The sequence below is a fragment of the Micromonospora sp. NPDC085948 genome, from assembly GCF_040686315.1.
Lineage (GTDB): Bacteria > Actinomycetota > Actinomycetes > Mycobacteriales > Micromonosporaceae > Micromonospora.
On sequence record NZ_JBFBJW010000001.1, the window covers coordinates 1,062,695 to 1,117,750 of the forward strand.

General features: G+C 70.9%; 55 protein-coding genes, 1 tRNA gene and 1 pseudogene (1 of these 57 running past the window's edge). 18 read left to right on the forward strand and 39 right to left on the reverse strand.

Features of this window, described 5'->3' with window-relative positions; genetic code table 11:
• Positions 1-252: the end of an NADPH:quinone reductase gene (locus tag AB0O48_RS05110; RefSeq protein ID WP_357571955.1), read on the forward strand. Its footprint begins 759 nt before the window's first position; 252 of the gene's 1,011 nt are visible here — the last part of the coding sequence; the start codon falls outside the window, past its left edge; the stop codon is at positions 250-252.
• Positions 253-437: 185 nt separating this feature from the next.
• Here AB0O48_RS05110 and AB0O48_RS05115 read toward each other — a convergent pair whose 3' ends face one another.
• Positions 438-2,072: a fatty acid--CoA ligase gene (locus AB0O48_RS05115; protein ID WP_365063282.1), complete on the reverse strand. Its 1,635-nt coding sequence runs from the start codon at positions 2,070-2,072 to the stop codon at positions 438-440.
• Between the two features lie 71 nt (positions 2,073-2,143).
• On the opposite strand from AB0O48_RS05115, the gene AB0O48_RS05120 reads away from it, so the two are divergent.
• Positions 2,144-2,635, forward strand: a complete 492-nt coding sequence (locus AB0O48_RS05120) for an NUDIX domain-containing protein (protein WP_357251793.1) — start codon at positions 2,144-2,146, stop codon at positions 2,633-2,635.
• A 21-nt stretch (positions 2,636-2,656) separates the two neighbouring features.
• Here AB0O48_RS05120 and AB0O48_RS05125 read toward each other — a convergent pair whose 3' ends face one another.
• Positions 2,657-3,691 carry an aldo/keto reductase gene (locus AB0O48_RS05125; RefSeq protein ID WP_357251790.1) on the reverse strand — a complete coding sequence of 345 codons (1,035 nt, stop codon included), beginning with the start codon at positions 3,689-3,691 and terminating at the stop codon, positions 2,657-2,659.
• Positions 3,692-3,818: 127 nt separating this feature from the next.
• Here AB0O48_RS05125 and AB0O48_RS05130 point away from each other — a divergent pair, with 127 nt between their 5' ends.
• Positions 3,819-4,451: a TetR/AcrR family transcriptional regulator gene (locus tag AB0O48_RS05130; protein ID WP_357571952.1), complete on the forward strand. Its 633-nt coding sequence runs from the start codon at positions 3,819-3,821 to the stop codon at positions 4,449-4,451.
• Between the two features lie 148 nt (positions 4,452-4,599).
• Here AB0O48_RS05130 and AB0O48_RS05135 read toward each other — a convergent pair whose 3' ends face one another.
• Both AB0O48_RS05135 and AB0O48_RS05140 read right to left on the reverse strand, forming a co-directional pair.
• Positions 4,600-6,276: an MDR family MFS transporter gene (locus AB0O48_RS05135; RefSeq protein ID WP_357251784.1), complete on the reverse strand. Its 1,677-nt coding sequence runs from the start codon at positions 6,274-6,276 to the stop codon at positions 4,600-4,602.
• 170 nt (positions 6,277-6,446) lie between these two features.
• Complete coding sequence (locus tag AB0O48_RS05140; RefSeq protein ID WP_357251781.1) at positions 6,447-6,986, reverse strand: type 1 glutamine amidotransferase domain-containing protein; 540 nt, start codon at positions 6,984-6,986, stop codon at positions 6,447-6,449.
• A 155-nt stretch (positions 6,987-7,141) separates the two neighbouring features.
• Here AB0O48_RS05140 and rfaE2 point away from each other — a divergent pair, with 155 nt between their 5' ends.
• Both rfaE2 and AB0O48_RS05150 read left to right on the forward strand, forming a co-directional pair.
• On the forward strand, positions 7,142-8,962 hold the full coding sequence (rfaE2, locus tag AB0O48_RS05145) for a D-glycero-beta-D-manno-heptose 1-phosphate adenylyltransferase (protein ID WP_357571949.1): 1,821 nt from the start codon (positions 7,142-7,144) through the stop codon (positions 8,960-8,962).
• On the forward strand, positions 8,959-9,837 hold the full coding sequence (locus tag AB0O48_RS05150) for a glycosyltransferase family A protein (protein ID WP_357251774.1): 879 nt from the start codon (positions 8,959-8,961) through the stop codon (positions 9,835-9,837). Before rfaE2 ends, AB0O48_RS05150 begins: the two co-directional genes overlap by 4 nt.
• Before the next feature lies 1 nt (position 9,838).
• On the opposite strand, the gene AB0O48_RS05155 is transcribed toward AB0O48_RS05150, so the two are convergent.
• The 3 genes from AB0O48_RS05155 to AB0O48_RS05165 are packed head-to-tail and all read right to left on the reverse strand — an operon-like array spanning position 9,839 to position 12,001.
• On the reverse strand, positions 9,839-10,939 hold the full coding sequence (locus tag AB0O48_RS05155; RefSeq protein ID WP_357251771.1) for a glycosyltransferase family 9 protein: 1,101 nt from the start codon (positions 10,937-10,939) through the stop codon (positions 9,839-9,841).
• Between the two features lie 7 nt (positions 10,940-10,946).
• Complete coding sequence (locus AB0O48_RS05160; protein WP_357251768.1) at positions 10,947-11,498, reverse strand: Hsp20/alpha crystallin family protein; 552 nt, start codon at positions 11,496-11,498, stop codon at positions 10,947-10,949.
• A complete protein-coding gene (locus tag AB0O48_RS05165; protein ID WP_357251767.1) occupies positions 11,498-12,001 on the reverse strand; it encodes a DUF2231 domain-containing protein in 504 nt (167 codons plus the stop codon). Before AB0O48_RS05165 ends, AB0O48_RS05160 begins: the two co-directional genes overlap by 1 nt.
• 166 nt (positions 12,002-12,167) lie before the next feature.
• Here AB0O48_RS05165 and AB0O48_RS05170 point away from each other — a divergent pair, with 166 nt between their 5' ends.
• On the forward strand, positions 12,168-12,785 hold the full coding sequence (locus tag AB0O48_RS05170) for a pyridoxamine 5'-phosphate oxidase family protein (RefSeq protein ID WP_357251763.1): 618 nt from the start codon (positions 12,168-12,170) through the stop codon (positions 12,783-12,785).
• A 61-nt stretch (positions 12,786-12,846) separates the two neighbouring features.
• Complete coding sequence (locus AB0O48_RS05175) at positions 12,847-13,731, forward strand: methyltransferase domain-containing protein (protein ID WP_357251760.1); 885 nt, start codon at positions 12,847-12,849, stop codon at positions 13,729-13,731.
• Positions 13,732-13,738: 7 nt separating this feature from the next.
• Here the strand turns inward: AB0O48_RS05175 and AB0O48_RS05180 are convergent, their stop codons facing one another.
• The 4 genes from AB0O48_RS05180 to AB0O48_RS05195 all read right to left on the reverse strand — a co-directional run bounded on the left by AB0O48_RS05180 (position 13,739) and on the right by AB0O48_RS05195 (position 16,892).
• Positions 13,739-14,281: a DUF4240 domain-containing protein gene (locus tag AB0O48_RS05180; RefSeq protein ID WP_357251757.1), complete on the reverse strand. Its 543-nt coding sequence runs from the start codon at positions 14,279-14,281 to the stop codon at positions 13,739-13,741.
• Positions 14,282-14,359: 78 nt separating this feature from the next.
• Positions 14,360-14,923 (reverse strand): hypothetical protein, encoded by a 564-nt coding sequence (locus AB0O48_RS05185; RefSeq protein ID WP_357571948.1) that lies wholly within the window; start codon positions 14,921-14,923, stop codon positions 14,360-14,362.
• A 133-nt stretch (positions 14,924-15,056) separates the two neighbouring features.
• Positions 15,057-15,386, reverse strand: coding sequence for a hypothetical protein (locus AB0O48_RS05190; RefSeq protein ID WP_357251751.1), 330 nt, complete (start codon positions 15,384-15,386; stop codon positions 15,057-15,059).
• 660 nt (positions 15,387-16,046) lie between these two features.
• Positions 16,047-16,892 (reverse strand): SGNH/GDSL hydrolase family protein, encoded by an 846-nt coding sequence (locus AB0O48_RS05195; protein WP_365063073.1) that lies wholly within the window; start codon positions 16,890-16,892, stop codon positions 16,047-16,049.
• 288 nt (positions 16,893-17,180) lie between these two features.
• On the opposite strand from AB0O48_RS05195, the gene AB0O48_RS05200 reads away from it, so the two are divergent.
• From AB0O48_RS05200 to AB0O48_RS05210, 3 genes are all read left to right on the forward strand, one after another.
• Positions 17,181-17,576 carry a helix-turn-helix transcriptional regulator gene (locus AB0O48_RS05200; protein ID WP_355027340.1) on the forward strand — a complete coding sequence of 132 codons (396 nt, stop codon included), beginning with the start codon at positions 17,181-17,183 and terminating at the stop codon, positions 17,574-17,576.
• A gap of 67 nt (positions 17,577-17,643) precedes the next feature.
• Positions 17,644-18,540 (forward strand): aminopeptidase, encoded by an 897-nt coding sequence (locus tag AB0O48_RS05205; RefSeq protein ID WP_357251747.1) that lies wholly within the window; start codon positions 17,644-17,646, stop codon positions 18,538-18,540.
• Between the two features lie 242 nt (positions 18,541-18,782).
• On the forward strand, positions 18,783-19,547 hold the full coding sequence (locus tag AB0O48_RS05210; protein WP_357251744.1) for an LPXTG cell wall anchor domain-containing protein: 765 nt from the start codon (positions 18,783-18,785) through the stop codon (positions 19,545-19,547).
• Positions 19,548-19,624: 77 nt separating this feature from the next.
• Here AB0O48_RS05210 and AB0O48_RS05215 read toward each other — a convergent pair whose 3' ends face one another.
• The gene (locus tag AB0O48_RS05215; RefSeq protein WP_357251741.1) at positions 19,625-20,257 is read right to left on the reverse strand and encodes a hypothetical protein; all 633 of its coding nucleotides are present in this window, start codon (positions 20,255-20,257) and stop codon (positions 19,625-19,627) included.
• Positions 20,258-20,402: 145 nt separating this feature from the next.
• Here AB0O48_RS05215 and AB0O48_RS05220 point away from each other — a divergent pair, with 145 nt between their 5' ends.
• Positions 20,403-20,948 carry a GNAT family N-acetyltransferase gene (locus AB0O48_RS05220; RefSeq protein WP_357251738.1) on the forward strand — a complete coding sequence of 182 codons (546 nt, stop codon included), beginning with the start codon at positions 20,403-20,405 and terminating at the stop codon, positions 20,946-20,948.
• 71 nt (positions 20,949-21,019) lie between these two features.
• Here AB0O48_RS05220 and AB0O48_RS05225 read toward each other — a convergent pair.
• Positions 21,020-21,093: transfer RNA gene (locus tag AB0O48_RS05225), tRNA-Thr, on the reverse strand.
• A gap of 143 nt (positions 21,094-21,236) precedes the next feature.
• Here AB0O48_RS05225 and AB0O48_RS05230 point away from each other — a divergent pair.
• Positions 21,237-22,973: a metallophosphoesterase gene (locus AB0O48_RS05230; RefSeq protein ID WP_365063080.1), complete on the forward strand. Its 1,737-nt coding sequence runs from the start codon at positions 21,237-21,239 to the stop codon at positions 22,971-22,973.
• Between the two features lie 92 nt (positions 22,974-23,065).
• On the opposite strand, the gene ricT is transcribed toward AB0O48_RS05230, so the two are convergent.
• From ricT to tmk, 6 genes are all read right to left on the reverse strand, one after another.
• Entirely contained in the window at positions 23,066-23,905 is an 840-nt protein-coding gene (gene ricT / locus AB0O48_RS05235) for a regulatory iron-sulfur-containing complex subunit RicT (protein WP_357251733.1), read from the reverse strand.
• A 275-nt stretch (positions 23,906-24,180) separates the two neighbouring features.
• A complete protein-coding gene (locus tag AB0O48_RS05240) occupies positions 24,181-24,861 on the reverse strand; it encodes a hypothetical protein (RefSeq protein ID WP_357251731.1) in 681 nt (226 codons plus the stop codon).
• Positions 24,861-25,166 (reverse strand): hypothetical protein, encoded by a 306-nt coding sequence (locus tag AB0O48_RS05245; protein ID WP_357251728.1) that lies wholly within the window; start codon positions 25,164-25,166, stop codon positions 24,861-24,863. Before AB0O48_RS05245 ends, AB0O48_RS05240 begins: the two co-directional genes overlap by 1 nt.
• Position 25,167: 1 nt before the next feature.
• Positions 25,168-25,497 (reverse strand): YbaB/EbfC family nucleoid-associated protein, encoded by a 330-nt coding sequence (locus AB0O48_RS05250; protein ID WP_355027350.1) that lies wholly within the window; start codon positions 25,495-25,497, stop codon positions 25,168-25,170.
• Positions 25,498-25,619: 122 nt separating this feature from the next.
• On the reverse strand, positions 25,620-26,900 hold the full coding sequence (locus AB0O48_RS05255; protein ID WP_357251723.1) for a DNA polymerase III subunit delta': 1,281 nt from the start codon (positions 26,898-26,900) through the stop codon (positions 25,620-25,622).
• Entirely contained in the window at positions 26,900-28,990 is a 2,091-nt protein-coding gene (gene tmk / locus AB0O48_RS05260) for a dTMP kinase (protein WP_357252048.1), read from the reverse strand. The genes AB0O48_RS05255 and tmk overlap by 1 nt, the downstream gene beginning before the upstream one ends.
• 317 nt (positions 28,991-29,307) lie before the next feature.
• Here tmk and AB0O48_RS05265 point away from each other — a divergent pair, with 317 nt between their 5' ends.
• On the forward strand, positions 29,308-30,513 hold the full coding sequence (locus AB0O48_RS05265; RefSeq protein WP_357251721.1) for an amino acid deaminase/aldolase: 1,206 nt from the start codon (positions 29,308-29,310) through the stop codon (positions 30,511-30,513).
• A 13-nt stretch (positions 30,514-30,526) separates the two neighbouring features.
• Here the strand turns inward: AB0O48_RS05265 and AB0O48_RS05270 are convergent, their stop codons facing one another.
• Complete coding sequence (locus AB0O48_RS05270; RefSeq protein ID WP_357252045.1) at positions 30,527-31,129, reverse strand: TetR family transcriptional regulator; 603 nt, start codon at positions 31,127-31,129, stop codon at positions 30,527-30,529.
• Between the two features lie 226 nt (positions 31,130-31,355).
• Here AB0O48_RS05270 and AB0O48_RS05275 point away from each other — a divergent pair, with 226 nt between their 5' ends.
• Positions 31,356-32,672, forward strand: a complete 1,317-nt coding sequence (locus AB0O48_RS05275; protein WP_357571943.1) for a D-arabinono-1,4-lactone oxidase — start codon at positions 31,356-31,358, stop codon at positions 32,670-32,672.
• 102 nt (positions 32,673-32,774) lie between these two features.
• Here AB0O48_RS05275 and AB0O48_RS05280 read toward each other — a convergent pair whose 3' ends face one another.
• The 8 genes from AB0O48_RS05280 to AB0O48_RS05315 all read right to left on the reverse strand — a co-directional run bounded on the left by AB0O48_RS05280 (position 32,775) and on the right by AB0O48_RS05315 (position 41,980).
• Positions 32,775-33,197 carry a DUF559 domain-containing protein gene (locus AB0O48_RS05280; RefSeq protein WP_365063089.1) on the reverse strand — a complete coding sequence of 141 codons (423 nt, stop codon included), beginning with the start codon at positions 33,195-33,197 and terminating at the stop codon, positions 32,775-32,777.
• A gap of 3 nt (positions 33,198-33,200) precedes the next feature.
• Positions 33,201-33,740 (reverse strand): hypothetical protein, encoded by a 540-nt coding sequence (locus AB0O48_RS05285; protein ID WP_365063091.1) that lies wholly within the window; start codon positions 33,738-33,740, stop codon positions 33,201-33,203.
• Positions 33,741-33,859: 119 nt separating this feature from the next.
• Complete coding sequence (gene topA, locus AB0O48_RS05290; protein WP_357251712.1) at positions 33,860-36,721, reverse strand: type I DNA topoisomerase; 2,862 nt, start codon at positions 36,719-36,721, stop codon at positions 33,860-33,862.
• A 444-nt stretch (positions 36,722-37,165) separates the two neighbouring features.
• Positions 37,166-37,882, reverse strand: a complete 717-nt coding sequence (locus AB0O48_RS05295; RefSeq protein WP_357571939.1) for a hypothetical protein — start codon at positions 37,880-37,882, stop codon at positions 37,166-37,168.
• A complete protein-coding gene (locus AB0O48_RS05300) occupies positions 37,873-38,412 on the reverse strand; it encodes a hypothetical protein (protein ID WP_365063096.1) in 540 nt (179 codons plus the stop codon). The genes AB0O48_RS05295 and AB0O48_RS05300 overlap by 10 nt, the downstream gene beginning before the upstream one ends.
• A gap of 103 nt (positions 38,413-38,515) precedes the next feature.
• Positions 38,516-40,873: a sodium-translocating pyrophosphatase gene (locus tag AB0O48_RS05305; protein WP_357571938.1), complete on the reverse strand. Its 2,358-nt coding sequence runs from the start codon at positions 40,871-40,873 to the stop codon at positions 38,516-38,518.
• A gap of 316 nt (positions 40,874-41,189) precedes the next feature.
• Positions 41,190-41,627 (reverse strand): ATP-binding protein, encoded by a 438-nt coding sequence (locus AB0O48_RS05310; RefSeq protein ID WP_357571937.1) that lies wholly within the window; start codon positions 41,625-41,627, stop codon positions 41,190-41,192.
• Complete coding sequence (locus tag AB0O48_RS05315) at positions 41,624-41,980, reverse strand: STAS domain-containing protein (protein ID WP_357251696.1); 357 nt, start codon at positions 41,978-41,980, stop codon at positions 41,624-41,626. The genes AB0O48_RS05310 and AB0O48_RS05315 overlap by 4 nt, the downstream gene beginning before the upstream one ends.
• A gap of 188 nt (positions 41,981-42,168) precedes the next feature.
• Here AB0O48_RS05315 and AB0O48_RS05320 point away from each other — a divergent pair, with 188 nt between their 5' ends.
• From AB0O48_RS05320 to AB0O48_RS05330, 3 genes are all read left to right on the forward strand, one after another.
• Positions 42,169-44,541, forward strand: a complete 2,373-nt coding sequence (locus AB0O48_RS05320) for a DEAD/DEAH box helicase (RefSeq protein WP_365063287.1) — start codon at positions 42,169-42,171, stop codon at positions 44,539-44,541.
• Positions 44,542-44,639: 98 nt separating this feature from the next.
• Positions 44,640-44,849 (forward strand): hypothetical protein, encoded by a 210-nt coding sequence (locus tag AB0O48_RS05325; protein WP_357251693.1) that lies wholly within the window; start codon positions 44,640-44,642, stop codon positions 44,847-44,849.
• Positions 44,850-45,003: 154 nt separating this feature from the next.
• Complete coding sequence (locus tag AB0O48_RS05330) at positions 45,004-45,582, forward strand: hypothetical protein (RefSeq protein WP_357251691.1); 579 nt, start codon at positions 45,004-45,006, stop codon at positions 45,580-45,582.
• An 80-nt stretch (positions 45,583-45,662) separates the two neighbouring features.
• Here the strand turns inward: AB0O48_RS05330 and AB0O48_RS05335 are convergent, their stop codons facing one another.
• From AB0O48_RS05335 to AB0O48_RS05385, 11 genes and pseudogenes are all read right to left on the reverse strand, one after another.
• Positions 45,663-46,058 carry an Rv3654c family TadE-like protein gene (locus tag AB0O48_RS05335; protein WP_365063103.1) on the reverse strand — a complete coding sequence of 132 codons (396 nt, stop codon included), beginning with the start codon at positions 46,056-46,058 and terminating at the stop codon, positions 45,663-45,665.
• A 2-nt stretch (positions 46,059-46,060) separates the two neighbouring features.
• The gene (locus AB0O48_RS05340; RefSeq protein ID WP_365063290.1) at positions 46,061-46,375 is read right to left on the reverse strand and encodes a TadE family type IV pilus minor pilin; all 315 of its coding nucleotides are present in this window, start codon (positions 46,373-46,375) and stop codon (positions 46,061-46,063) included.
• 122 nt (positions 46,376-46,497) lie between these two features.
• Positions 46,498-46,665 carry a DUF4244 domain-containing protein gene (locus AB0O48_RS05345; RefSeq protein ID WP_081883916.1) on the reverse strand — a complete coding sequence of 56 codons (168 nt, stop codon included), beginning with the start codon at positions 46,663-46,665 and terminating at the stop codon, positions 46,498-46,500.
• 22 nt (positions 46,666-46,687) lie between these two features.
• A complete protein-coding gene (locus tag AB0O48_RS05350) occupies positions 46,688-47,329 on the reverse strand; it encodes a type II secretion system F family protein (protein WP_357251686.1) in 642 nt (213 codons plus the stop codon).
• Positions 47,326-47,928 (reverse strand): annotated as a pseudogene (locus tag AB0O48_RS05355) (hypothetical protein); the annotation flags it as partial. The gene AB0O48_RS05350 and the pseudogene AB0O48_RS05355, both read right to left, overlap by 4 nt.
• Positions 47,929-48,456: 528 nt before the next feature.
• Positions 48,457-48,630, reverse strand: a complete 174-nt coding sequence (locus AB0O48_RS05360; RefSeq protein ID WP_365063107.1) for a hypothetical protein — start codon at positions 48,628-48,630, stop codon at positions 48,457-48,459.
• On the reverse strand, positions 48,627-49,838 hold the full coding sequence (locus AB0O48_RS05365) for a TadA family conjugal transfer-associated ATPase (protein ID WP_357251680.1): 1,212 nt from the start codon (positions 49,836-49,838) through the stop codon (positions 48,627-48,629). The genes AB0O48_RS05360 and AB0O48_RS05365 overlap by 4 nt, the downstream gene beginning before the upstream one ends.
• Positions 49,835-50,938 carry a septum site-determining protein Ssd gene (gene ssd / locus AB0O48_RS05370; RefSeq protein ID WP_357571934.1) on the reverse strand — a complete coding sequence of 368 codons (1,104 nt, stop codon included), beginning with the start codon at positions 50,936-50,938 and terminating at the stop codon, positions 49,835-49,837. Before ssd ends, AB0O48_RS05365 begins: the two co-directional genes overlap by 4 nt.
• Positions 50,939-51,343: 405 nt before the next feature.
• Complete coding sequence (locus AB0O48_RS05375; RefSeq protein ID WP_357251675.1) at positions 51,344-52,594, reverse strand: glycosyltransferase; 1,251 nt, start codon at positions 52,592-52,594, stop codon at positions 51,344-51,346.
• A gap of 23 nt (positions 52,595-52,617) precedes the next feature.
• Positions 52,618-53,250: a tetratricopeptide repeat protein gene (locus AB0O48_RS05380; protein WP_365063113.1), complete on the reverse strand. Its 633-nt coding sequence runs from the start codon at positions 53,248-53,250 to the stop codon at positions 52,618-52,620.
• A complete protein-coding gene (locus AB0O48_RS05385; RefSeq protein ID WP_357251669.1) occupies positions 53,247-53,666 on the reverse strand; it encodes a hypothetical protein in 420 nt (139 codons plus the stop codon). Before AB0O48_RS05385 ends, AB0O48_RS05380 begins: the two co-directional genes overlap by 4 nt.
• 24 nt (positions 53,667-53,690) lie before the next feature.
• On the opposite strand from AB0O48_RS05385, the gene AB0O48_RS05390 reads away from it, so the two are divergent.
• Positions 53,691-55,056, forward strand: a 1,366-nt coding sequence (locus AB0O48_RS05390; protein WP_365063116.1) for a hypothetical protein, incomplete at its 3' end; no start/stop codon positions are given.

Below are 55,056 nucleotides of genomic sequence, written 5' to 3' on the forward strand. Positions count from 1 at the left end.
AGCATCCCGATCCGGGCGATGATGGTGCCGAACGCCAGGTGGCAGTTCGTGCTGGTCTACACCGAGCCGAAGGCGGCCAAGGCGCAGGGCGTCAAGGACGTGGCGGCGGCGGCCGACCAGGGCGGTCTGCGGGTCGGCGCCGATGCCGGCCTGCCGCTGCACACCTACTCCCTGGCCGAGACGGCCGCGGCGCACCAGGCGGTGGAGGACTCGACGGTGGGCAAGGTGCTCATCGCCACGAGCGACGCCTGATCGGGTCGCTGACCACCCGATTTCCCCGTCATCAGGACAGAGGCGAACAAGTTTCGCAACAATGACTATGCGGGTCACCCCGCGTGGAACGGGCGGCCCCGGCGCGGTGCGAACGCCGGGGCCGCCCCTGCGGAGGAATGTCGCGTGACACTCCCCGCCGTGCGGCGACAGTGCCGGAGGAAACGTTACGGCGCTGTCAGCTCCCGGACAGTCAGCTCGCCGTCGGCGTACCGCGAACGGACGACCTTCTTGTCGAACTTGCCCACGCTGGTCTTCGGCACCGTGTCGATGAACGCCCAGCGCTCGGGCAGCTGCCAGCGCGCCACCGAGCCGGCCAGGAAGTCCCGCAACTCCTCGGCGGTCACCGAGGCGCCCTCCCGGACCACCACGGTGGCCAGCGGACGTTCGTCCCACCGCTCGTCCGGCACGCCCACCACGCACGCCTCCAGCACCGCCGGGTGACCCATCAGCGCGTTTTCCAGTTCGACCGAGGAAATCCACTCACCGCCGGACTTGATCACGTCCTTGGCGCGGTCGGTCAGGGTGATGTACCCGTCCGGCGAGAGCGTGCCCACGTCGCCGGTGCGCAACCAGCCGTCGCGGAACTTCTCCTCGTCCGGGGCGTCGTCACCGACGTACCGGGCGGTCACCCACGGCCCACGGACCTCCAGCTCGCCCACGGCGGTGCCGTCGGCGGGCATCGGGTCGCCGGACGGGCCGACGATCCGCGCCTGCACGCCCGCCGGCACCCGCCCCTGGGTGTAGCGGTAACGCCAGGCCTCTTCGCCGGTCGCACCGGCCGGCGGGCGGGAGACCGACCCCAGCGGGGACATCTCGGTCATCCCCCAGGCGTGGATGACGTCGATTCCGTGCCGCTCGTCGAACGCGTGCATCAGCGCCGGCGGGCACGCCGAGCCGCCGACGATCACCTCGGTGAGCGAGGACGTGTCCACATCGTGGGTGTCCAGGTAGGCCAGCAGATCCGTCCAGATCGTCGGGACCGCGCCGGCCAGGGTGGGCCGCTCGGCGGCGATCATCTCGGCGATCGGCGCGGCCTGGAGGAACCGGTCCGGCATGATCAGCGACGCGCCGGAGAGGAAGGCCGCGTAGGGCAGACCCCACGACATGGCGTGGAACATCGGCACGATGGCCAACTCGCGGTCGGTCGGTCCGAGACCGAAACCCTCCGGCATGCAGACCTGCAACGAGTGCAGGTAGATCGACCGGTGCGAGTAGGCCACGCCCTTCGGGTTGCCGGTGGTGCCGGAGGTGTAGCAGAGCGCCGCGGCGTCGTGCTCGTCCACCTCGGGCCAGTCGTACACCTCGGGCCGGTCGGCGAGCAGCGCGTCCCAGTGGTGCACGGTTATCCGGTCACCGGCCGCCGCCACCAGCGGAGCCGGGTCACCGCCACCGACCACCACGACGTGCCGCACCGTGGTCAGCTCACCGATCACCCGGGCCAGCAGCGGGATGAGCGTGCTGTCGACGAGCACCACCCGGTCCTCGGCGTGGTTGGCGATGTAGACGACCTGGTCGGGAAAGAGCCGGATGTTGAGCGTGTGCAGCACCGCACCCATGCTCGGCACCGCGAAGTAGGCGACCAGGTGCTCGTTGTTGTTCCACATGAAGGTGGCGACCCGCTCGTCGCCGGTCACCCCACACTCGTCGCGCAGCGCGTGTGCCAGCCGGGCGGCGGTGCGACCAACCTCGGCGTACGTCATCCGGCGGGGCTCGGCGCCCGTCCAGGTGACCACCTCGGCAGAGCCGTGCACTCCTGCGCCGTGATCGAGGATCCGGGAGACCTGCAGAGGGGCGTCCATCATCGTGCTACGCATGGGTAACAAGCTAGTGTCGGCGGTCACACGTTGGGAACCCCCGTAAGTTGTCGCAGGTGAGCATTTCCTGGGCCGACTCGTACGTGGGGCAGTTGCGCGCGCTCGCCGGGGATCGGACGCTGATGTTCGTCGGTGCCCGCGCCGTGGTCAGCGACAACGCGGGACGCATCCTGCTGATCCAACGCTCGGACAACGGCCAGTGGGCCATGCCGGCCGGGGCGATGGAGTTGGGCGAGTCGATCGCCGACTGCGCGGTCCGCGAGGTCCGCGAGGAGACCGGGCTCCGTGCGCTGCGAGTCTGCGCGTTCGCCCTCTACACCGGCCCGGACCGGACGAGCACCAACATGTACGGGCACACCTACCAGGTCTTCACCACGGCGTTCAAGGTGGAGGAGTGGGACGGGCAGCTCGCCCGGGTCACCGACGAGACCACCGACGCCGGCTTCTTTCCCCGCGACCGCTTCCCCGCCCCGCTCTCCACCTCGGTCACCGAAACCCTTGCCGACCTGGACGTCTTCGAACAGACCAACCGGCTCATCCTCAAGTAGGGCGACCCCGGGGGCCGTGCCTCACTGCGGGTGACGGAGGCCGGCGAAGAACCCCTCCTGGATCCAGTTCGGGTACGCGACCGGCAGCTTGGTGACCTCGTCCAGCTCGGTGAGGTCCTGCGCGGTGAGCGTGAGGTCCGCGGCGGCGATGTTGTCCACCAGCTGCTCGTGCTTGCGGGCACCGACGATCACGCTGGTCACGGCCGGCCGGGACAGCAGCCAGGCGACCGCCACCCGGGCCGGGCTGACCTCGTGCCGCTCCGCGACGCCCTTGAGCACGTCGACCACGCCGAAGGCGGTCTCGGGGTCGAACGGCGTGAAGCTGGCGTAGCCAGGCTGGGCGCTACGGGCACCACTGTCGGCGACGGCGCCGTCCCGGCTGACCTTGCCGGAGAGGAAACCGCCGGCGAGCGGGCTCCACACGGTCAGCCCGATGCCCGCGTCGAGTGCCATCGGCACCACGTCGCGCTCGACGTCGCGACCCAGCAGGGAGTAGTACTCCTGCACCGAGACGAAGCCGGCCAGCTTCTCCCGGGCGGAGATGCCCAGCGCCTTGGACAGCTGCCAGGCGGCGAAGTTGGCGGCGCCGATGTAGCGGACCTTGCCCTGCCGGACCGCGTCGTCGAGCGCGCGCAGCATCTCCTCCATGGGAGTGACCTGGTCGAAGTTGTGGATCTGGTACAGGTCGATGTGGTCGGTGCCGAGCCGCCGCAGGCTGTCCTCCAGGTTCTGCATGATGTGCAGCCGGGAGGTGCCGACGTCGTTCGGGCCAGGGCCGGTCCGGGAGTGGACCTTGGTGGCCAGCACCACGTCGCGACGCCGCTTGCCGAGCGCCTTGCCGAGCAGTTCCTCGCTCTCGCCGTCGCTGTAGCCGTCGGCGGTGTCGACGAAGTTGACCCCGGCGTCCAGCGCGGTGTCCACCAGCCGCTGCACCTCGGGCAGCGCCAGGCCGCCGAGGGTGCCCCAGAGCGGGTGCCCGCTGCCGCCGAAGGTCATCGCGCCGAGCGAGATCTCCGAGACGTACACCCCGGTGGTGCCCAGCAGTCGGTACTTCACGTGTCGCTCCTCGTGAGGCGGAGTTCGGAGGCCATGGTCGGGCGCTCCCTGGTCACTATGTCGGACACTGTGTCCGGCAACGAGCGTACGTCGCCGATCGAGCACCTGGCCACCTAGGATTCCGGCTATGCCCTCGATCACCCGCCGCCGCCCGAGCAACCCCGACGGGCGAGCCGCCGTCGAGGCCCGGGTGCTGGCGGCCACCGAGCGACTGCTTCAGCAGGGGGCTCGCTTCACCGACCTCGGCGTCCAGCGGATCGCCGCCGAGGCGGGGGTGGCGCGGTCGACCTTCTACACCCACTTCCGGGACAAGAGCGAGCTGCTCATGCGCCTCGCCGGCACCATGCGGGAGAGTTCGTTCGGCCGCACCGGCGAGTGGAACCCCGGCGATCCGGGCGATCCGCTCGCGGTGCTCACCGAGATCTTCGCCGACGTGATCCGGATATACCGGACGTACGCCCCGGTGCTGGCGGCGATCAGCGAGGTCGCCGCGTACGACGAGGTGGTCCGGGAGTACTGGGCGGCGGGGTTGGAGCAGTTCGTCACCCGTACCGTCGACGTGCTCCGGATCGAGCAGCAGGCCGGGCGTACCCCCGCCGACCTGGACGTGACGACGGCCAGCCGGCTGATCGTGGTCGGCGGCGACCGCTTCCTGGCCGACCACGTCAGCACGACCTCGGCCGACCCCGAGACCGACGCGGCGGCCGCCCGGGAGTTGGCCGCGACCTGGTGGTACGGCGTCTACCGCCGCCCCGCCTGACCCTTTCGCCCTCCAGGTCAACTCCGACTCACGGAAGTCGGGGCGTCCCTACCACCTGGACACCCCGACTTCACTGACCCCGAGTCGATCACGACGGTCGGCCGGTTGCCTCAGGCCGCGGTCGGGACAACTGGCCGGCCGGCACCGGTCAGATCATCGTCTGGGACTTGGCCTCCATGTCAGCGGCGGCCTCCTCCTTGGACTCGCGGGTCAGCGGCTTGCCGCCCGGGGCCGGGGCCTCACCGCCGAGCGGGTCGGCGCCGCCGGTGGCACCCTGCGGGCCGGCACCCCGCAGTTGCGTGTTCGGCAACGTCAGGGTGACCACCACCGCCACGATGGCGATCAGGCCGGCGGTCAGGAAGACCATGTCCAGCGCGTCGACGAAGGCGCCCTGGATGGCCGCGCGTACCGGCCCCGGCAGGGCCAGGATGGTGGCCGGATCGTTGATCGAGATGTTGGTGCCGCCACTGGCCGCCACGGCGGCCTGCTCCTGCGGCGGCAGTTGCGCGATCGCGCCGGGCAGCCGGTCACCGAGCCCGCTGGCCAGCCGGGACGAGAGCACCGTGCCGAGGATCGCCACTCCGAACGAACCACCCAGCGACCGGAAGAAGGTCGCCGAGGACGTGCCGGCGCCCAGGTCGCGGACGGACACCGCGTTCTGCACCGCCAGGATCAGCGACTGCATACACAGACCCAGGCCGATGCCGATCACCACCATGAACCCGAACGCCACCCAGAGGGAGGTGCTCACCTCCAGCCGGGTGAACAGGAACATGCCGACCAGCAGCGTCACCGACCCGGCCACCGGGAACCACTTGTACCGGCCGATCCGGGTCATCGCGCGACCGGTCAGGATCGAGGTGATGATGATGCCGGCCATCATCGGCAGCATCAGCAGACCACTGCGGGTCGGCGAGGCGCCCTTGACGATCTGCAGGTACAGCGGGATGAAGATGATCGAACCGAACATCACCAGACCGATGACCAGAAGCGCCGAGTTGGCCAGGGCGAAGGTGGCGCTGCGGAACAGCCGCAGCGGCAGGATCGGCTCGGCCACCCGGGCCTCCTGGAGGACGAAGAGCACCCCCAGCACCGCACCGACGACGAACAGCGTGATGATCACACCCGATCCCCAGGCGTACTCGTTGCCACCCCAGCTCAGCGCGAGCAGCAGCGAACTCACCCCGGCGACCAGCAGCCCGGCACCGAGCCAGTCGATCGAGTGGTCCCGCCGTTCGAACGGAATCAGCCGCATCACGTGGTAGCAGACCACGATGGCCAGGATCGCCAGCGGCACGTTGATGTAGAAGATCCACCGCCAGTCGGTCTCCGCGAAGTACCCGCCGACCAGCGGCCCGGCCACCGACGAGATCCCGAAGACCGCACCGAAGAGGCCCTGGTAGCGCCCACGCTCACGGGGTGACACCACGTCCGAGATGATGGTGAACGCGAGCGTCAGCAGACCGCCGGCGCCGAGGCCCTGGATGCCCCGGGTGATGATCAACTGGGTCATGTTCTGCGACAGCCCGGCCAGCAGCGACCCGACCAGGAACGTGCCGATCGAGAAGAGGAAGACCGGGCGGCGCCCGTACAGGTCGGCCATCTTGCCGTAGAGCGGCGTCGACGCCGTCGAGGCGAGCAGGTACGCGGTGACCACCCACGAGTAGTGGTTGATCCCGCCCAGTTCCCCGACGATTGTCGGCAGGGCCGTACCGACGATGGTCTGGTCGAGTGCGGCCAACAGCATGCCGGTCATCAGGCCGAACATGAGCAGCCGGATCTGCTGACGATTCAGCACCGGCGCGGCGGAGGCTTCGGTGGTCATGTGCCCTTCTATCCCGCGAGCCGCAGAACATGCGCCCAACCCCGCAAAAAACCACCCCACCAGCCCTCACCGGACCCCCTCCCCTGCCCTCCACACCGGTGATCAAGAGATTTGCGTCATTTTCGCGGCCCAGACTGACGCAAACCTCTTGATCACCGAGGCAAAGGGGGTTAGGCGGCGAAGGTTTTGGTGATTTCTTCGCAGAAGGCGGGGAGGTCGTCGGGGTTGCGGCTGCTGGTCAGGTTGCCGTCGGTGACGCACTCCTCGTCGACCCAGGTGGCGCCGGCGTTCGTCAGGTCGGTACGCAGGCTGGGCCACGACGTGATCCGTCGGCCGCGCACCACGTCCGCCTCGATCAGGGTCCACGGACCGTGGCAGATCACCCCGACCGGCTTGCCCGCCTCGAAGAACGCCTTCACGAACTGCACCGCGTCCGGGTCGCTCCGCAGGAAGTCCGGGTTCGCGACACCTCCGGGGAGCACCAGCGCGTCGTAGCCGTCGGCGTCCGCCTTGTCCGCGGTCACATCCACGTCGTACGTCTTCGACTGGTCCAGGTGGTTGAAGGACTGGATGGATCCGGGCTTGAGCGAGACCAACTCGACGGTCGCGCCGGCGTTCTCGACCGCCTCACGCGGCTGGACGTACTCGACCTCCTCGACGCCGTCGGCGGCCAGGAAGGCGATCCGCTTGCCCTGTAGTTGCGCTGCCATCTCGGTACATCTCCTTTCCGGGGTTACCTCAATTCCCTTCCCGCCTCCGGACGTCCGAAACGACCCAGCCGGGCGCTAAGGGCACGGTGGGGACACAGCCGCAGGTCAGGCGCGGCTCAGGTTTGGCCAGGAGGGCGCTGGGGACCCGGGGAGGCATGGCAGGAGCAGCAGCGGAACAGCGCCGGCTCGCCACCGTCGTGGAGAGCTGGCTCGAACGCCCAGTCCTGATCGTCGGTGACGCCATGTTGGACGAGTGGCGGTTCGCCGACTCCGACCGGCTCTGCCGAGAGGCGCCCGCACCGGTCCTCACCCTGCGCCGACGGATCTCCGCCGCCGGTGGGGCCGCGAACACCGCGGTGAACGTCGCCGCCCTCGGCGGCCGGGCGGTGCTGGTGGCACCGGTCGGCGCCGACGTGGCCGGTGACGAGTTGCACGACTGTCTGGACCGCGCGGGCGTCTGGGACCGCACGGTCAACCAGCCCGGACGGCCCACCCCGGTCAAGCGGCGGATGCTGGCCGGCAACCAGATCCTGCTCCGCGAGGACTCCGGAGACCCGGACGACGCGCTCGACCCGGAGGGCGTGACCCGACTGCTCACCGCCCTGAGCTGCGCCACCGAGGAGCTGCGCGCCGCCGCCGGCGGGCAGGCACCGACCCTGGTGGTCTGCGACTACGGCCTGGGTGCGCTGCCCGCGCCGGTCCGCGCGTGGCTGGTCGAGCAACGCGAGCGGTACGCCACCGTCGCGTTGGACGCCCACGACCTGGCCGACTGGCGGGGTCTCGCACCGACAGTTGTCACGCCCAGCTTCGCCGAGGCGACCCGGCTGCTGGCCCGAGCCGGCGCGACGACCCGACCGACCACCGGCATCGACCTGCACCTGGAGCACCCGCACGGCGACCCGTCCGACGGCCCGTCCGAACTGAGCGTGGGCGCGGCCCCGGGCGGGGTACGCGCCGACGAGGTCACCGAGAACCACCCGGGACCGGTCGGTGAGCCCACCCCGGGCGAGGACCGGGTGGCTCTCACCGGCGACGGGCTCAGCGTCACCGGCACCGGCGTCACCGTGAACACCCGGGCCGGGGAGGGCGTCGACCGGGCCGTCCTGGCGGAGTCGCGCCTCGCGGAGTTGCGCGCGCACACCGGCGCCGACGTGGTCGCGGTGACCCTGGACACCGAGGGGGCGGTGGTGGGTGGCGCCGACGGGGAGCCACGGCGCAGTCACAGCACGCCGGTCCCGGCGAGTCACGCCGTGGGCGCCGGCGACGCGTACCTGGCGGCGATGACGTTGGCCCTGGCCGCCGAGGCGCCGCTGACCACCGCCGCCCAGCTCGCCCAGTTGGCGGCCACCATCACCGTCTCCGACACCGGCACCTGCGTGTGCCGGCGGGAGGATCTGCTCACCGCGCTCGGCCAGCCGACCGAGACGATGAGCCATCCCGCGCTGGTCGGCACCGACGAGTTGGACGCGATCGTCGCCGAGTACCGCGAGGCGGGACGGTCGGTGGTCTTCACCAACGGCTGCTTCGACGTGCTGCACCGGGGGCACGTGCGCTACCTGGAGCAGGCCCGCGCACTGGGTGACCTGCTGATCGTGGCGGTCAACTCGGACGGCAGCGTACGCCGGCTGAAGGGTCCGGACCGGCCGGTCAACCCGGTCGAGGACCGGGGTGCCCTGCTCGCCGCACTCGCCTGTGTGGACCATGTGGTGGTCTTCGAGGAGGACTCACCCGCCGCGCTGATCGAGGCGGTCCGGCCGGACATCTATGTCAAGGGCGGGGACTACCCGCCGGAGCTGGTGCCGGAGGCGCCGCTGGTGCGCCGGCTGGGCGGCCAGGTGCACACCCTGGGGTACGTGCCGGACCGGTCCACCTCGGCGATCATCGAGCGGATCCGGTCACACAGCCAGGACCCGTCGCCGCCCACCGCTGAGCGGGAGCCCGACCCGTCGCTCAGCTCCCGTACCCAGGCGTCGTGAACCGCCCCCTCGACCTCGGCACCCCGGCGGAGTTCCGCACCGACCGGCTGGTCGACGTGTTGATTCCGACCCGGAACCGACCCGCCGAGTTGGCGGTCACCCTGGGCGGACTCGCCGCCCAGGACGGGGTACCCGGCTTCGGGGTGGTGGTCAGCGACCAGTCCGACGGGGATCCGGCGTACGCGCATCCCGCCGCGGCCACCATGGTCCGGGCGCTGCGGCACCGGGGTCACCCGGTGCTGCTGACCCGCCGGTTGCCCCGCCGGGGGTTGGCCGAACACCGGGCGTACCTGCTCGCTTCCTCGACCGCCCGGTACGTCCTCAGCCTCGACGACGATGTCTGGCTGGAACCGGGGACGCTGCACCGGTTGGTGACGGCGATCGGGGAGCTGGGCTGCGGATTCGTCGGCAACGGAGTGCACGGGCTGTCGTACGCCGATGACGTGCGGCCGGACTCGCACGGGCACTACGAGGAGTGGGCCGGCCCGCCCACGCCGGAGCGGATCCGACCCGACACCCCGGAGTGGAACCGCGCGCGGATCCACTCGGCGGCGAACCTGCTGCACATCACCGATCGACTGGCGCTGCCGCCGGGGGCGTGGCGGGCGTACAAGGTCTCCTGGATCGGCGGGTGCGTGCTCTACGACCGGGCCAAGCTCGTCGACGCCGGCGGCTTCGACTTCTGGCGTCGGGTGCAGGAGAAGCACCAGGGTGAGGACGTGGCCGCGCAGCTCGCGGTGCTGGCCCGTTACGGCGGTGCGGGCATCCTGCCCAGCGGCGCGTACCACCTGGAGTCCCCCACCACCGTCACCGACCGGGACGTGGAGGCGTGGGAGGTCGTCCTCGCCGACGAGGACAGCCCGCAGCCGGCCTGAACTACCGGGTGAGCAACTCCCGGGCGGCTTCCAGCACCTCGATCACCGGAACGTCGGCGACGAAGGAGTCCCGATGCGGGCACTCACCGTCGCCGGGTCGGTGCGGATAGATGCCCGGTGTGCAGTCGACCCCGCAGACCGGGCAGTGCACCGTCCACGAGCTGATCGGCCGGTGCCGGCCCCGCAGCGGGCTGGCCCCGTTGATCAGGTTACCCACCCAGAAGATGCCCACCGTGGGCGCGCCCACCGCGGCGGCCACGTGCAGCGGGCCGGTGTCGTTCGAGATGACCAACGCGCAGTCGGCGTAGCAACCGACCAGCCCACCCAGGCTGAGCGTACCCACCTGTGGGCGCACCGGCACCCGAGCCGCGGCGACGACCCGGTCCACCACCTCCTGCTCGGCGGGCGTGCCGGTGACCAGCACCTCGTAGCCGTCCTCGTGCAGCGCACGCGCCACCTCGGCGAAGTGCTCGGCGGGCCAGCGGCGGCGGTTGTCGGTGGCGCCCGGGTGCAGCGCCACCCGGCGCCGGTCCGCCGAGCCGAGCACCCGGGCGGCCTCGGCCCGATCGGCGTCGGTCACCGCGAGCGTCGGGGTGATGGTGGTGGCCGGCGCTCCCACCAGCCCCACCACCTCCAGGTAGCGGATCACCTCGTGCTGGTAGTAGACGTAGCGGAGCCACCGGTCCAGCGGCGGCGCGTCGTCGGCGCGCAGGCCGACGGTCACCCGGGCACCGAGGCGACTGATCAGCGGGTTCGAGTTGGCGCCACCGCCGTGGATCTGCACCGCCAGGTCGAACCCGGTAGCGGCGGCCAGGAAGTCGTCGATCGACGACTCCGACTCGCCGGGCTCGGCAGCACGGATGCCGGGCGCGGGCGGCACCACGAGCACCCGGTCCACCGGGCCCGGCCGGTCGCGCAGGAGCTTCGCGTGCCACGGCGCTCCGAGCAACACGATCTCCGCCCCGGGGTACGCGGCACGCAACGCGTCCAACGCCGGCAGGGCGAAGATGAAGTCGCCGAGGGCGTTGGCGCGCAACACCGCGATGCGGTGCACGTCTTCGACGCGCCCGGCCGTCGGGCCGAGCAGGGACTGAGTGACCACGCAGCAGCTACGTTCGGTCGACCTCGCCGGCGGTGTCCGGGCGGTGCAGCTCCCGGTCCGCGGCGGGGTCGGCCGGCATCGGCGTACCAGTGGAAAGGTCGCCGGAGCGCGGCCCGGTGCGACCGACGGTGATGGTGCGCGGCGCGGGTCGGGTCGCCCGGGGCAACCGGACCCGGAGCAGGCCATGGTCCATGACCGCGTCGATGGCCTCCGGGTCGACCCGCGACGGCAGGTTGATGCGGTATTCGAAGCCTCGCGTCTCGAAGCCGCCGGGAATGCCCTGGTCGGCGTTGACCTCCGCCTCGGAGCGGGCCCGTACGCACAGTTCGAGGTCGTCCAGTTCCACCGCCACCTCCTCCGGCGCCACCCCGGGCAGCCGGACGACGGCCTCCCAGCCGTCGGCGGTCTCGGTCAGCTCGACGTCGGACGCACCGGCCCGGCCACCGACCAGGCGGCTCAGCTCGGCGCGCAGTGACTGCAGTTCCCCCATCGGATCCCAGCCCTGCTGCCGACCACCCCGCCAGCCCCGACCGAATCCGCTGTTCTGCTGCTCACTCATCACACCTCTCCGATCCGCTGCGTGGCCGTGGGCGGCCGTAGTGAGCTGGGCGCGTCCAGGCCGGCGTCCCGGTCGACGCCCACACCGAGCCGGTCGACCAACTCGCCGCCCAGCCAGGCGCTGATGCCGAGGATCCCCACCGCGACCACCTCGATGGCGACGAGGGCACCGCCCGCGGCCCGGGAGTCGGCGTTGAGCCGGACGGCCCACACCGCGGCGAAGAGCAGGATCACCGCGACGTTGGCGGCGGCGTGCAGCAGACCCACCCGCTTGGCCCGGGTGCCGGTCGGGATGGCCAGCAGGTCGAACGAGCCGGCCGCCGCCGCGAGGAGACCGCCGATCAGGCCGACGGTGATGTTCCAGTACGCGACCTCGCCGAGCAGGTCGGGGCCACCGACGGTGTCGACCACGTCGAACAGCACCGCCGTGGCCAGCAGCGCGACCGGGAACATGACGAGCATCGGATGGACTGGGTGACCCAGTACCTTGAGTCGGCTCTCCATCTCCGGCCTCCACGTGTCGGCGTCCTGCGGAACGGTTCTCGTGCGGCGGGCGCGTCGGGTGAGGCCCTACCCCCGGCGACCGGGCACAAACCTCACCCTGGTCACGGCGGCCTAGGCTGACAAGCGGCGGTGCCCGCCAACGGGTCAACGCCTGAGGGAGGATCACGTGACGGTGGAGATCACTTCGCACGAGGAGCTTCGCGACCTGCTCGGGGTGCCGAGCGCACGGGCCGCCAACAAGGATCGCCGTCGCCTGCACGAGCGGGACCGCGAGTGGCTCGCCGCCTCGCCGTTCTGCCTGCTGGCCACCGCTGGCGCGGACGGCAGCTGCGACGTCTCACCCAAGGGCGACCCGGCCGGCTTCGCCCTGGTGCTGGACGACACGACGATCGCCGTGCCCGAGCGGCCGGGCAACAAGCGCGCCGACGGTTACCGCAACATCCTGGACAACCCGCACGTCGGGATGCTCTTCCTGATCCCGGGCCGCACCGACACACTGCGGATCAACGGGCGCGCCCGCCTGGTGAGCGACGCTCCCTGGTTCGACGACATGATGGTCAAGGGGCACCGGCCGGTGCTCGCCGTGGTGGTCGAGATCGAGCAGATCTTCTATCACTGCGCGAAGGCGTTCCTGCGGTCCGCGCTGTGGCAGCCGGAGACCTGGCAGCCCGACCTGCTGCCGTCCCGCGCCCGCCTGATCAAGGAGGTCGAGGCGCCCATGGTGAGCCTGCAAGATTTGGAGCGGCACTACGGCCCGGAGTACGCCAAGAACATCTACACCTGATCCCGTCAACCTACGCTCACCGAGGGTCACGGTGATGAGGCTCGCCTGGTAGCTTCCGTCGATGAGCTCGTCAACTGAACGAGGCGCGGCGGGCCACGTTGACCGCGTCGCTGACTACTACGACAACAACACGCGTCGGTTCCTCCTGGTTGCCGAGAGCCCAGGCAGTGACGCGATCCACCGGGGCGTGTGGACTCCGGATGCCGTGACCTCCGCAGATGCCATGGACACCGTCAACCGCCTGATGATCGAGCGTTTGCGCGGCCACGTGCCTGCGGGAGACGCGAGGGTGCTCGACCTTGGCTGTGGCGTCGGCGCGACGATGGTTCGCCTGGCCCGGGCGGTGGATGGCTTGATCTCTGGCGTGACCATCAGCCGGGTGCAGGCCGAGATCGCAGCGAAACGGTTCGCCCGCGAGGGACTGACCGACCGTTGTCAGGTGATCTGCGCCGACTTCGCCGAACTGCCCGCGGGACCGCACTACGACGCCATGGTCGCCGTGGAGGCGGTGGTCCACTCGCCGTCGCTGAAGGATCTCCTCCCGTCCCTTGCGGATCGGCTGCGCCCCGGAGGCCGCCTGATCCTGTGCGACGACTGGCTGACCGACAAGGATCGCGGGCTCGCCGCACGCGAGCGCTGCCTCGACCAGTTCCGCGCCGGCTGGCGGATCGGGAGTCTGCACACTGTGGCCGAGCTGGACGCCATGTCTGAGCGCGCTGGGTTGCGCGTGGTCGAGGACCTGGATCTGACCTCGTATCTGCGCCTCGGTCGGCCCCGCGACCGCGTGGTCAAGCTGGCCGTGGGCGCCACAGCCGTCGTGCCCCGCCTTCGCGACCGTCTTGTCGAGATTCCCCTGTGGGCCAACATGGTTGGCGGGTCCGCGTTGCAGGCTGGATTGGCGCGGCGTTGGCTGGAGTATCGCCTGATCGTGCTCGAGAAGGCCTGAGCTTCGGTCAGGCCGACCAGCCGGCCCGATTGCCGAACGACTCCCGGGTGATGCCGGAGCCGGTCTCCGGCCGCGAACCGAACCGATCGTCGTGTAGATGCGCGAAGAGATAACACATGCCTTCGCAGTCGGCATCCAGCAGCGCCATCGCCGGGTTGGCGCGGACCGCCTCGTAATACGCCTGCCCCAGGGCCACGATGAAACCTCGGGCGTAGAGGAAGCCGTCGTCCGACCCGTCGGTCACCTCGTGGATGTCTTCCCGATCGATGTCGTACAGCTTGCGCTCCACCACCCGGTCGAGATCTGTCAACTCCTGCCCGGTCAGCCCGACCGTCAACTGCCGAAGGCGGTCCAGGAAGGCGTCCAGCCAGGCGTCGATCGCGTAGGACGTGCCGTCGTCGCCGTCGTCATCGGCGGGGTCGCGCTCGATGAGGGCCTGCCGCAGCGCCAAGGGTTCGGCGCCCAGCTCGGCCCAGGCCGCCTCGATGAGGGCCCACAACCGGGCCTCGTCGGCGGGGGTGGGCAGCGTCCCCGGGGAATCGGTGGTCACGGTCGAACCGTATTGGCAAGGACTGACACTTCCGTACGAACGAGTCGCTCTGGCGTCGTTCGCAGGTGCTGGCCCGAACTACGTACCGGCACGAACCAGCGGCGGCCTCTGCTCCGGATACGCCGGGTCCGGCACCGCACGACGCCACCGAAAGTAGGCGTTGGCGGATGGGAGCGCGAGCAGGATGATGGCGACCAGCAGTGCGGGCGACGCCACGAGCCCCGAAACGGTGCTCACCGGCTCGACCCACCCGGGCATCAGTTGGTCCGCGATTGCATCCACCCGGTCCCAGTCGGTGCTGTCCGGGACGTCGCTGGTGTCAATCGGGAGGAGGCCCAGGATCAGCCACGCGGCCGAAAACGCCACCGTCACGCCACCCAGGACCCAGGTGACGATCCGGGTCCAGTTCCGGCCGGCGAGGTTGGCCAGCGCCAGCGCCAGGATGGCGAGGGCAGTCAGTGCCACGACCAGGCCGACACCCGCTTGGAACACCATCCCCACGGCAGCGAAGCTGCTTGGCGTGCCTGCCTGCTCGTGCGCTCTCTGGTAGGTGTTCTGATCCACCGCCTCGGCGGCTACCTGCGCGAGCCGGGCCAGCCCACTCAGCCCCAACAACGCACTGGACGCGGTGACGACGTGCACCCCTGGCCTACCGACCCCCGTGATCATGGTCGGATGCTAGCGCCGGTCGCCGTCCGTCCGCTGTCCATAGGACGTCGGCCAGGAGCTGGACCAGCGCCGGGACTGCGTCAGGACGGCGCGTCGTACGCCCGGGTCAGTAGCCGATGCTCATCAGGTCGGGAGTGTCGTCGTCACCACCACCGGGCCGCGTGTCGGTGCCCCGGTCCTGATAACCACGCCAGTACGCCTGCTGGGGTGCCCGGGCCACCGAGATGACCACGACCTTGATGCCTCCGGCCAACTGTCGGCTGTTGACGATGACGGCGGCGACCGAAGCGGCGGCGGCGATGGCCCCAACGGCGAAGGCTCGGCCGGACACCGCGCCGTCCCAGTCGATCGCGGCGACCAGCACAGTGGCCAGCCAGCAGAGTCCGGCGACGGCGATGACGACATTCGCGGCCTTTGACTGAGTGCGAGTATCCACGAGGGGCTCCGATCTGCGCTGGGGCGGCGGTACGAGGGGATCTGAGGTCGGGTCACCTCCAGCCGGGCGCACACCGGGCGGCTGGCATCGGTCACGCCACCCGTCACGCGGCGGGTGAGCCACATCAGGCCGGGCGGGGGCCAGGTCCGGTCCTGCCACCTACGGGACGTCGGAGCGGGGCAGCAGTCGGCCGAGACGCTGCGCGAGGGACGGAACGAACGCAGCGACCAGGATGCTCGGCGGGTGCGCGGCGCGGTCACCGTGCCGCCCACCCCCGGCGCCCGGGCATTGGAACGACGGCGCACCGCGAGGGCTGGGATCACACCAGGCCGCGGCGGCGATGCCACACCGGAAGGGGCGCTGCCACCCTGTTCGAGCCACATGCAGCCTCCCCCCGGTAGGCGTCGTCCCGATCCACGTGAGGTACGGAGCTGCCGCACTGACCTGCCGGGATTGGGCCGGAGGAAAGCTCGGCAGATAAACATGATCTCGCACCCGTCCAGCCGAAGCGAGCCCACTGCACGGACACACGCTTTGGTCAGCGGGCTGGTTGCGCTCATCGACCAACGACGAAGCCGGCCCTACCCAGGATGGGCAGAGCCGGCAGAAGGTGGTCGCTGCCCGGTGGCGCGTCGGGTCACCGCAGTGACCGGACCCGCCTCAGTTGAGGTTCATCCTGGCGCAGGGAACCCAGTTGCCGACCGGGTAGCCCGGCCGCCGGCCCACCAACCCGCACGGCAGCGGTGCCGTCGGGAGGCCCAGCCGGGGTGCGATGGTGTTGAATGCCAGCCGGCCCATCACGGTGTAACCGCCCGGCGTGGGGTGCACGCCGCACTGGTCCAGATAGCCTTCCGGGATGGGCTGGTAGTCGATGAAGTTTGGTACGCGGCTGCCGTACTCGTCGATCACCTTGATGCTGCGGTAGATCGCGTCGTTGACCTTGGCTTCGCTCGCCGGGAGCCAGGCGGGACTTGGACCGGGTGGGGTCGTGCAGCCGTCGGTGCCGTGCCCGGAGCTGTACTGCACCCAGGACGGGTACATGAGCACGTCCGGGTCCAGATCCAGCGCGGTGTCGAAGAGCGCGCGGTAGGTGCTCTCGAAGGCGGTGATCTGCGCCGAGGTGGCGTTCGACAGGTTGTTGTTGGTCCCGCAGTTCAGCAGGATCACGTCGGGCCGGTACGTGGTGACCAGACCCGCCATCCGCGACGACCAGTAGTTGCAGGTGGTGCCTCCGGCGGCGGCGACGACAAACTCGTACGGTTGGCAGAACTGACCGAACAGCCACCCCAACTCCTCGCGGTAGCCGGCGGTCTCCGATGCGGTCATCGTCGCGCCCGCGGTGATCGAGTCACCCACGGTCAGAATCTTCACCGTGGGTCGCGCCGGCTCCGGGCAGGCGGCGGCAGCCGCGGCCTGGGCGGCGACGGGTGTCCCCGACGGAATGGACAGGCCGATCGCCACGAGGACAAGGGCGGCGGCACTCACCAACACAGGACGTAGTTTCATCGACTCTCCCCCGTACGCACGCGGCGACTCGCTCGCCACGGACCAGGCCTGGCACTGGTAATGCCATTCGTGGCACTGACGGTACCGCGTCCACCACTCAGTGCCAAGTGTGGCAATGACACGTACTTTCGGTTAATGGTGGTCGATCTTTGTTGACAGGGCTGCTCTCCGTAATCGCAGCAGGAAGCGGCCCTTCAAGCCGCCTCGCTGGCCAGCAGCCGGAGCCGAATCTGGCACTACACTCGGGTCCGGCAACGGAGTCCCACATGCGGCACTTACGATCACCCTGTGTCAGCGAGTGCCAGCCAAGATCCCCGGGTCATCGCGTTCGCGCGGTTCATCAAACGCGCCCTCGACGAGGCCGTCCGAGAACGCGCCATGTCCATCGAGGACGTCGAGCAGCGCACCGGCATCGGCCGCTCGACGATCTACCGATGGCGCCGGGCCGAGATAGCCAACCCGCAGCGCACCCAGGTCCAGCAGTTCTGCGACGGCCTCGGCATCCCGCGCTCGGTGGCCTCGCAGATACTGGGCTGGGACGGCGCGCCGCCATCACCCACGCCCGACCCGAGCACCGACCCCGACCTGCGGGCGGTCGCACGCATCCTGATGGATCCCAACGTCTCGGCGGAGGAGAAGACCGTCATTCGAGCGACGCTGCAACACCTGGCCCGCCGAAGGTAGCCCCGGTCAAACGGGTGGGTCTGCCGCCGGGCCACGCACGTCCGACTCACGTGTCAGGATCTCGGCCATGCGTCTCCCGTTCGGCCTGCTCGTCGCATCCGTCGCGGGCGGCCTGCTCTCGGCTGCGGCGGCGCTGCTCGCCATGCCAGCCGCATCGATGCAATTCGGCCTGGTCATGCTGCTCGCACTGCTCGGCTACGTCCTGCTGGATCGCGGCGCGCGCCGGGTGCGGTGGGCCGTCGCCGCCGGTGTCGTGCTCCTCGCCGTGGTGGCGGCCAAGAGACTGTTCTGGCATCAGGAGCAGGTCGTCGACGTGGGCTGGGTGACCTACGGGCCAGCGGCAGCGGAGACGTCCAACCTGGGGCCGTGGCGCGAGTCGATCGACAGGCAACGGCTCGCCGCGCTTGGCGTGGCGCTCGGCGTTGTCTGTCTCTCGGCCGCCGTGGTGGCACTACCGTCCCGCGGCAGACGGCGGGGTGTGGCGACGGCGGCCGTCGCGCTGCTGCTGCTCGCCTGGTTCGGGCTGGACTCGACCCGGGAGTTCGTCGACTATCCGCTGCCGGACCTGCTCGGGACGGTCTGGCCGGCGCTGCTCGCCACCCTCGTGTCCATCGGGGCACTCGCGCTGTCCGGATGGCGGGCCGACCGCCGTTGGCTGCTCCCGGTGGGGTTGTTCCTGCTGTCCCTCACAACGGCGAACGCGTACTCGGATCTCGCCGGAGTGTGGTCCGGGTGGTGGGAGATGGCCCACCCTCACCAGAGCGTCTTCCTGGTCTTGGGGATGGTGGTGAGCACGTCGTGGGAAGACTCCCTTGAGGTGTCGTCGGCCGTGGAGACGGCGATCGCGCTCGCCGGGGCGGGGTTGACGGCCGTCGGCACGCTGCGCAGTTCCCGTGAGGCCACGGATCAGACGGGCGTCCCGCTGACCGGCCACGAAGACCCGGACAAAACCTTCCCGGCATAGCGCACCCCAACCAACGCTGTTGATCACGAGGGTACGGACATCAGCCTCTGGCCCTTTCCTACCGAACCCTTGGCCCCATTGGGTCAGCGCATGAATGCGAAGTGTAACCATGGTCCGCCTTTTTGCGGTCCATAGGTGCGGCCTTCCTCATTGCACGGTCCACAGCAGCCACCGCTTCTTGCGTTCTCGCTCGCCGTCGGTAACATCTTCATGTTTTGATCTATAACGGGGAGAGAACCAACATGCGATTGAAGTTCCCGGCCGGCGCCCTCATTGCGCTGGCGCTGCTGATTCCGGCCGCACCGGCGGCGGCTCAACCACCATCGCCCGGGCTGAACGCGGCCTGCCAGACAGTCGAGCGCAAGGTGTACAAGGATATCCGCGAGCTTGTCACCATCGATCTGGACACCGCCACCGTTGTCCAGGTACGGGTGCTGGCCTCTCAGATCCTGGCAGCGGCAGGCAAGGACAAGCTGCCCACTCTGCAGGACGCCCTCCAGAAGCCGCTGGACGGCACCTCGGCAGAGCTGCGGGCCTTCCTCAAGGCGGACGTTTACACGGCCTGGTCAGTGGCTCTGCGGATCGCGGTGAACCAGACGATGACGGGCGCTGGCACCAACGTGAAGGAGGCCGCACAGAACACGCTCAAAACCGACTCCGTCGACACCTACCTGGCTTACCTGAACAACGACCTGTACGCCGCACGTACGGCTGACTGCGCGTCGCAGCCCACGCCGACGCCCAGCGCCACGTCGACTGCCACGCCGATCGCGACGCCGAGCGCGACGACCACCGCCACGCCGAGCGCGACGACCAGCGCGACGACGACCGTTGCACCGACCCCGACGTCCTCCGCCAGCGAGGCCGCTGCCGGCGGTGACGGCGGCGGGCTGCCCGTGACCGGTGCCAACACCATGATCGTGGCCAGCATTGGCGCTGCGCTTCTGCTCCTCGGCGGCGCGGGCTACCTGATCGGACGCCGACGCCGTGCCCGCTTCGTGGCATAACTAGTTCAACGCGCCCGGCTCGATGATTCGTCGAGCCGGGCGCGATCGGCGCCGGTCGCGCCGAGGCCGGAAAGTGTTCAGAAACGCCCGCTGATGGAGGCGCCGACAATCCACCGGATGTCCGATTCGGAGATCTGGTATGGATCTGGCGGAGGCCACCACAACAGGACGAAGTACATCCTGTTGCGGATCCACTCCGCCTGCTGAATTCCCTCGCCGCTGACCGTTCGGTAGACGCGAACCTCAACGCCGTCGACACGCAGATACTCCGGCGCGACATCGTCCACGCGATCCGGCAGCGTCGTGATTGCGGGATCCCGGAAGAGACTCAGGGAGCGACCGCCGCGGTAGGTGGAAGCTAGTAACTTGTCGTTGATGTCCGACTGATATGCCCCGTTGAATGGCTTCTCGCGGCTCTTGATGAAGCGCTTCGCCGGCTCCAGGGTCGCGATTGGACTCGCGGCGGTGGAGGCCACCGGTCCAGCCGACGTCGCCGCAGCCGTGGGGGCCGCTGGCTGGGGCGGCGGCCGTGACTCCGGCGAACGATTCGACGGCGCGGCATCGAAGCCCAGGAGGACCGCGACGGCAGCACCGACCATCAGCAGGGTGCTTCGCCCGCCGCGGGGTGGCTCGCCGTACGCCAGGATGGTGGAGCCGTCAGGTGACGCAGTGGTGGCGGCGTCCCGCGGAGCAGGCTGCATGTGGGCCATATTGGCATCAAGCCACCGCCGCGGTGGTCCGCACGGCGGGTCGGCGCCGGTCCGGGTGCTGGTCTGTGGCGGGGGACTGCGCCCAGAGCGCGGTGACTTTCGCGCGCTGATGTTTCCGATGGCGCGATACGCGATACTTCCCGTCATGAACCGCCATGACCTTGTGGAGTTCAAGCAGATCTGTCACCCGTCCGAGATCAGTGCCCGCCAGATACGCGAGCTGGTCGAATGCTGGATCGCGGTAGCGAACCTGGGCGGTGCCGTCGGCTTCGCGTTCCCACCCGTCGGATCGGAACAGGTGGCTCCCGTGGCCGAACGCCTCATCGCCGGCCTTGATCCTCAGCGCAGCAGGCTCCTGCTGGCGGTGGTCGACGGGACACTGGCAGGTTGGCTGCACCTGTTCCGTCACGAGGATCCGCTCGTGGCTCACTGGGGCACCGTCAACCGCGTCCAGACACATCCCGACCACCGAGGTCGCGGGATCGGCGCAGCGATGATGCATCGGGTTCGGCAGATCGGCCGTGACGAGATGGGGTTTGAACAACTGCGCCTGTGCGCGCGAGGTGGAGCCGGCCTGGAGGACTTCTACGGTCGGCTCGGCTGGAAGGAGATCGGCCGGTGGCCCGGGGCGCTGCGGTTTGGCGAGGGCGATGACCGGGACGAGATCCTGATGATCCTCGCGCCGCTGTGACTCCTGAAGGCATAGAAAAGGGCCTCTGGCTCCCGGGCTTCCACCCGAGGCCAGAGGCCCTTTTCCTACTGAGCCGCCTGACGGAATCGAACCGTCGACCTACGCATTACGAGTGCGTCGCTCTAGCCGACTGAGCTAAGGCGGCAACGATCAGCAAGTGTACGGCACCCCGTTGGCCCGCACCGAACGGGATACCCCCGCGCTTCCAGCATCGGCAACCGGACAACGACTGCCAACTGAGCCGTTACCGGACAGCGCCTTGCCGGATCCGGTACTACGCTGCGGCGGGTGAGCGACGAACGCGACGACCGGGCTCCGGCGGCCGACGATCACCCCGACGGCGAGCGTGTCCGGCCTCGGCCACGCTCCACCGATCCGCTGGAGCTGGGCTTCACCCCGCGCAAGCCGGTGCCGTGGCTGGCGCCGTTCCTGCTGATCAGCACCGGCATCCGGACGCTGCTGGCGATCCTCTTCGGCGCCTACCTCGACAAGCGCGAGTTGCAGAACGCCTTCGGCGACGACATCTTCCGCCAGGCGGGACCGGACGGCGGGCTCTGGCTCGACTACGTGGCCGACCTCGGTGACGGCTTCCACGCCACATACTCGGTCGCGTACCTGCTGGCGCAGCCGGAGCTGACCGTGGACGGACACCGGCTGCCCCGGGCGCAGACCCTGGTGATGGGCGGCGACCAGGTGTACCCGTCGGCGGCCTACGAGGAGTACGAGAACCGGTGCAAGGGCCCCTACCAGGCCGCGCTTCCGCTGACCCCGCCCGAACGCCCCACGCTGTTCGCGGTGCCGGGCAACCACGACTGGTACGACGGACTGACCGCCTTCCTGCGGCTGTTCGTCCGCTCCCGGGACCGCAACTTCGCCGGCTGGCGTACCGGGCAGTCGCGGTCGTACTTCGCCGTGGAGTTGCCGGCCGGCTGGTGGCTGCTCGGTCTGGACGACCAGTCCGGCTCGTACCTGGACGACCCGCAGTTGGCCTACTTCGACGAGGTGGCCCGACGACTCGGCCCGGAGTCGAAGGTGATCCTGGCCGCGCCGTCGCCGACCTGGGTCAAGGCCGCCGACAGCCCTGCGGCGTACGACTCGATCGACTACTTCGTCCGGACGATCATCGACCCGACCGGGGCGCGGGTGCGGCTGTTGCTCTCCGGCGACCTGCACCACTACGCCCGCTACGCCAGCCCGGACCGACAGTTGATCACCTGTGGTGGCGGCGGGGCGTACCTGTACCCCACCCACAAGCTGCCGGAGCGCATCGAGGTGCCGCCGCGCGACACGCTGGCCCGCCGGGCCAGCCGCACACAGCCGTACGACCTGGTGGCCCGCTATCCCGACGCGGCCCGCTCCCGTCGCTACGGCTGGGGCATCTTCCCCCGGCTGCCGTTCCGTAACCCTGGCTTCACCACGCTCCTCGGCATCCTGCACACCCTGCTGATGCTGGCCATGGCGGGTGCGACGGCGAACTGGGCCGACAGCACCGATCAGCGACTGTTCAGCGTCCCGCTGGTGCTGATGGTGCTCGTGACGGTGGCGGCGGCGGTGCTGTTCGCGAAGCCGCCCAACGCCAGCGGTAAGCGGCACGCCCGGCACTGGCTTCTCGGCGTCGGCCACGGGGTGGCTCAGGTGGCGATGGCCGCTGGCGGCACCTGGGTCTGGTTGGCGCTGCCGTTCTACGAATGGCCGTGGCCGCTGCCGGCAGTCGCCGCGACCGTGGTCTACGGACCGGTGATCGGCCTGGTCGCCAGCCAGTTGGTGGCGGCGTACCTGCTGGTGGCGGGCTCGTGCGGGGTGAACGTCAACGAACTGTTCGCCGGGCAGGGCATCGAGGACGCCAAGGCGTTCCTGCGGTTGCGCATCGATCCGGACGGCACGCTGACCATCTACCCGGTCGCGGTGGACCGGGTTTCCCGCGACTGGCAGGTGAACCCCGACCAGTCCCCCACGGCGAGCTGGCTGACCCCGAAGTCACGCCTGACCGCCCACCTGGCCGAACCCCCGATAGTCCTGCCCTGAGAGTGACCACCCACAGGTTGATCAAGAGGTTTGCGTCATCCGGGGAACGATCCCTGACGCAAACCTCTTGATCACCGCGCAGGGGGCGGGGGTCAGGGGGTGTAGTGCTGGTCGTGGGCTTGGCGGGGGGCGCAGACGGAGGCGCGGGAGCAGGAGCAGCGGGAGCCGTCCGCGTCGAGACGGACCGTCACCGCGTCCCGGGGGACGCTGTGGCCGACGACCCGGCCGTCGCCCTCCGGCGTGGAGACCCGGCTGCCGACCGCCGGGGCGGTCTCCTGGAACCTGGCGTACAGGGGGTGCTCGTACTTGAGGCAGCACATCAACCGGCCACACGCGCCGGAGATGCGCAGCGGGTTGAGGGGCAGGTCCTGGTCCTTGGCCATCCGGATGGTCACCGGCTCGAAGTCGGTGAGGAACGTCGCGCAGCACAGGTCGCGACCGCAGGAGCCGATGCCGCCCTGCACCCGCGCCGAGTCGCGCGCGGACAGCTGCCGTAGCTCGACCCGGCAGTGCAGGGTGGCGCCCAGATCACGGACCAGGGAACGGAAGTCCACCCGGTGCGGGGCGGTGAAGTAGACGGTGCTGCGCTCGCCGCCACTCTCGGCGGAGCCGAGCACGTGGTCGACGGCCACCACCTTCATCGGCAGGCCGTGCGAGCGGATCAGCCGTTTCGCGGCCACCTTCGCCTCGGCCTTACGACGCCGTAACTCCTCGTCCCGGCGCAGGTCGTCGTCGCCGGCGACCCCCACCAGCCGGGGAAAGCCGTCGGTCTCCTCGGTGACCCACTGCGCAGCCCACACGCACTCCGCCACCTCGGGCCCGTCGTCGGTGGGCACCAGCACCTTGTCGCCCACCTGCGGACGCAACTCGCCAGGATCGAGGTAGTAGAGGCGCCCGTACCTGTTGAAGCTGACCGCGCAGAGCATCCCCATCCCCCCACCCTACGACGGATCACCGCAAAGAACGCACCAGCCAATCCCCCAACTGCCATCCATGAGCGTCGACTCGACGGATTGCCGGGCGGCCCGTCGTGCCGTTGCGCCTCGCCCGGACGGTTGATTCCGGACCCGGACAGCAGACAAGCACGCCCCCGGCGGCGTTGAGTGAAAGGCAGACCTGCGGGGGGTGCAGGGGAAGACCACGGCGTCGCCGTGGGCGCCGGCTCCGGTCCGACGCCCGCGAGCGACGCCGTGGCCCGTGCGAGCGACTACCAGCCGACGCGGGTGGGCTGGTCGTAGTGCGGCTGGCCGACCACCGGCGAACGCCACGCGGTCTCGGCGAGGCTCGGTGCCCACTGACGCAGCAGTGTCTCCGCACCGTCGTACGCGACGCAGAGCACCGCCAGCACCCGCGCGGCGATCTCCGCCGCGTCGGCCACACCCGGCCCGACCGGCCCGGGGCGGGTCGACGGACCCGGGGCGGTGGCGGCGACCACGGCCACCGCCTCGGCCGAGCGCAGCACGTCGGCCAACGTCCGGGCCAACGCGAGACGACTGCCCTCCACCCAGTCGGCGAGCGCGTCCGCGTAACCGGCTGTGGATTCGAGCCGCCCGACCAGGCTGTCCGGCCCCTCGTCGAGGTGGCGCAGCAGCGCGGCCCGCTGTTGCCCGTACGCGGTGGCTGCCGGGCCGGACCAGAGCACCGAGTCGGTGAGCGCGGCGGAGACGTCGTCGTACCCACGGACCAGCCGGCGCACCGCGTGCCCGGCGCCGGCGAGCGGCGCGGGGTGCAGGTCGAGGAAGCCGCGGACCGCGTCGCCGGGCAGCACCTGCATCCGGCGCAGCAGCGGCCAGACCCGGTGCCCCTCCGGGACGCCGGCGGCGATCAGCCGGTCCACCCGGCGCAGCAGGTCGAGGCCGGGGTCGGCGAGCCGGTCCAGCGCGTCCATCAGGGCTCCCCGGCGAGCCGGCGGCGGGCTGCCCGGTCGACCTCGGCGTAGCGGTCGGCGGCCTCCCGCACCGCCGCGGCGGCGGCGGCCAGCCGACCGGCGGCGGTGTGCGCCTCCCGGGCCCGGTCGTCGGTGGCGGTGACCCACTGCCGGTGCAGCGCGCGACCGATCTCGCCGGGGCGGCCCGGAGCGTCGGCACCGAACGCGGCCTGAGCCGGGTCGCTGGCGGTGACGGTGTGCGCGATCGTGGTGAGCGTGGCGCTCGCCTCGTCCAGTCGGGCGGAGAGCGCGCCCAGTGTGTCCATCTCAGGCCCCCGCGAGAGGTCGGTAGGCGGCGAAGGTCTCGTTGTGCAGCTTCTCCCGCGCCCACTCGGCGGCGTCGGCGGCCGCGGTGACCGCCGCCTGCACGGAGCCGGCGACGTCCCGTGGGTTGCGGGTGTGCAGTGGGCCGAGGAACCGGACGTGGGTGATCCGCCCTCCGGCGGTGACGACGACCTCGACCAGACCGTCAGGCGACCGGACGGTCACCTCGACGGTGGACACCGCCTGGTCGAACTCCGCCTGAAGCTGCTCGATCCGGCGGTATCGCCGCACCGCCTCCTCGATCCAGGCTTCGTCGATCTCCCCCCGTGGCATCGGCCGACTCCTCCCGGATGAGCCATCACTGAGCGTGCCGCCGCCGTCACCTCGGCACACCGGACCGTACCGCACCACAATCGGGCCTGTCGATGCCTGTGGACAACGCCGGAAGCTGCGGTTCAGCCCTTCCAGAGGGCGAGCATCATCGCCTCGACCGCGATCCGCGGCTTGACGTTCGTCTCGATCGCCGCCCGGCAGGCGAGCACGGCCTCCAGCCGGCGCAGCGACCCCTCGGCGTCCCACTTCTGCGCGCCGGCGCCGGCCAGTGCGGCGGTGTCGGTGTGCACCGGGGCGACGGGAGCGCGCAACGCCATGGTGAGCGCGTCCCGGTAGAAGCCGGCCAGGTCGACGAGCGCCCGGTCCAGTGCGTCCCGCTGGGCGCGGGTGGCGCGAGACTTCTGCCGTTTCTCCAGCTCCTTGAGCTGCCCGGCCGCGCCGCGGATCGCGCCGGCCGCACCCCGACCGGTGCCGCCCGCGCCGAGCGCGGTCTCCAGCGCCGCCCGCTCGGTCGCGTCGGCCTCGGTGACCGACGCCCCGGCTTCCGCTTCGGCCGCCTCGATCAGCGCCGACGCCGCGTCGAACGCCGCGCCGACGCCTGTCAACCGGCGCGGCACCGCGAGCACCGCCTCGCGCCGCTTGCGGGCCTCCGGGTCGCGGGCCAGCCTGCGGGCCCGACCCACGTGCCCCTGCGCGGCCGCCGCCGCCCACCGCGCCACGTCGGGCGCGATCCCGTCCCGGCGGACCAGCACCTCGGCCACCGCGTCGGCCGGCGGCTGCCGCAGGGGTACGACCCGACAGCGGGACCGGATGGTCACGGAGATGTCGTCCGGGTGGGTGGACGGGGCGCAGAGCAGGAAGACCGTCCGCGGCGGAGGCTCCTCGATCGCCTTGAGCAGCGCGTTGCCGGCGGCCTCGGTGAGCCGGTCGGCATCCTCGATGACCACCACCTGCCAGCGCCCGCCGGACGGGGTGCTGGCCGCCCGGAGCACCAGAGCCCGCATCTCGTTGACGCTGATGGACAGCCCTTCCGGCACCACGAGCCGGACGTCGGCGTGGGTGCCGCCCATCGTCGTGTGGCAGCCGGGGCACTCGCCACAGCCGGTGCCGTGCACGCACTGGAGTGCGGCGGCGAACGCCCGCGCGGCGACCGAGCGACCGGAGCCGGGCGGGCCGGTGAAGATCCAGGCGTGCGTCATCCCGGCGGACGGGTCCATCCCGCCTGGGGCGGCAGCGCCGGCCGGGCCGGCGGCACCGGTCGTCTCGGCGGCACCGGCGGTGAGCAGCGCGGGTGCCCGGTCGGCCGCGCCGGCGCGCAGAACGGCAGCCGCGGCGGCGGCGGCCCGGCGCAGGTCGACGACCGCCTCGTCCTGACCGACCAGGTCGGCGAAGACGTCCGGCATCAGGTCTTGTGCTCCATCGTCACCAACTCCGCGTCGGATAACTCGGGCTGCACCGACGTGTCCGGGCCCTGCGCCGGCCGGGGGTGCACGACGCCGCCCGGCTTGCCGAGCATCTCCTCGACCCGGCGGACCACCTGCCGGTTGATCTCCTCGACCGACCGGGACGCGTCGAGCACCAGGTAGCGCTTCGGGTCGGCGGCGGCGAGGTCGAGGAAGGCGTACCGGACCCGCTCGTGGAAGGCGACCGACTCGGCCTCCAGCCGGTCGGTGCCGGTGTTGCGGGAGACCACCCGGGACAGACCGGTCTTCGGCTCGACGTCCAGCAGCACCACCAGGTCGGGCTTGAGCCCGCCGGTGGCCCAGGAGGAGAGCCAGGACACCTCGTCGACCGGGAGTGTCCGGCCGGCGCCCTGGTACGCCAGCGACGAGTCGACGTACCTGTCGCTGATCACCACGCCGCCGCGGACCAGCGCGGGCCGGACGACGGTGGCCACGTGGTGTGCCCGGTCGGCGGCGTAGAGCAGCGCCTCGGCGCGCGGTGACGGCGCGTCGTCGCCGGAGGTGTCCAGCACGAGCGACCGGATCCGTCGACCGACACCTGTCGCCCCCGGCTCACGGGTGACCACGACCTCACGTCCGTGGCCGCGCAGCCGCTCGGCGAGCGCGGTGAGCTGGGTGGACTTGCCCGCGCCCTCGCCGCCCTCGAAGACCACGAAGAGCCCGGCGGAGACGAACGGCTCGGCCGGCATCAGCGGACGACCCCGGATGGATCCCCAGAGGTCGGCGAGGACCGGCACGCCCTTCTTGTCGTCCATCTGGCCGAAGGCGCTGATGCCGGCGAAGATGCCGGCGGCACCGGCGGCGAGCAGCAGCAACCGGGTCGACGAGATGGAGATGCCCAGGTCGGCGATTGTCAGCTCGCGGGAGCCGCCGACGCCGACCAACACGCTGCTCAGCCCGATGGCCAGGATCAGCACCAACCGGGTGCCGATCTGCACCACCGCGAACACCCGGCCGCGTACCTCGTCGGCCACCTCGCCGCCCAGCAGCGTGGTGCCGGCCAGGAACGCCATGCCGGCGCCCGCGCCGACCAGGACCGCGCCGACGATCGCCATGGACAGGTGGATGGCGAAGGCGAGGGTCATCACCGCGGCGCTGGCCAGCACGATGCTCATCCCGAACCACCGCCGCCGGGACATGTCCTTGACGACCATCGGACCGAGCCCGATGCCGAGGGCCAGACCGGCGAACATGGCACCGAAGAGCAGCGAGAACGCGGCGTCGCCAGCGCCGAGCGAGTTGGCGAAGAACTTGGCCGTGCCGACCACGATGCCGCCACCGGCGAACGCGCCGAAGATGCCCAGCACCAGACCACGCACCAGCGGGGTCTTGCCGATGTACTTCCAGCCCTCGGCAAACTGCCGGAACATGCTCTGCTCGGCACGTTCGACCTCGCCGCGTTGCGCCTCGCTGATCTCCTTGATCCCGAACGCCACCACAAGTGCGGTGGCGAGCCGGGACAGGGAGTTGATCCAGAGCGCGAGCTGAGCGGGCTCGGCCCAGTTCGGCAGGTCGCCGCCGACGGCTCCACGGACGCCCTTGTCGAGCACGGCCAGGCCGACGGCGGCGGCGATCGGGGTGAGGCCGTACGTGGTGATCAGCGTGAGCTGGTTGGCCGCCTCCAGCCGGGCGCGCGGGATCAGGTTGGGGACCGCGGCCTCCTTGGCCGGGATCCAGAGCAGGGTGAGCGACTCGATCAGGAAGGTGGCGATCAGCGCCCAGCCGACCACCAGACCGCCCGCGGCGCCGGAGAGGGCGTAGAGCGGGATGGAGGCGAAGAGCACGAAGCGCAGCAGGTCACAGATGACCATCGTCCAGCGCCTGTCGAACCGGTCGGCGAAGACGCCGGCCACCGGGCCGAGCACCAGCGCGGGCAGCAGCCGGATCGCGGTGACCCCACCGAACGCGGCGCCCTGGGCGGTGCTGCCCTGCACCTGAGAGGCGGCGAAGAGGGCGGTGGCCAGCAGGCCGAGCCAGTCGCCGAAGGAGGCGGCGCCGAGCACGATCCAGAGCCGCCGGAACGGCCTGATCCGCAGGACCGAGCGGATCGCGGCGTAGCCGGACGGATCCACCTGGCCGGAGCTGGACTGGTTGGCGGCGTTCTCCGACTGCTCTCCCGAGCGCGACACGCCGTGCGACTCGCCGCCGTTCTGGCTTTCGATGGCCGTACCTCCACGTGCCGGCCCATCGCTGGGCGCCTCCGGTGGAACACTCTAGACCGGGTGGGGGGCGGCCCCACCGATGACATTCTCCTGCTCGCTGAGCCTAGGCCGCCGGAGGCACCGGCCGCAGCCCGGACGTACGCGAGGGTATTTCGCATTTACCGCCGGACAGTTAGCGTGCACACGTGGCCATCGAAAGCGACAAACTTCGCGAGCGCCTGGATCGGGCGACCGCCCACCTCGACCCGCCCTACGCCGTGGTCGACATCACCGCCTTCGACGCCAATTCGGTCGCCCTGGCCGATCGCGCCGCCGGCAAACCGGTCCGACTGGCGAGCAAGTCGGTCCGTGCCCGCGAGTTGATCAGCCGAGCCCTCGCCCGACCGGGTTGGCAGGGCGTGATGGCGTTCACCCTGCCCGAGGCGATCTGGCTGGTCCGGGCCGGAGTGAGCGACGACGTGCTAGTCGCGTACCCGAGCGTGGACCGGGCCGCACTCGCCGAGCTGGCCGCCGACCCGACGCTCGCCGCCGCGATCACCCTGATGATCGACGGCACCGGGCAGCTCGACCTCATCGACGACGTCCGCGCCCCGGGGCAACGCGCCGAGCTGCGGCTCTGTCTGGACCTGGACGCCTCCTGGCGACCGCTGCGCGGGGTGCACGTCGGCGTCCGCCGCTCGCCCGTGCACAGCGCCCGGGCGGCCGGCGCGCTCGCCGCCACCGTCGCCGACCGGGCCGGCTTCCGGCTGGTCGGGCTGATGTCGTACGAGGCGCAGATCGCCGGCCTGGGTGACGCGCCGCCGGGGAAGACGCTGCTGGCCGGCGCGATCAGGCTGGCCCAGCGCGGGTCGTACCGCGAGTTGCTGGCCCGCCGGGGCGCGGCGGTGGCCGCGGTACGCGAGCACGCCGACCTGGAATTCGTCAACGGCGGCGGCACCGGCAGCGTGGCCGCGACCAGCGCCGATCCCGCGGTCACCGAGGTCACCGCGGGATCGGGCCTGTACGGGCCGACGCTGTTCGACGCGTACCGCGCCTGGCGACCCACCCCGGCGGCCTTCTTCGCCTGTGCGGTGGTCCGCCGGCCGACGCCGGAGCTGGCCACCGTGCTCGGCGGCGGTTGGATCGCCTCCGGCCCGGCGGCCGACAGCCGACTGCCCCGGCCGTGGCTGCCGGCCGGGCTCAAGCTGGTCGGCACCGAGGGTGCCGGTGAGGTGCAGACTCCGCTGTCCGGCGCGGCGGCGGCCACCCTGCGGGTGGGCGACCGGGTGTGGTTCCGGCACGCCAAGGCTGGTGAGCTGTGCGAACGGGTCAACGAGCTGCACCTGGTCGAGGGGGACGTGGTCGCGGCGACCATCCCCACCTACCGGGGTGAGGGGCAGGCCTTCCTCTGAGGCCCGCGCCGGCTCACGCCGGTTGGGCCACCTCGGTCTGCCCAACGGTGGACCGGTCGCTGTCCGGGCCGTCGACCTGGCGGTGCAGGTATTCCCGGATCAGCGCCTTCGCCTCCAGCAGCACCCGCTCGTCGCCGTCGGACTTGCGTCGGAACGCGAGCTTGATCAGCGCGTCCGCCGCCTCGACCGCGATCTCCAGGACGAAACGGAGCTTCGGTACGTCGGTGAGCCCGAACCGCTCGGTGAGCACCTGCGCCAACTGGTCGGCGATCACGCCGTTGTTGTCCCGCTGCTCGTCGAGCAGGTGCAGGTCGACCACGTCGCCGAAGTGCAGGGTACGGAAGCCGGGGACGGTGCGGTGCATCGTGATGTACTCGTCGATCCCCGCGTCGACGCCATCCCACCAGTGGGTCATCTTGTCGGAGGCGAACCGCTCGTCGAGGCGTTGGAGATAGGACTCCATCGTCCGCAGGGTCAGCGCCTGCACGATCGCCCGTTTGTCCGGGAAGAACTGGTAGACCGACCCGATCGCCACTTCGGCACGCTCGGCGAGCAGGGTCGTGGTCAGCCCCTCGTACCCCACCTCGTCGACGAGCTCGGCGCAGGCATCCAACATGCGCTGGACCCGCGCGACACTTCGACCCTGCACCGGAACGCGGCGCAGCGGCCCGGTCGTGGCGGCTGGTGTGGACACTCGGCGCCACCCCCCTTCGACGGATGAACATATCTCCACGTCACGAGTCCGTGACTACCGGTACAACGAGCGGATCGCAATTGCGGTATTTACCAGGCACAACGTTCCTGATATGAAGTCACTTCATATTCATGAATGAGGAGTGCGCATGGTCGTCACCGCACCGCTCGCCGCTGAATGGTCCAACTGGGCCGGCAACCAGCGTGGCAGCGCCACCGCGATCCTGCGCCCCGGCTCGCCGACAGCTGTCGCCGAAGCCGTCCGATCGGCCGCGGCCGACGGTGCCCGGATCCGCGTGACCGGCAGCGGCCACTCGTTCACCGCCGTCGCGCTCGCCGACGACCGCCGGATGGAACTGTCCGAGCTGGACACGGTCGTCAGCGTCGACGTCGCGCACCGACTGGTCACCGTACCGGCGGGAATGACCCTGCACGCACTCAACGGCCTGCTCGCCCGGCACGGCCTCGCACTGCCCAACCTCGGCGACATCGACGCGCAGACGGTGGCCGGGGCGATCTCCACGGGCACCCACGGCACCGGAGCCGGCTACGGGTGCCTGTCCACCTTCGTCGAGGCGATCACCCTGGTCACCGGCACCGGTGAGGTGCTGCGCTGCACCGCCGACGAGCATCCCGACGTGTTCGCCGCCGCCCGGGTGTCACTCGGCGCGCTCGGCGTCCTGGTCGAGGTGACCCTGCGCTGCGTGGACGCCTTCGTACTGCACGCCCACGAACGTCCCGCCGAACTGGCCGACGTCCTCGGCGACCTGCCCACGTTGATCGGCTCGCACGACCACGTCGAGTTCTACTGGTTCCCCTACACCTCGCGGGTGCAGGTCAAGACCAACGACCGGGTGCCGGCCAACGACCGACCACTGCCCCGCTGGCGCGGCTGGCTGGACGACGACTTCCTGGCCAACCGGGTCTTCGCCGGCGCCTGCCGACTCGGCCGGGCCGTGCCCGCGCTGGCCCCGGGCATCAGCGCGGTCTCCGCCCGCGCCCTCACCGAACGGCGGTACACCGGCCGCTCCGACCGGGTCTTCTGCACCCCGCGCCGGGTCCGCTTCGTGGAGATGGAGTACGGCCTGCCCCGCGAGGCGTTACCCGAGGCGCTCGCCGCGCTCCAGCGGATCGTGGACGGGCTGCCGTTCAAGGTGCTCTTTCCGGTGGAGGTGCGATTCACCGCCGCCGACGACATCTGGCTCTCGCACGGCTACGGGCGGGACAACGCCTACATCGCCGTGCACCAGTACGTCGGCATGCCGTACGAGCCGTACTTCCGGGCCTTCGAGAAGGTCACCGCCGGGCTGGGTGGCCGCCCGCACTGGGGCAAGCTGCACTACCGCGACGCCGCCTCGCTGGCCACGGCGTACCCCCGCTTCGCCGACTTCCAGGCCGTCCGCGACCGCCTCGACCCCGACCGCGTCTTCACCAGCCCCCACCTGACCCACGTCCTCGGCGCCTGACGGCCCCCGCCGGCCCCGCCCCGCCGGCCCCGCCGCCCCGCCCGGAGATCTTGGAAGGAAAGTGCCCGGGGAGGGGCGGTTTGCTTCCAAGGTCTGTGAATGTCAGCCCGGCCAGCCTGCGGCGCCCAGGGCGGCACGGAGTTGGGTGACGACCTCGTCCGGTTTGGCACGGATGGCCCAGGCCGGGAAGCGCAGCACGCGGTCGCCTTCGATCCACAGATCGTTCTGCCGGCGCATGTCCGCCCACCATGCGCGCGGATCGAGGTGTTGGCCGCCGTCGACCTCGATGTGCACCCGCCACTGCTCGAAGTAGGCGTCCAGGTAACGGCGTCGCCCGGTCTCGTCATAGCGGATCTTCTGGCGCGTCGGTTCGGGTAGCCCCGCACGACGGATCAGGCACAGGAAGTCCAACTCCGGCAACGAGTGTGACCCACCCGCCGCGTCCGCTGCCGTGGCCAGGATCAGCTGGCGACGGCGGACCCGGGGCAGCCGTTCGACGACCAGGTGCAGGTCGTCGGCGGCCACGAGTCATTGTTGGAATGCGGCGGCGACAATCGGGCGTGCCTGCTGGTCATCGCCCGCCCACTGCGCGGCGTCGACGATTGAGCGAGCCGGCATGGTCCGTCGAGGTTGGCCCACCGCCAGCACATCCTGGTCCGTCAGTGTCGTGGTCCGGTGCGCCACCACACCGGCGGGCAGCGACCCACGCCGGCAGGAGGCGGGGAGCAGGATGTGGATCGGGCGGCCGGGGAACCCTCGTACTCCTCCGGCCTGTGCAGCGGTCAGACCCCCGAGGATCGCCTGTGGTCCCGCGGCGAGGACGGCCACCCAGCGGAGTTGGCCGGCGTTGACCGGTCCGTTGTGCGCGACCAGCACGGCGCGATGGACCTGTCGCCACCTGCCGGTCGCCAGCCGGTGCCGGATGGCCTTGGGCGACAGGTGCCGCCTCGCCTGGGCGAGGCTCAACACGTCCTTCTGATGAAAGAGCAGCCAGCTCAGCTCGTCCGCGTCATCGCTCGGCAGCCGGCGAGCCCAGGCAGCCGGCGACGACGCCCTCCGGAGACTCATGACCGTCAAGTCTCCCGATGGCCGACCCGAACGGCAGTCCCTGTGGACAACGACGAGATCTTGGAGGGAAACCGCCCCTCCCGGGGCACTTTCCTTCCAAGATCTCCTGTCGTGCGGGGCTACTCCGTGCTGGACGCGGCCTTGCGCGGGGCGGCCTTCTTCGCCGGGGCCTTCTTCGCCGCGGTGGTGGCCTTGGCCGTCGTGGTCTTCTTCGCGGCCGTGGACTTGCTGGCGGCAGCCGTCTTCTTGGTGGCCGTGGCCTTCTTCGTGGCCGTGGCCTTCTTGGCGGGAGCCTTCTTCGCCGCCGCCTTCTTCCGCGGCGCCGGACCCTTGGCACGCTTCTCGGCCAGCATCTCGGACGCTTCCTCGATGGTCAGCGCCTCCGGAGTCTGCCCGCGCCGCAGCGACGCGTTGAACTCCCCGTCGGTGACGTACGGGCCGAACCGACCGTCCTTGATCACCATTGGCTTCTCGGTCGCCGGGTCGACGCCCATCTCCCGCAGGGGCGGCGCCGCTGCCCGCCGTCCACGGGCCTTCGGGGCGGCCAGCAGCGCCAGCGCCTCGTCCAGGCCCACCGTGAACATCTGGTCTTCGGACTCCAGCGAGCGGAACTCCTCGCCCCGCTTCACGTACGGGCCGTAGCGGCCGTTGTTGGCGAAGACCTCGACGCCGTCCGGTGCGACACCGATCAGCCGGGGCAGGCTGAGCAGCTTGAGCGCCTCTTCCAGGGTGAGCGAGTCCGGGGTCTGCGTCCGCAGCAGCGACGACTTGCGCTCACCGCTGGACACGTACGGGCCGAACCGGCCGGACTTGAGCACGATCGGCTCGCCGGTGCCGGGGTCGTCGCCGAGCTTGCGCTCGCCGCTGCCGCCGAGGAACAGCTCGTGCACCTTCTCCGGGGTCAGCTCGTCCGGGGCCAGGCCCTCGGGGATCGGCGCACGGTCACCGCCCTGGGTGCCGCTCTCCTCGCCCTCAGCCGGGGCTGCCGGTGCCGGCTGCTCGCCGCCGGGCAGCTCCCGTTGCAGGTACGGCCCGTACCGGCCGACCCGGACGACCACCTCGCGGCCCTCGTCGTCGGTGAAGAGCGGGATGGAGTTGACGCTGCGGGCGTCGATGTCGCTCAGGTTTTCGGTGACCAGCTTCTTCAGCCCACCGGAACGGGCGATGTCCTGGTCACCGGCACCGTTGGAGCTGCCGAAGTAGAACGCGGTGAGGAAGTCGACAGCGGCGTGGTCACCGCCGGCGATCTCGTCCAGCTCGTTTTCCATCGTGGCGGTGAAGTCGTAGTCGATCAGGCGCGGGTAGTGCCGCTCCAGCAGCCCGATCACCGCGAACGCCAGGAAGGTCGGGATCATCGCCTGCCCGCGCTTGGTGACGTACCCCCGGTCCTGGATCGTCTGCATGATCGACGCGTAGGTGGACGGGCGGCCGATGCCCAACTCTTCCAGGGCCTTCACCAGCGACGCCTCGGTGTAGCGCGACGGCGGCTGGGTGTGGTGGCCCTGCGCGGCCAGCTCGTCGGCGGTCAGCGGCTGGTCCTTGACCAGGGTGGGCAGCCGGCGCTCGGCGTCCTCCGCCTCGGCGTTCTCGTCGTCGCTGGACTCCACGTACGCCCGCAGGAAGCCCGGGTCGGTGATGGTCTTGCCGGTCGCGCCGAAGTCGGCCTCCTCCTGCGAGGTGGAGACCGCCCGGATGCGCACCGACACGCTGGAGCCGACCGCGTCGGTCATCTGCGAGGCGATGGTGCGCCGCCAGATCAGCTCGTAGAGCTTGAACTCCTCGGCGGACAACTCCTTGGCCACCTCGCCCGGGGTGCGGAAGTTGTCCCCCGCCGGGCGGATCGCCTCGTGCGCCTCCTGCGCGTTCTTCACCTTGCCGGTGTAGCGACGCGGCTCCGGCGGCACGCTGCGCTCGCCGTACAGCTCGACGATCTGCCGACGAGCCGCCGAGATGGCGGTCTCCGACAGGTTGACCGAGTCGGTACGCATATAGGTGATGTAGCCGTTCTCGTAGAGCCGCTGCGCGGTGCGCATCGTCTGCTGCGAGGACAGGCGCAGCTTGCGGGCCGCCTCCTGCTGGAGGGTCGAGGTGATGAACGGCGCGTAGGGGCGGCGACGGTAGGGCTTCTCCTCGACCCGGGTGACGGTGAACGGCCGCCCGTCGAGGCGGGCCGCGAGACCCCGGGCGCCACTCTCGTCCAGGTGGACGACCCCGGCACCGGGCTTCACCCGGCCGGTGGTGGGCTCGAAGTCCTTGCCGGTGGCGATCCGGTCGCCGTTCAGGGCGATCAGGGTGGCGTTGAACGCGCGCGGGCCCTCGCCGGCGTTGGACACGGCGAGGGTGGCCAGGATGTCCCAGTACTCGGCGGTGCGGAAGGCCATCCGCTGCCGTTCCCGCTCAACCACGATGCGGGTCGCCACGGACTGCACCCGGCCGGCCGAGAGCCTCGGCATGACCTTCTTCCACAGCACCGGGGAGACCTCGTAGCCGTACAGCCGGTCGAGGATCCGGCGCGCCTCCTGGGCGTCGACCAGATCGCGGTCGATCTCCCGGGGGTTGGCCACCGCCGCCTGGATCGCCGGCTTGGTGATCTCGTGGAAGACCATCCGCTTGACCGGGACCTTGGGCTTGAGCGTCTCGACCAGGTGCCAGGCGATGGCTTCGCCCTCGCGGTCCTCATCCGTCGCCAGGAAGATCTCGTCGACCTCCTTGGCCAGCTTCACCAGCTTGCTGATCTGCTGCTTGCGGTCGGCGGAGACGACGTAGAGCGCCTGGAAGCCGTTGTCCACGTCCACCCCGAGCCGGGCCCAGGGCTCCTTCTTGTATTTGGCCGGCACATCGGCGGCGTTGCGCGGCAGGTCGCGGACGTGACCGAAGCTGGCCTCCACGACGTACCCCGGGCCGAGGTAGCCCGAGATCGTCTTGGCCTTCGCCGGTGACTCGACGATGACCAGACGGGTGGTTCCAGCTTTGCTCGGCACGTCTCTCCCCGACCTCACTCCTGCTCGTGGCCTGCCAGCGCCCGGACAGCGACCGCCTTCGACCCCGCCGTCGCACCGGCGGTCCGGATGTCCAACGTAACGCGCCGCCCGCGTTTCGGGTTTCGCGGGCGGCAAACCGCCACCGCGCGACGGTCAACTCTCGCCCCGCCGCGCTCGGCACTGCCGGACGGCGCCACCGTACACCGTGGGTAGGGCTCGAAGAGGGTCACTGTGACGATGGCGGGCCTACGACCGAGGGTCGACCCGCCCGTTTTCCGCCTGGATAGGGCCTGTCGGCTGTCCGGCACCGGACACCCCGCCTCGCCGCCGAATCCCGTCGATCATGGACTTGTGGTGGGCGTTATAGACCCGAACAAGCAGTTCGTCCACCACCGCAACTGCATGATCGACCCGGGCCGGGCGGGGTTCAGGGTCGGGTGGGGTTCAGGGTCGGGTCGGCCAGGCGCTGGCGGGTGCCGTCGGGGGCGGGCCACCGACCAGTTCGGCGAGGCGGTCCAACCGTCGCCGGCCGCTGATCAGGTAGGCCGGGCCGCCCGCAACCGGGCTGAGCAGCGTGCCAGCGAGCCCGGCCGCGGCGAGCACGACACCGATCGGTTCCCAGCACTCCCGGTCGTCCACGCCGAGCCGCAACAGGAAGCCATCGGGCGGCTCCGGCGTCCCGGCCGCGGCGAGCCACAACCGCAGCCGCCGGCCGGTCAGGTGGAAGGTGGCCGGCGGGCGTTTCGCCGTACCGTGCAGCCAGGCCGCGGCGAGCGGCTTCAGGACCCGGGTGTACGACGTCCGCACGGCGTGTCGCTCGCCCTCGGTCGGCTCCCAGCTCGCCGCCAGCCCCCGCGACGCCAACTCGGCGACGAGCACGTGCACCCGCCACGCGGCGTCCACCTGCACCGAGAGCCGGGCGGTGCCGCCCATGCGGACCACCTCGCCCGGCCCGGCGAGCAGCCCGGCCAGGTCGGCGATCGTCGGCTCGGCCGCCTCCGCGCCGAAGAAGACAAGTTGCCGATCCACGTCGTCACCTGCGGTGGGGCCGTTGTGGGGCGGCCCACGCCGCCGTCGCGCGGGTGCGGGCGCGTCGGACTCGGGGGCGGGGAACAGCGCCGGTGGTTCCGCCGCGGTGTCGTCGAGCCCGCTCAGTGACACTCCGGCACCTCGTCGAAGGCTTTTTTCAGCTCCTCGGAGTTGAGCTTGCTGGTGTCCAGCGCGCTGGCGTCGTACTCCATGTTGAGGGTCGCCACGGCGGCCCGCACGCCGTCGTAGAAGGCGGTCGGCTCGCCGGTGCCCAACCCGTCGATGGTGTCCCGGGCGCGGCCGTACGCGTCCCGCATCATCCCCAGTGAGCTGCGGAAACCGGCGGAGATGGCCTCGCCGTTCTCGGCCTCCGGTACGCCCGCCTTCTCCACCTTGCGGCGGGCGGCCTCGCTGGCCCGCTCCGCCCCGTCGAAGAGCCGCACCAGGTTCTCCTTGGCCTGCGCCGGCGTGGTCTGCGCGGTCATCTGCTCGTCGGTGCTGCTGGTCAGCTTGTTGATCTCGGAGCGCCACGGGGTGAGCGCGCCGCAGACCGAGGCCGCCCAGGCCCGTGGGCTGGGGCCCCCGCCGCAGCCGGCCAGGACGACGATCGTGGCCAGGACCACCGTGAACTTTCCGGCGGCAGACGCCCGGCACGTACGCATGCGTTGCAGCGTACGGCCTTTGGCCAGGTGTGGCATCGGGCCGGACGGCCGGGGTCCCCGGTCGACGGGCTACGTCGACCGGAGACCCCGGACCGGTCCTGGGTCAGGCGTTGACCGTCTCCGGGCGGTGATCGCTGCTGCCCGCGCCGGTGTTGCCATCGGCGTCCGAATCGGACATCGCGATGCCCTTGCGCTTGCTGAACACCACCGACGCCACGATGATCAGCGTCGCGACCAGCGCGATGCCGACCCGCAGGCCGACGTTGCGCTCGTCGCCGACGCTCCAGGCCACCACGGCGGGCGCGATCAGCAGCGAGACCAGGTTCATCACCTTGATCAGCGGGTTGATCGCCGGGCCGGCGGTGTCCTTGAACGGGTCGCCGACGGTGTCGCCGATGACCGTGGCGGCGTGCGCCTCGGAGCCCTTGCCGCCGTAGGCGCCGTCCTCGACCAGCTTCTTGGCGTTGTCCCAGGCCCCACCGGAGTTGGACAGGAACACCGCCATCAGGGTGCCGGCACCGATCGCACCGGCCAGGTACGCCGCGAGCGCACCGGGCCCGAGGCCGAAGCCGACCGCGATCGGCGCCAGGATGGCGAGCAGGCCGGGGGTCATCAGCTCGCGCTGCGCGTCCCGGGTGCAGATGTCGACGACCTTGCCGTACTCCGGGCGCTGGGTGCCGTCCATGATGCCGGGCAGCTCACGGAACTGCCGGCGGACCTCCATCACCACGGCACCGGCCGAGCGGGACACCGCGTTGATGGCCAGCCCGGAGAAGAGGAAGACCACCGCCGCGCCGATGATCAGGCCGACCAGGTTGCGCGGGTTCGCCACGTTCAGCGCGTTGAGGATCTCGTTGCCGACGTCGCCCACGCCAGCCGTCGCGTACGCGCTGCTGAGCGAGTCGGTGTACGAGCCGAACAGCGCGGTCGCGGCCAGCACCGCCGTGGCGATCGCGATGCCCTTGGTGATCGCCTTGGTGGTGTTGCCGACCGCATCCAGCTCGGTCAGCGTGCGAGCGCCGTGCTCGTCGATGTCGCCGGACATCTCGGCGATGCCCTGGGCGTTGTCGGAGATCGGCCCGAAAGTGTCCATCGCGACGATCACGCCGACCGTGGTGAGCAGGCCGGTGCCGGCCAGTGCCACCGCGAACAGCGACAGCGTGATGGAGCTGCCGCCGAGGAGGAAGGCGCCGAAGACGCCGGCGCCGATCAGCAGCGCCGAGTAGACCGCCGACTCCAGCCCGATGCTGATGCCGGCCAGGATCACGGTCGCCGCACCGGTCTGCGAGCTCTTGCCGATGTCCTGCACCGGCCGCCTGTTGGTCTCGGTGAAGTAGCCGGTCAACGCCTGGATCGCGCCGGCCAGCACGATGCCGATCACGACCGCGCCGATGGCCACCAGCCGCGGGTTGCCCGGGGCGTCGGTGAGGCCGCTGTCGAACTCGCCGAAGGTCGCCGGCAGGTACGCGTAGGCGGCGATCGCCACCAGCACCGCGGAGAGCGCCGCCGACAGGTAGAAGGCCCGGTTGATCGCGGTCAGGGCGTTGCGGTCGGACGCGCGCAGCCGGGTGATGAAGACGCCGACGATCGCGATCAGTACGCCGATGGTGGAGATGATCAGCGGGAAGACCAGACCCTGCTCGCCGAAGGCGGCGCGGCCGAGGATCAGCGCGGCGACGAGCGTCACCGCGTACGACTCGAACAGGTCGGCAGCCATGCCGGCGCAGTCACCGACGTTGTCGCCCACGTTGTCGGCGATGGTGGCGGCGTTGCGCGGGTCGTCCTCGGGGATGCCCTGCTCGACCTTGCCGACCAGGTCGGCGCCGACGTCGGCGGCCTTGGTGAAGATGCCGCCGCCGACCCGCATGAACATCGCGAGCAGCGCGGCGCCGAAGCCGAAGCCCTCCAGCACGGTGGGCGCGTCACCCCGGTAGACGAGGACGACGAGCGCGGCGCCGAAGAGGCCGAGGCCGACGGTGAGGAAGCCGACGACGCCACCGGTCCGGAAGGCGATCTTCATGGCGGCTTCGCGGCCACCTGCTCGCTCCCTCGCGGCGGCCGCCACGCGCAGGTTGGCACGGGTGGCCAACCACATGCCGGCGCCGCCGATGAACGCGCTGAACAGGGCGCCCACCACGAAGAAGAGTGAGCGGCCGATCTTCACCGCGAGCTCGCTGCCATCGGTGTCGTGCACCGGAAGCAGGAAGAGCAGCACGACGGCGACGACGACGAAGATCGCCAGGGTGCGGAATTGACGGAGCAGGTAGGCCGAGGCGCCCTCCTGGACCGCCGCCGAGATCTCCTGCATTTTCTCGGTGCCCTTACCGGCGGCCAGCACCGTTTTCGTCAGGGCGGCAGCGAAACCGAGTGCCACCAGCGCGACGACCGCGGCGATGACGACGTAGGTGACATTGCTTTCGGTAAGGGAAAGCCCGCCGTCGGCGGCCAAGGTCTCGGACATCTGTGTCCTCCTGTTACCGAACAATCGCGCCGGTGAGTGGAGACGCACTGACCGACGCCTGGATGCGGAATTCGCAAGCGAGCGCCAACCCCAGCGGACCAGCGATGACCACCCATACCCGCTGGCTGCGGGACGGATCACTTGCTGACAACCCGGGTACTGTAGCCCTCCACAGTGTCGGAGGTCACACGCAGGTGCCACCGTGTCGCGATGATCTTCATCGCTGTGTTATGAAACGAAATCTGATATAGGGATTGATCCATGCGAAGAAGGCCGTATCCCCAACCGGGGACACGGCCTACGCAGCGGAACTGGGTCAGCGGCCGACCGGCCACACCATCCGCACCTCGGTGCCGATGCCCTCGTCGACCGGGCGCACCTGCAGGTCCTCGACGAAACCGGCGAGCAGCGCGAATCCGACGCCGGTGGTCAGCGCCTCATCGGTGAGCGACTCGTTGGCCAACGCGTCCGGCGGCAGCGCGGTCAGGCCGATGCCCGCCTCGATCGGCGCCCGGTCCACCACCCGCACCGCGTACGAACCGCCGTCGGACATCTCCACGAGCACCGGGTCGGGCAGCCCGTACTGCCGGTGCAGGGCCACCGCGCGGGTGCACGCCTCACCGATGGCCAGGCGTACCTCGTCCAGCAGGTCCTCCCGGACCCCGGCGCGGCGCGCGACGGCCACGCCGACCAGCCGGGCGGTGCGCACGTGCACCGGGGCGGGGGAGAACGAGAGCTTGACGGTCGCCATCACGCGCCGGCGCCCGCCGAGTCGGCGCTGATCGCCGCGTCGACCGTCGGGTGCAACGGGAACACCTGGTCCAGTGCGGTGATCCGGAAGATCTTGAGCAGGGGCTCCTTGTCACAGACCAGGGCGAACGAACCTCCGGCCGACCGCAGCCGCTTGAGCGCGCCGACCAGCACACCCAGGCCGGTGGAGTCGAGGAAGTCCACCCGGTCGAGATCGACCACCACGTGCCGGGCGCCACCATCGATCAACTCGAGGAGTCGTTCACGGAGCCGGGGCGCGGTGTAGACGTCCACCTCACCACCGACCTCGAGCACCGTGTGCTCGCCCTCGGTGCGGGTCGCCAGCGACAGCTCCATCGGTCCTCCTCGCCAGAGCCGTAAACTCTCGTGGGCATCTAACCACTACCGCCGGGGCGGCCTGCGGACGCCAGCGGAGGCTTCCCCTTACCCCGGTGTCCGACTTTTCATCTCCGAACACCAGTGCGAGAGTGCAGGGCGTGACCTCCGACGACTTCAGCTCCGCGCGCGGCACGCCGCGCCGCGACCTGGAGTCGTCGTCCGCGGCCACCGTATCCGCTGGTCCCGGCCCCGGGCCAGCGCCGGTCGACCTGCTGCGCCGGCTCCGCGCCCGGGGCGCCGGCGACCCGGTCACCCACGTCGAGCGGGTGCCGGCCCGCGCCGGGGTGCCCGCGCCCTGGCCGTCGTGGGCACCGGAGGAACTGCGGGCGGCGTTCGCCGGACGCGGCGTGACCGCGCCGTGGCAGCACCAGGCCGACGCAGCCACCCTGGCGTACGAGGGTCAGCACGTGATCGTCGCCACCGGCACCGCGTCCGGCAAGTCACTGGCGTACCAACTCCCGGCGCTGGCCACCCTGCTCGCCGACCCTCGGGCCACCGTGCTCTACCTCGCGCCGACCAAGGCGCTCGCCGCCGACCAGCTACGGGCCGTCGCCGCACTGGAACTGGAAGGGGTACGCCCCGCCTGCTACGACGGGGACACGCCGCGCGCCGAGCGGGAGTGGATCCGCCGGCACTCCCGGTTCGTGCTGACCAACCCCGACATGCTGCACCACGGCATCCTGCCCGGTCATGCCCAGTGGTCCGGTTTCCTGCGCCGACTCGCGTACGTGGTGATCGACGAGTGCCACACCTACCGGGGGGTGTTCGGCTCGCACGTGGCGCACGTGCTGCGTCGGCTGCGCCGGCAGTGCGCCCGGTTCGGGGCCACCCCGGTCTTCGTCCTCGCCTCGGCGACCTCCGGCGACCCGGCGACCGCCGCCGGGCGGCTGACCGGACTGCCGGTGACGGCGGTCACCGAGGACGCGTCGCCGCGCGGCGGGGTGACCTTCGCGCTCTGGGAGCCGCCGCTACTGCCACCCGACAGCGGCTCCTCCTCTCCGGTGCCACCACAGGCGACAGGTGAACACGACGACCTCCACCAGGTCCGCCGGTCCGCGCTGCGCGAGACCGCGGACCTGCTCGCCGACACGGTCGCCGAGGGGGTACGCACCCTCGCGTTCGTCCGCTCCCGCAAGGGCGCCGAGGTGGTGGCGGCCAACGCGCGTCGAGCACTGGACGACGCGGTGCCGGGGCTCGGCGACCGGGTGGCCGCCTACCGGGGTGGCTACCTGCGCGAGGAGCGGCGCGAGCTGGAACGGGCCCTGCTGCACGGCGACCTGCTCGGCCTGGCCTCGACAAACGCGTTGGAGCTGGGCGTGGACCTGGTCGGGCTGGACGCGGTGCTGATCTGCGGCTACCCCGGCACCCGGGCGTCGCTGTGGCAGCAGGCGGGCCGCGCCGGGCGCTCCGGGCAGGAGGCCCTCGCCGTGCTGGTGGCCCGGGACGACCCACTGGACACCTACCTGGTGCACCACCCCGAGGCGATCTTCGGCGCCCCGGTGGAGGCGACAGTGCTCGACCCGGCCAACCCGTACGTGCTGGCGCCGCAACTCGCCTGCGCCGCGGTCGAGGCGCCGCTCACCCCCGCCGACCTGGTGCTCTTCGGTGACGGGGCGAAGGAGGCCGTCGACCAACTGGTGGCCGCCGGGGCGCTACGGCAGCGGCCCACCGGCTGGTACTGGCGGCACCGGGAGCGGCCCGAGGTGGATCTGCGCGGTGAGGGCGGCGCCCCGGTGTGCGTGGTGGAGTCGTCGACCGGCCGGCTGCTCGGGACCGTCGACGGCGGGTCCTCGCACTTCCTGCTGCACTCCGGCGCGGTCTATCTGCACCAGGGCGTCTCGTACGTGGTCGACGACCTCGACCTCGCCGACGGTTGCGCGCTCGTGCACGCCGAGGAGCCGGACTGGTCCACCCACGCCCGCGACGTCACCGACGTGTCCGTGGTGTCGGTGCGCTCGTACGTGGACGCCGGGCCGGTCGGCATGTTCCTCGGCGAGGTGGACGTGACCAGTCAGGTCGTGTCGTACCAGCGCCGGCGGATCGCCACCGGCGAGGTGATCGACACCCGACCACTCGACCTGCCCACCCGGGAGCTGCGCACGGTGGCGGTCTGGTTCACCCTGTCGCCGCAGTCGCTGACCCTCGCCGGGGTCCAGCCGGCCGACGTGCCAGGTGCGCTGCACGCCGCCGAACACGCCGCGATCGGCCTGCTGCCGCTGATGGCCACCTGCGACAGGTGGGACATCGGCGGGCTCTCCACCGCCGTGCACCCGGACACCGAGGCGCCGACCGTCTTCGTCTACGACGGGCACCCGGGTGGCGCGGGGTTCGCCGAGCGGGCGTACGGCACGGCGTCGGCGTGGCTGCGGGCCACCCGGGACGCGATCGCCGAGTGCGGTTGCGAGACCGGGTGCCCGTCCTGCGTGCAGTCGCCGAAGTGCGGCAACGGCAACAATCCGCTCTCCAAGCCGGACGCGATCCGGGTGCTCGACGTGGTGTTGGCGAACCTGCCCGAATGAGCGACTTGCATGAATCGGCCTGACGCTGGGCACAATGTGTGGGAGCGCTTCCATCGATCTCTCTGTTGCTGATCGCCCCCCGTGCCCGAGGAGAAGCCGTGGCCGACACCATCGCCGAGACCGTCGACCTGCTCTATACCATCGACCAGGATCAACTCACCCTCGACCAGCAGATCGCGCTCGGGTCCGCGCTGGCCAACCTGGCTCAGGCCGAACGCCTGGACCAGATCAACGAACGCCTGCGCGTCATCCACCAGGTCCTCAACACCTGGGCGGTGCGCGCCGCGACCACCACCGACGGGCGCTGACCCACCCCTTTCACCGCACGGGCACCGGGATGCTGGGGTAGTCGTTCGACGACCCACGACGGCTACCCAGCATTCTGCGATCGTCGATGGCAAGGAGCGCGACAGTTGTCGGGCTGTGCGAGACTCCGGCGGACCAACCCCCTGAGGAGCTCAGATGCAGTACGACAATTTGCAGGGCCAGCACCAGTTCCATGTCCGTCAGCGGCTGCGCATGATGGTCAACCAGTACGAGGTCCGTTCGGTCTCCCCGGACGGCACCGAGGGTGAGCTGATCGCGTTCGCGCAGCAGAAGCGGCTCGCCTTCAAGGAGCAGGTGACGATCTACACGGACGACTCGAAGCAGCAGCCCCTGCTCGGTTTCAAGGCTCGCCAGCGCATCGACCTCGGCGCCACGTACGACGTGACCGACGCCGCCGGGACCGCGATCGGCCTGTTCCGCAAGGACTTCGCCCAGTCGCTGCTCAGGTCGACGTGGCACGTCGAGCAGGCCGGCCTGCCGCAGGTGACGGGCCAGGAGCGCAGCCTGCCCGTGGCACTGCTACGCCGGTTCGTCGACTCCCTGTCGTGGCTGCCGTACCACTTCGACTTCACCGCCGGCGGCCAGCCGGTCTTCACCGTGGTCAAGAAGTGGGGCCTGCGCGACAAGTACGTCGTCGAGGTGCAGCACCCGCAGATCGACCGCCGCCTGGTCATCGCCATGGCCGTCGCCCTCGACGCGCTCCAGGCTCGCTGACACCCTCGACTTACCCGCTGCTCGGCCGCTGACCGGGACACGGCTCTGCGCCCTGGTCCCGGCCAGCAGGCCGCTGTCGATCAACCGCGCACCGGGCCGGCGCGGGCCGTTGACGTGGCGACCCGGCTCAGTCCGGGGAGTGGCGTGAACGCCACCTCGACGGTCACCAGCACGTCGAGCCCGTCAAGGCGACAGCCGACCATCCGACCCGCGTTGCGGCCGGCGATGTCGCCCGCGAACTGGCAGGCCATCGCCTCGCCGTCGAGTGGGCGGGTGGCTCCCGCCAGCGCGCCGAGATCGGCTGCCACCGCCGCCCGCTGACCCGCCAGCTGAGCCGCGGCGACGGCGGCACCGAAGGTGCCGACCAACAGGAAGACCAGTCCGATCGCCAACACCAGGACGGTCGCACCACCGCGCTGCGCGTCCGGCGGGCCGTCCTCGAGTCGCTCGGAGTCCGGGCCGGGAGTCCGTCGCACCATCAACTCCTCTCGGCAGCGCCGGGCTCCACGGCGGCGACCACGGTGGCGACCACGGTGATCCGAGGGAGCCGGCCGCCCAGCGCCCGGACGGGCGCGCGTACCGTCGCCCACACCCGGTCGCCGTCGACGGACACCGACACCTCCGCCCCTGGCGGTGCGGCACGCTCACCTTCGGCGCTGCCGTCCGCGCCGCGGGCGGCGGCCAGCGCCGCTTCCCGGGCCGCGTGCAGGCAGCCGGCCTGGGCGCTTACGGCATTGACGGCGGCGAGGCCGACCAGCAGGAACAGGAGCAGCGCCGGCAGGCCAGCCGCCAGTTCGGCGGTGAACGACCCTCGATCCCCGTCGGCGGCCCGCTCGACAGCGCGGACTCTCCGCCGGTCGAGCGCCCGCTCGGGATTGCCCGGCCTCCGATCGCGGCCAGCCTGCCGGCGCCCGATCACTTCAGCGCCCGGTCGATGACGGCGGTCAGCGCCGACTGGACGTTGCCGGACGTCAGCACCTTCAACAGGATCCCGGCGAAGGCGACCGCGGCGAGCGTGCCGACCGCGTACTCGGCCGTGTTCATTCCGGCGTCGCCGCGCAGCCGGGCGATGAGTTTGCGCATTGCTGTTTCCCTTCTCGATGGGTCAGAGCACGTCGCCGAGAACGGCGACGATCACCGGCACCAGGCCGGCGAGAATGAACGCCGGCAGGAAGCAGAGCCCCAGCGGCAGGACGATGAGCACGCCCGCCCGACGGGCTGACGCCTCGGCGGCGCTCGCCCGGTCGGCACGAAGGTCGTCGGCGAGTCGGGTCAGTGCGCCGGCCAGGGCCGCGCCGCTGTTGGCCGAGCGCAACGCCGCTGCGGTCAACCGCTCCGCGCCGGGCACTCCGTTCAGCGCGGACCACGCCTCCGCCGGGCCACCACCGAGCAGCAACGTGCGGCCGGCCCGGGCCAGGCGCGCCGCGAGCGGTCCGTCCAGAGCCTCGGCGACGGCCAGCACCGAGCGATCCACCGGAGCGCCCGCCCGCATCGCGGCTGCCAGCAGGTCCACCGCGAGCGGTAGGTCAGCGGCCTCCTGAAGCCGCCGCGTGCGCACACCCGGTGACTCGATCCGCCGCAGCAGAAAATCCAACAGCCACGCGGTCGGGACCGCACCGAGCAGTCCCAGCCAGCCCTCGGCGACCACGGCGACGGCCAGCCCACCCAGCGCCGCGGCGAGGCGGATCGCGTCCGGCCGCAGCCCACCGCTTCGACTGCGACGGCTTGTCAGACTTCGCGACATCATCCGGCCCGCCCCGGCGTCGCACCCAGCCGTTCCGTCCAGAGGAGGCCCACGACCTGCAGGGCGACCGCGACGACCGCACAGACCCCGCCGACACTGCTGTGCAGCAGCACCGCCACCGGGTCGACGCCGATCCCGTACCCGAGCAGAATCCCACCCACCGGCAACGCGGCCAACAACCAGGCCGTGGCCCGGGCACCGGCCGCCTGGGCCGCCGCGGCAGCCAGCCCTCGGTCGGTCGCCCGAGCGTCGGCCTCGATCCGCTCGACGAGGTCCGCCAGCGGCGCGCCGGTCCGGTCGGCCAGCCGCACCGCAGCCGCCGTCAACTGACGCAGCCGGTCGGACCCGTCCCACCCATCGGTGGCGGCCTCGATCGCCTGCTGCACGGGCAGACCGGCCCGGAGGTCCGCCGCGAGGCCACACAGTTGGTCCAGCCCACGTCGCCGCCGTCGCTCGGCGCCCCGGTTCACTCGCCAGCGCAGCATCGCCCGCCCGGTCAGCGCGGCGTATCCGCCCAACGCGACCGCTGCGACCGGGCCGCCGACCACCGCACCGACACCACCAGCCAGCAGCCCGATCAGCGGAAGCATCCGCCTGGACGACCGCCGAACCCGTCCCCGCGCCGCCACGGTCGGGACATCGGCCGACCCGACGAACCGGTCGGCCCGGCGGACGACACCCCCGCGTCCCTCGGCCGTCGCCGGGCTGGACCCGCCGGGCGGGACGTCCGCCATGTCGCCGCACCCAGCGGTCGTCACCGCGGCCGAAGCGCCGTCCGTCCGGTGCGCCCCCACATCGCCGCCGCCGATCGTCATCTCGGCCACGGATGTGCCACCCCGCCCTTCGGCGTCCGGAATCCTGGCCTCGTGCCCAGCGGCGCCGGCCGGACGTCGGGGGTCCCGACGGGTTGGGGGACGTGTCGGGCCTACGGGACGGGCGCTCCCCAACGACCCGCCCGTCGCCCCGGGCCGGACCGCGCTGCCGGTGACGTCCAGGCTGGGCCAGCCGAGCGCGGTAGGCCTCCCGCTCCGATTCGCACTGGTCCGTGGCCGGCACGGAACGCTGACCGGGCCACCCGGGGTCAGCGGGTCGCCCGGCCCGTCGACCGGGCCGTCCGGCGTGCGGCCGAGTTACCGGATCCACTCCACGAGCGCGTCGTTGGGATCGGTGCCGCCGCCTCGCCGTCCCGTCGCCAACACCCGACGTCGGCGGGCCCGGATGCTGTGCACGGGCCATGCCACCAGGACCGCGGCGACCAGCAGCAACGTCGCCGCCAGCATCGTCGCGCCGGTCATGCCGGTCATGCCGGGCCTGCCGAACCAGGCCACGGCTCGCTGAGGATCGGCGGCACCGCCACCCCGCGCTCGCGGAGCAGCGCCCCCAGCGCGCGGGCAGCCAACCCGAGACCACTGCCGCGTACCCAGGCAGGCACCACGGTCACCAACCGTTCCGGTCCGTCGGGCAGGAGCAGGCAGATCGACTCCAGAACGCGTCCCTGATCACCGCGCCGCACCTGGAACAGCACCTGCAACGCGGCGGCCACCTGGGCGTGCAGCGCGGCGCGCGGCAGCCCACCCAGCATGCCCAGCGCCTCCAGCCGGGCGGGTACGTCGGACGGGGAGTTGGCGTGCAAGGTGCCAGCTCCCCCGTCGTGGCCGGTGTTGAGCGCCGCCAGCAGGTCGACCACCTCACCGCCCCGGCACTCCCCGACCACCAGGCGGTCTGGACGCATCCGCAACGCCTGCCGGACCAGGTCCCCGAGGCTGACCGTGCCCGAGCCCTCCACATTGGCCGTGCGCGCCTGGAGCCCGATCACGTGCGGGTGCCCTGGACGCAGCTCGGCGGCGTCTTCCACAAGCACGATCCGCTCGGTGGCTGGCACCATCCCCAACAGCGTGTTGAGCAGGGTCGTCTTGCCCGACCCGGTTCCACCGCTGACCAGGTACGCCAGGCGGGCAGCCACGACGGCGGCGAGCAGCGGCGCCACCGGTCGTGGGACGGTCCCGTGGCGGACCAGTTCGTCGAGACTGAACGGCCGGTGCCGGAAGGTCCGCAGGGACAGGTAGGGGCCCTCGGTCGCCACCGGCGGCAGCACGGCGTGCAGCCGGGTGCCGTCGGGGAGCCGGGCGTCCGCGTACGGGGAGCCGTCATCGAGCCGACGGCCGGCGCTCGCGATCAGGCGCTGCGCCAACCGGCGGACGTCCTCGATCGAGCCGAACGGGACCGCGACCTGCTGCAACCCCGAACCACGATCGACCCAGACCCGGGTCCCGTTGACGAGGACGTCGGTGACCTCCGGGTCGGCGAGCAGTGGAGCCAACGGCCCGGCACCCACGAGATCGTCGTGCACCCGGTCGGCTATCCGCAGCACGGCGTTGTCGCCGAGCACCGCAGCGGTTGGCTCGGCCCGTACGGCGGAGACGATCGCCGCCGCTGTGACCGGGGTGGTGGCGGCAGCGATCCGTTGCCGCACCCGGGCGGCTAGGGTGCCGTCCTGCGACCGGCCGGTCATGCCGCACCCGTCGCCGGGACACCGGTGAGGTCGGTGACGATCCGCTGGCAGAGTGCGGCCAGCGGGCCCTTCCCCGCAGCGGCCGGCGCCTCGCCTCGTTCCAGTCCGCGGCACAGCCCTGGCTCGGGGCGCAGCGCGCCAGCCAACGGCAGGCCCAGAGCCCGTGCCACCTCGGTGGCACGTAGTCGGCCCGGAGCGGGGCCGCGCACCACCACCGAGAGCGCGGCGCAGTGCGGGGCAGCGATGGCCACCACCCGAGCGGCCGCGGCGGTGGCACGCAACTCGGCGGGGACGACGACGAACGCTTGGTCCGCCGCCTGCAACGCCACCACCGCGGCGTCGTCCAACTGTCGGGGCACATCCGCCACCACGAAGTCCCGACCTCGCCGGGCGGCGTCGACGGTCGCGGCCATCGCCGCCGCCGGCAGCGCCAGCATCTCGCCGCGGTCCCAGGAGAGCACCACCAGGTCACCCCGGTTGGGCAGGGCCCGCACCAACGCCGGGGCGTCCACGCGCCCGTCGGCGCTGGTGAGCGACGGCCAGCGCAGCCCCTCCAACTGCTCCCAGCCCAGCACGAGGTCGAGGCCACCCCCGAGCGGGTCCGCGTCGACAAGCAGCGTGCGCAACCGGGCCCGAGCGGCAGTCACGGCGAGGCCACCAGCGAGCACGCTCGCCCCGGCGCCGCCCCGGCCGCCGAACACCGCGACGATCCGGGCGTCGACACCGTTCGGACGGTCCGGACCCTGTTCGGCGAACCGATCCACCAGCCACGGCTCGGCGGTGGGCAGCATGGCGACGTGCTCGGCCCCGATCAGCTCGGCGGTCTGCCAGCCGGGGTCGAGCTGACCGACCCGGCCGACCAGCACCAGCCGGGACCGCTGCGGCAACCGGGCACGCAGACACGACTGCGCCTGATCGGCGCCGAGCAACACCAACGGAGCGGGCTGCCAACGAGTACGGGCGGCGGCCGGGTCGCGGGCCAACTCCACCTCGGTCCCGCCAGCGGCGGCGAGCCGGAGCAGATCATCGAGCAGATCGTCGTCGCCGGTGACCACCAGCGGGAGCGGGCGGATCGGCGGAACCGAGGTACGGGATGGCATCGCGGCCTCCAGCGGTCGGGCTCTGGTATGTCGCCGACCCTGCTCGGAAACCGCACGGCAGGCCGCCCGACCGCGCCCACCTGTGGACAACCTCGGGGGGTGTGGACAACGCCCGCCGAGACAGTTGATCTGCTACGCGCGCGGCCTGTCCGCCACCGCACGACTTGCTCGAGACGGCAACGGGGCCGCTCCTTTCGGAAGCGGCCCCGCTGTCGACGGTCGGCCAAGCTGGTCGGTCCAGCCGACGTCGAGGATCATCTGGTACGGACGCTCCCGCACCGCCACGTCTTACGCGTAGGCGACGCCGTCATCCCGCCGAGGTAGTGATGATCGCCTCGACAGCACGGGAAACGGCATGTGGATCCACTTCCGCAGCTTCCACAGGCGACGCGGCCCGTCCGAGAGTCATATGTTCAGCGGACCGCCGTTACGCAGGACGTCATCCTTGATCGCGATGAGGTTCGCGGACACGTACGGGATGTTGTGCGCCTGGTGCCACTCACTCGGGAAATACGTGACCAGACGCGACGTCTGGAAACGGCATTTTATTTCAGGCACGAACCGAGAATAGTTGGCGTCCGTGAAATACCAGAACGAGTTCTCGTTGTAGAACGCAACGTGCGTCGGATCCTGGTAGGCACCTCGACCGTCGGTGCTGGGCGTCAGCGACAACAGCATCCCGTTCGGCGCGAGCAGTCGGTAAAGCTCGTTGAACAGTTTGATCTTGTCCGGGATGTGCTCCAGGAAGTCGGCGGCTCGAATGACTCCGACACTACTGTCCGGGAGGTCGACTCCCTTGGTTATGTCGCAGACCATGTCGACGCCCGACCCATCGTGGTAATCCAGGCCGAGATAGCCTTCCGGCTTGTTGTGTGCAGCACCGAGATCCAGCGCCAGGAGGCCCTGCCGCCGTGCCCAGGCCAACGCGTTCTGCTGAATGTTTCGATCGTAGATCTCCACCGTACGCTGCTGGATGCGGGCGTTGACATCCGGAATGCGCTGCGTGTTCTTGGCATGCATGCGCTGCAGGTACAGGCATTTCTGAATGTGCTGGAACTCGCTCACCTGGTACATCCGAGCCATGAGGTCGGCGTCGTCCGCGACGTCGAGAGACTCGTCGTATCCGCCGACCTTCTCGTAGATGTCCCGGCGGAAGGCCCGCACGTGGTTCGGTGCATACCAGATGTAGCTCACGTTGTGCGGTGTCGGGGGCAACGCCCGGCAGACCAACACCTCACGGCCGTCCACTTTCTCGTCGTAGTGCCGCCAGCCGAACGACGTCGCGAAACGGTCTTCACAGCGGCCGCCGTCCTCCTGGATCTGCGCGGTGTCGCTGTAGACGAATCCCACCTCCGGATTGCCGTCGAAGGCGTCCACGATCTGTTGCAGACAGTCGGTGCTGAGCAGGTCGTCGTCGTCGAGTTCGACAAGTATCTCCCCGACGGCCTCGGCGCAGGCGCGCCCCTTCACGGCACCAACGCCGTCCAGGTTGTCCTCGACAATGAGCCGGATCCGATCGTCGTGCCTCTCCGGCCGCCAACGAGACCCTTGATTGAGAATGACCACCCATTCCCAGTCGGTGAAAGTTTGCGCGACCAGCGAACGGAAACATTCGTCGATGAAACGAGTGCGGTTGCTTCCGGTAAAGACTGTCACCCGCGGGGCGTGCATTGAACCACTCACCTACCCGCCGGAGCCGAGGATCGAGTGGTCGGGGTCGGAGTCGGGCGGTACTTCGCCGGAACGGCAGAGGTGAGCCCCTTGTCCAGCCGGATCGCGGCCTTGAAGGCGTCCCGTGCCTTCGAGTCGTCGCCGGTTTGGGACAGCAGTATGCCCAGCCGGAGGTAGGCGGTTGACGACTTGTTGTCGATCGACACCACCTTGCGGTAGATGTCAATCGACGTCGTCGGGGCCTCACCTTCCAGTGCAATCGCCTTGTTGAACAGGGCGGGCTTGTAGTTGCCGTCGGCAGCCAACGCCTTGTCGTAGTTGGTAACCGCCTCGTCGGGCTGGTTGCGCGACTGAGCGATGAAGCCCAAGTTGAACCACGCGAACTTGTTGTCGGCCTCTGCCGCCAGCACCTTCTCGAAGGTGGTCTTCGCCGCGTCGAGGTTCCCGGCTTGCCCCTGCTCGACTCCGAGCTTCAGCAGGTCCGCCGGAGCGGTCCCGGCGTTGGTGTCGCCGTTCGCCTTGTCGCTGTCGCCGGAGCTGCTCGTCTGCGGCTTCTCAGCAGGTTCGTCACTGCATCCCGCGACTCCGGTCAGCAGGACCGCACCACAGGCAAGTGACCCGAATATCTGACGCGTGTTCATTGCTCCTCCGTGACGGTTGCGGGGCGGCCCGACTCGCTGTTCGGCCGGTTGGAATTGCCGCTGTTGGCCGACGTACGGCCCGATGTAGTGCCGGCAGGCGCGAACGCCACAGGGGTGCCGAGCGAAATGCAGGACACCCAGATATCCGCACCCCCACCGGTGAAGGTGAACTGATAGCCACTTGTGGAGAGTGGCTGGATCAGCACCGGGTTCACGCCCGCACCCGAGAGCTGGTATCCGGTTCCGACGGCGATGTCTCCGGCCTGGCAGCCGAAATTCACAGGAGTATCCGCAATCACGGTCAGCGGACCCTGAATGTAGGCAGCCTCGATTCCGTTGCCCGCCAATCCCTGCACGCCCTGGGCGCCAGTGGCGCCCTGCGGTCCTGGTACGCCCTGGGTACCCTGAGCGCCCACGTCGCCCTGGGCACCCTGGAAACCTTGGGCACCCTGAGCACCGGCCGCGCCCTGTGCGCCCGCCTCGCCCTGGGCGCCCTGAAATCCCTGGGCGCCGATGTCTCCCTGAGGTCCTTGTACGCCCGGCACGCCCTGCTCACCTGGAATGCCCTGAGGGCCGGCGTCGCCCTGAGCACCCTGAGCACCGGCATCGCCCTGAGCGCCCTGGAAACCTTGGGCACCCTGAACGCCGGCGTCGCCCTGCGCGCCCTGCGCACCAGTCGCACCCTGAGCGCCCTGAAAGCCTTGAACCCCCTGGAAGCCTTGACCACCCTGCGCGCCTTGCGCACCCTGGACGCCGGTCTCGCCCTGCGCGCCTTGAGCGCCCTGCGCCCCGCCATCGCCTTGTGCACCCTGAGCGCCCTGAGCACCCACGTTGCCTTGAGCACCCTGGACGCCAGCGTCGCCCTGCGCGCCCTGAACCCCCGCCTCACCCTGAACACCCTGCGTGCCCTGAACGCCTTGGGAGCCCTGAACCCCCGCAACGCCCTGCGCGCCCTGAAAACCTTGAACACCCTGAACGCCGACGTCGCCCTGAACGCCCTGAGCACCAGTCGCACCTTGAGCGCCTTGAACCCCCGCCTCGCCTTGAGCGCCAGCGTCACCCTGTGCGCCCTGAGCACCCGGGGCACCCTGAGCACCGACCTCGCCCTGCGCACCCTGAAAACCTTGAGCACCCTGAACGCCGGCCTCACCCTGGGCGCCCTGAACCCCCGCATCACCCTGCGCGCCCTGAGCACCCTGAACACCGGCCTCGCCTTGAGCGCCTACGTCGCCCTGGAAACCTTGAGCACCCTGTGTGCCGGCCGCGCCCTGAACGCCCTGGGCGCCCGTCACACCCTGAAAACCTTGAGCACCCTGAACACCGGCTTCGCCCGTCGCGCCCTGAGCGCCCGTCGCGCCCTGAGCGCCCGTCGCGCCCGTCGCGCCCTGAGCGCCTTGAACCCCGGCCTCGCCTTGAGCGCCTACGTCGCCTTGAAAACCTTGAGCACCCTGAGTGCCGGCCGCGCCCTGCGCACCCTGAGCACCAGTCGCACCCTGAGCGCCCTGGATGCCCTGGACACCGGCCTCGCCCTGCACGCCCTGAGCACCCGTCGCACCCTGAGCACCCACCTCGCCCTGCGCACCCTGAAAACCTTGGGCACCCTGAACACCGGCTTCGCCCTGGACGCCCTGAGCGCCGGTCGCGCCCTGAACCCCCGCCTCGCCTTGAGCGCCAGCGTCACCCTGCGCGCCCTGAGCACCCGCCGCGCCCTGAACCCCGGCCTCGCCTTGAGCGCCTACGTCGCCTTGAAAACCTTGAGCACCCTGAGTGCCGGCCGCGCCCTGCGCACCCTGAGCACCAGTCGCA

Bases quoted from the DNA above. Each gene is read 5' to 3' on its own strand.
- AB0O48_RS05115 (WP_365063282.1), bottom strand. From the start codon at position 2,072: ATGGACGCCCCTCTGCAGGTCTCCCGGATCCTCGATCACGGCGCAGGA.
- AB0O48_RS05130 (WP_357571952.1), top strand. From the start codon at position 3,819: ATGCCCTCGATCACCCGCCGCCGCCCGAGCAACCCCGACGGGCGAGCC.
- AB0O48_RS05135 (WP_357251784.1), bottom strand. From the start codon at position 6,276: ATGACCACCGAAGCCTCCGCCGCGCCGGTGCTGAATCGTCAGCAGATC.
- AB0O48_RS05140 (WP_357251781.1), bottom strand. From the start codon at position 6,986: ATGGCAGCGCAACTACAGGGCAAGCGGATCGCCTTCCTGGCCGCCGAC.
- rfaE2 (WP_357571949.1), top strand. From the start codon at position 7,142: ATGGCAGGAGCAGCAGCGGAACAGCGCCGGCTCGCCACCGTCGTGGAG.
- AB0O48_RS05160 (WP_357251768.1), bottom strand. From the start codon at position 11,498: ATGAGTGAGCAGCAGAACAGCGGATTCGGTCGGGGCTGGCGGGGTGGT.
- AB0O48_RS05165 (WP_357251767.1), bottom strand. From the start codon at position 12,001: ATGGAGAGCCGACTCAAGGTACTGGGTCACCCAGTCCATCCGATGCTC.
- AB0O48_RS05175 (WP_357251760.1), top strand. From the start codon at position 12,847: ATGAGCTCGTCAACTGAACGAGGCGCGGCGGGCCACGTTGACCGCGTC.
- AB0O48_RS05195 (WP_365063073.1), bottom strand. From the start codon at position 16,892: ATGAAACTACGTCCTGTGTTGGTGAGTGCCGCCGCCCTTGTCCTCGTG.
- AB0O48_RS05205 (WP_357251747.1), top strand. From the start codon at position 17,644: ATGCGTCTCCCGTTCGGCCTGCTCGTCGCATCCGTCGCGGGCGGCCTG.
- AB0O48_RS05210 (WP_357251744.1), top strand. From the start codon at position 18,783: ATGCGATTGAAGTTCCCGGCCGGCGCCCTCATTGCGCTGGCGCTGCTG.
- AB0O48_RS05215 (WP_357251741.1), bottom strand. From the start codon at position 20,257: ATGGCCCACATGCAGCCTGCTCCGCGGGACGCCGCCACCACTGCGTCA.
- AB0O48_RS05220 (WP_357251738.1), top strand. From the start codon at position 20,403: ATGAACCGCCATGACCTTGTGGAGTTCAAGCAGATCTGTCACCCGTCC.
- ricT (WP_357251733.1), bottom strand. From the start codon at position 23,905: ATGGGGATGCTCTGCGCGGTCAGCTTCAACAGGTACGGGCGCCTCTAC.
- AB0O48_RS05240 (WP_357251731.1), bottom strand. From the start codon at position 24,861: ATGGACGCGCTGGACCGGCTCGCCGACCCCGGCCTCGACCTGCTGCGC.
- AB0O48_RS05245 (WP_357251728.1), bottom strand. From the start codon at position 25,166: ATGGACACACTGGGCGCGCTCTCCGCCCGACTGGACGAGGCGAGCGCC.
- AB0O48_RS05250 (WP_355027350.1), bottom strand. From the start codon at position 25,497: ATGCCACGGGGGGAGATCGACGAAGCCTGGATCGAGGAGGCGGTGCGG.
- AB0O48_RS05255 (WP_357251723.1), bottom strand. From the start codon at position 26,900: ATGCCGGACGTCTTCGCCGACCTGGTCGGTCAGGACGAGGCGGTCGTC.
- AB0O48_RS05270 (WP_357252045.1), bottom strand. From the start codon at position 31,129: ATGTTGGATGCCTGCGCCGAGCTCGTCGACGAGGTGGGGTACGAGGGG.
- AB0O48_RS05275 (WP_357571943.1), top strand. From the start codon at position 31,356: ATGGTCGTCACCGCACCGCTCGCCGCTGAATGGTCCAACTGGGCCGGC.
- AB0O48_RS05285 (WP_365063091.1), bottom strand. From the start codon at position 33,740: ATGAGTCTCCGGAGGGCGTCGTCGCCGGCTGCCTGGGCTCGCCGGCTG.
- AB0O48_RS05300 (WP_365063096.1), bottom strand. From the start codon at position 38,412: ATGCGTACGTGCCGGGCGTCTGCCGCCGGAAAGTTCACGGTGGTCCTG.
- AB0O48_RS05305 (WP_357571938.1), bottom strand. From the start codon at position 40,873: ATGTCCGAGACCTTGGCCGCCGACGGCGGGCTTTCCCTTACCGAAAGC.
- AB0O48_RS05315 (WP_357251696.1), bottom strand. From the start codon at position 41,980: ATGGAGCTGTCGCTGGCGACCCGCACCGAGGGCGAGCACACGGTGCTC.
- AB0O48_RS05330 (WP_357251691.1), top strand. From the start codon at position 45,004: ATGCAGTACGACAATTTGCAGGGCCAGCACCAGTTCCATGTCCGTCAG.
- AB0O48_RS05345 (WP_081883916.1), bottom strand. From the start codon at position 46,665: ATGCGCAAACTCATCGCCCGGCTGCGCGGCGACGCCGGAATGAACACG.
- AB0O48_RS05350 (WP_357251686.1), bottom strand. From the start codon at position 47,329: ATGATGTCGCGAAGTCTGACAAGCCGTCGCAGTCGAAGCGGTGGGCTG.
- AB0O48_RS05360 (WP_365063107.1), bottom strand. From the start codon at position 48,630: ATGACCGGCATGACCGGCGCGACGATGCTGGCGGCGACGTTGCTGCTG.
- AB0O48_RS05365 (WP_357251680.1), bottom strand. From the start codon at position 49,838: ATGACCGGCCGGTCGCAGGACGGCACCCTAGCCGCCCGGGTGCGGCAA.
- ssd (WP_357571934.1), bottom strand. From the start codon at position 50,938: ATGCCATCCCGTACCTCGGTTCCGCCGATCCGCCCGCTCCCGCTGGTG.
- AB0O48_RS05380 (WP_365063113.1), bottom strand. From the start codon at position 53,250: ATGAACACGCGTCAGATATTCGGGTCACTTGCCTGTGGTGCGGTCCTG.